Annotated in this window: 57 protein-coding genes, 1 tRNA gene and 3 pseudogenes; 28 read left to right on the forward strand and 33 right to left on the reverse strand. The window is 45.3% G+C overall.

The window, feature by feature from the left end; genetic code table 11:
* Positions 1–412: 412 nt before the first annotated feature.
* Positions 413–904 (reverse strand): hypothetical protein, encoded by a 492-nt coding sequence (locus tag P8X24_RS10985; RefSeq protein WP_372916203.1) that lies wholly within the window; start codon positions 902–904, stop codon positions 413–415.
* A 126-nt stretch (positions 905–1,030) separates the two neighbouring features.
* Here P8X24_RS10985 and P8X24_RS10990 point away from each other — a divergent pair, with 126 nt between their 5' ends.
* Positions 1,031–1,198 (forward strand): type II toxin-antitoxin system HicB family antitoxin, encoded by a 168-nt coding sequence (locus tag P8X24_RS10990; protein ID WP_372916205.1) that lies wholly within the window; start codon positions 1,031–1,033, stop codon positions 1,196–1,198.
* Between the two features lie 15 nt (positions 1,199–1,213).
* Here P8X24_RS10990 and P8X24_RS10995 read toward each other — a convergent pair whose 3' ends face one another.
* The gene (locus tag P8X24_RS10995) at positions 1,214–1,789 is read right to left on the reverse strand and encodes a hypothetical protein (protein WP_372916207.1); all 576 of its coding nucleotides are present in this window, start codon (positions 1,787–1,789) and stop codon (positions 1,214–1,216) included.
* A gap of 262 nt (positions 1,790–2,051) precedes the next feature.
* On the opposite strand from P8X24_RS10995, the gene P8X24_RS11000 reads away from it, so the two are divergent.
* Positions 2,052–2,297 (forward strand): hypothetical protein, encoded by a 246-nt coding sequence (locus P8X24_RS11000; protein ID WP_372916209.1) that lies wholly within the window; start codon positions 2,052–2,054, stop codon positions 2,295–2,297.
* 130 nt (positions 2,298–2,427) lie between these two features.
* Here the strand turns inward: P8X24_RS11000 and P8X24_RS11005 are convergent, their stop codons facing one another.
* Positions 2,428–4,482: an AAA family ATPase gene (locus P8X24_RS11005; protein ID WP_372916211.1), complete on the reverse strand. Its 2,055-nt coding sequence runs from the start codon at positions 4,480–4,482 to the stop codon at positions 2,428–2,430.
* Between the two features lie 294 nt (positions 4,483–4,776).
* Here P8X24_RS11005 and P8X24_RS11010 point away from each other — a divergent pair, with 294 nt between their 5' ends.
* Positions 4,777–4,986: a hypothetical protein gene (locus P8X24_RS11010; RefSeq protein WP_372916213.1), complete on the forward strand. Its 210-nt coding sequence runs from the start codon at positions 4,777–4,779 to the stop codon at positions 4,984–4,986.
* A 180-nt stretch (positions 4,987–5,166) separates the two neighbouring features.
* Here the strand turns inward: P8X24_RS11010 and P8X24_RS11015 are convergent, their stop codons facing one another.
* Both P8X24_RS11015 and P8X24_RS11020 read right to left on the reverse strand, forming a co-directional pair.
* Positions 5,167–5,724, reverse strand: coding sequence for a hypothetical protein (locus tag P8X24_RS11015; RefSeq protein WP_372916215.1), 558 nt, complete (start codon positions 5,722–5,724; stop codon positions 5,167–5,169).
* Positions 5,725–6,274: 550 nt separating this feature from the next.
* Positions 6,275–6,580, reverse strand: a complete 306-nt coding sequence (locus tag P8X24_RS11020; protein WP_372916217.1) for a hypothetical protein — start codon at positions 6,578–6,580, stop codon at positions 6,275–6,277.
* Positions 6,581–6,858: 278 nt separating this feature from the next.
* Between P8X24_RS11020 and P8X24_RS11025 the strand changes: the two genes are divergently transcribed.
* The gene (locus tag P8X24_RS11025; RefSeq protein WP_372916219.1) at positions 6,859–7,686 is read left to right on the forward strand and encodes a hypothetical protein; all 828 of its coding nucleotides are present in this window, start codon (positions 6,859–6,861) and stop codon (positions 7,684–7,686) included.
* Between the two features lie 378 nt (positions 7,687–8,064).
* Positions 8,065–8,565: a hypothetical protein gene (locus P8X24_RS11030; RefSeq protein WP_372916221.1), complete on the forward strand. Its 501-nt coding sequence runs from the start codon at positions 8,065–8,067 to the stop codon at positions 8,563–8,565.
* 172 nt (positions 8,566–8,737) lie between these two features.
* Here the strand turns inward: P8X24_RS11030 and P8X24_RS11035 are convergent, their stop codons facing one another.
* From P8X24_RS11035 to P8X24_RS11050, 4 genes are all read right to left on the reverse strand, one after another.
* On the reverse strand, positions 8,738–9,379 hold the full coding sequence (locus tag P8X24_RS11035; RefSeq protein ID WP_372916223.1) for a hypothetical protein: 642 nt from the start codon (positions 9,377–9,379) through the stop codon (positions 8,738–8,740).
* A gap of 85 nt (positions 9,380–9,464) precedes the next feature.
* Entirely contained in the window at positions 9,465–10,424 is a 960-nt protein-coding gene (locus P8X24_RS11040; protein WP_372916224.1) for a helix-turn-helix domain-containing protein, read from the reverse strand.
* Positions 10,425–10,502: 78 nt separating this feature from the next.
* Positions 10,503–10,673 carry a hypothetical protein gene (locus P8X24_RS11045; RefSeq protein ID WP_372916226.1) on the reverse strand — a complete coding sequence of 57 codons (171 nt, stop codon included), beginning with the start codon at positions 10,671–10,673 and terminating at the stop codon, positions 10,503–10,505.
* Positions 10,674–10,991: 318 nt separating this feature from the next.
* Positions 10,992–11,531 carry a tyrosine-type recombinase/integrase gene (locus P8X24_RS11050; protein ID WP_372916228.1) on the reverse strand — a complete coding sequence of 180 codons (540 nt, stop codon included), beginning with the start codon at positions 11,529–11,531 and terminating at the stop codon, positions 10,992–10,994.
* A 585-nt stretch (positions 11,532–12,116) separates the two neighbouring features.
* On the opposite strand from P8X24_RS11050, the gene P8X24_RS11055 reads away from it, so the two are divergent.
* Together P8X24_RS11055 and P8X24_RS11060 are read left to right on the forward strand one after the other, a co-directional pair.
* A complete protein-coding gene (locus P8X24_RS11055) occupies positions 12,117–12,971 on the forward strand; it encodes a hypothetical protein (RefSeq protein WP_372916230.1) in 855 nt (284 codons plus the stop codon).
* A gap of 86 nt (positions 12,972–13,057) precedes the next feature.
* A complete protein-coding gene (locus P8X24_RS11060) occupies positions 13,058–14,224 on the forward strand; it encodes a hypothetical protein (RefSeq protein WP_372916232.1) in 1,167 nt (388 codons plus the stop codon).
* Between the two features lie 5 nt (positions 14,225–14,229).
* Here P8X24_RS11060 and P8X24_RS11065 read toward each other — a convergent pair whose 3' ends face one another.
* The 4 genes from P8X24_RS11065 to P8X24_RS11080 form a co-directional block, all read right to left on the reverse strand.
* Complete coding sequence (locus tag P8X24_RS11065; protein WP_372916234.1) at positions 14,230–14,679, reverse strand: hypothetical protein; 450 nt, start codon at positions 14,677–14,679, stop codon at positions 14,230–14,232.
* Positions 14,680–14,720: 41 nt separating this feature from the next.
* On the reverse strand, positions 14,721–15,065 hold the full coding sequence (locus P8X24_RS11070) for a hypothetical protein (protein ID WP_372916236.1): 345 nt from the start codon (positions 15,063–15,065) through the stop codon (positions 14,721–14,723).
* A 13-nt stretch (positions 15,066–15,078) separates the two neighbouring features.
* On the reverse strand, positions 15,079–15,633 hold the full coding sequence (locus P8X24_RS11075) for an NYN domain-containing protein (protein ID WP_372916238.1): 555 nt from the start codon (positions 15,631–15,633) through the stop codon (positions 15,079–15,081).
* A 136-nt stretch (positions 15,634–15,769) separates the two neighbouring features.
* On the reverse strand, positions 15,770–17,260 hold the full coding sequence (locus tag P8X24_RS11080; protein WP_372916330.1) for a hypothetical protein: 1,491 nt from the start codon (positions 17,258–17,260) through the stop codon (positions 15,770–15,772).
* 727 nt (positions 17,261–17,987) lie between these two features.
* Between P8X24_RS11080 and P8X24_RS11085 the strand changes: the two genes are divergently transcribed.
* The 8 genes from P8X24_RS11085 to P8X24_RS11120 all read left to right on the forward strand — a co-directional run bounded on the left by P8X24_RS11085 (position 17,988) and on the right by P8X24_RS11120 (position 27,216).
* Entirely contained in the window at positions 17,988–20,102 is a 2,115-nt protein-coding gene (locus P8X24_RS11085; RefSeq protein ID WP_372916240.1) for a hypothetical protein, read from the forward strand.
* A gap of 325 nt (positions 20,103–20,427) precedes the next feature.
* Positions 20,428–20,901: a hypothetical protein gene (locus tag P8X24_RS11090; protein WP_372916242.1), complete on the forward strand. Its 474-nt coding sequence runs from the start codon at positions 20,428–20,430 to the stop codon at positions 20,899–20,901.
* Entirely contained in the window at positions 20,901–22,334 is a 1,434-nt protein-coding gene (locus tag P8X24_RS11095; RefSeq protein ID WP_372916244.1) for a hypothetical protein, read from the forward strand. Before P8X24_RS11090 ends, P8X24_RS11095 begins: the two co-directional genes overlap by 1 nt.
* 6 nt (positions 22,335–22,340) lie before the next feature.
* Positions 22,341–24,086, forward strand: coding sequence for a hypothetical protein (locus P8X24_RS11100; RefSeq protein ID WP_372916246.1), 1,746 nt, complete (start codon positions 22,341–22,343; stop codon positions 24,084–24,086).
* The gene (locus P8X24_RS11105) at positions 24,044–24,646 is read left to right on the forward strand and encodes a hypothetical protein (RefSeq protein WP_372916248.1); all 603 of its coding nucleotides are present in this window, start codon (positions 24,044–24,046) and stop codon (positions 24,644–24,646) included. Before P8X24_RS11100 ends, P8X24_RS11105 begins: the two co-directional genes overlap by 43 nt.
* A 338-nt stretch (positions 24,647–24,984) precedes the next feature.
* The gene (locus tag P8X24_RS11110) at positions 24,985–25,728 is read left to right on the forward strand and encodes a type IV toxin-antitoxin system AbiEi family antitoxin domain-containing protein (RefSeq protein ID WP_372916250.1); all 744 of its coding nucleotides are present in this window, start codon (positions 24,985–24,987) and stop codon (positions 25,726–25,728) included.
* The gene (locus P8X24_RS11115; RefSeq protein ID WP_372916252.1) at positions 25,725–26,519 is read left to right on the forward strand and encodes a nucleotidyl transferase AbiEii/AbiGii toxin family protein; all 795 of its coding nucleotides are present in this window, start codon (positions 25,725–25,727) and stop codon (positions 26,517–26,519) included. The genes P8X24_RS11110 and P8X24_RS11115 overlap by 4 nt, the downstream gene beginning before the upstream one ends.
* Positions 26,509–27,216, forward strand: a complete 708-nt coding sequence (locus P8X24_RS11120; protein ID WP_372916254.1) for a recombinase family protein — start codon at positions 26,509–26,511, stop codon at positions 27,214–27,216. The genes P8X24_RS11115 and P8X24_RS11120 overlap by 11 nt, the downstream gene beginning before the upstream one ends.
* Before the next feature lie 76 nt (positions 27,217–27,292).
* Here P8X24_RS11120 and P8X24_RS11125 read toward each other — a convergent pair whose 3' ends face one another.
* Genes P8X24_RS11125 through P8X24_RS11135 form a run of 3 tightly spaced genes read right to left on the reverse strand, consistent with a single transcriptional unit; the run spans position 27,293 to position 30,877 of the window.
* On the reverse strand, positions 27,293–28,909 hold the full coding sequence (locus P8X24_RS11125; protein ID WP_372916256.1) for a hypothetical protein: 1,617 nt from the start codon (positions 28,907–28,909) through the stop codon (positions 27,293–27,295).
* Positions 28,906–30,087: a hypothetical protein gene (locus tag P8X24_RS11130; protein WP_372916258.1), complete on the reverse strand. Its 1,182-nt coding sequence runs from the start codon at positions 30,085–30,087 to the stop codon at positions 28,906–28,908. Before P8X24_RS11130 ends, P8X24_RS11125 begins: the two co-directional genes overlap by 4 nt.
* A complete protein-coding gene (locus P8X24_RS11135) occupies positions 30,065–30,877 on the reverse strand; it encodes a hypothetical protein (protein WP_372916260.1) in 813 nt (270 codons plus the stop codon). The genes P8X24_RS11130 and P8X24_RS11135 overlap by 23 nt, the downstream gene beginning before the upstream one ends.
* A gap of 297 nt (positions 30,878–31,174) precedes the next feature.
* Between P8X24_RS11135 and P8X24_RS11140 the strand changes: the two genes are divergently transcribed.
* Both P8X24_RS11140 and P8X24_RS11145 read left to right on the forward strand, forming a co-directional pair.
* Positions 31,175–31,408, forward strand: a complete 234-nt coding sequence (locus P8X24_RS11140; RefSeq protein WP_372916261.1) for a hypothetical protein — start codon at positions 31,175–31,177, stop codon at positions 31,406–31,408.
* A complete protein-coding gene (locus P8X24_RS11145) occupies positions 31,405–31,827 on the forward strand; it encodes a PIN domain-containing protein (RefSeq protein ID WP_372916263.1) in 423 nt (140 codons plus the stop codon). The genes P8X24_RS11140 and P8X24_RS11145 overlap by 4 nt, the downstream gene beginning before the upstream one ends.
* A 936-nt stretch (positions 31,828–32,763) precedes the next feature.
* Here the strand turns inward: P8X24_RS11145 and P8X24_RS11150 are convergent.
* From P8X24_RS11150 to P8X24_RS11160, 3 genes and pseudogenes are all read right to left on the reverse strand, one after another.
* A pseudogene (locus tag P8X24_RS11150) lies at positions 32,764–32,871 on the reverse strand (TATA-box-binding protein); the annotation flags it as partial.
* 43 nt (positions 32,872–32,914) lie between these two features.
* Positions 32,915–33,370 (reverse strand): type II toxin-antitoxin system PemK/MazF family toxin, encoded by a 456-nt coding sequence (locus tag P8X24_RS11155; protein WP_372916265.1) that lies wholly within the window; start codon positions 33,368–33,370, stop codon positions 32,915–32,917.
* A 59-nt stretch (positions 33,371–33,429) separates the two neighbouring features.
* Positions 33,430–33,600, reverse strand: coding sequence for a ribbon-helix-helix domain-containing protein (locus P8X24_RS11160; protein ID WP_372916267.1), 171 nt, complete (start codon positions 33,598–33,600; stop codon positions 33,430–33,432).
* Between the two features lie 441 nt (positions 33,601–34,041).
* On the opposite strand from P8X24_RS11160, the gene P8X24_RS11165 reads away from it, so the two are divergent.
* From P8X24_RS11165 to P8X24_RS11190, 6 genes and pseudogenes are all read left to right on the forward strand, one after another.
* Positions 34,042–34,404: a hypothetical protein gene (locus P8X24_RS11165; RefSeq protein WP_372916269.1), complete on the forward strand. Its 363-nt coding sequence runs from the start codon at positions 34,042–34,044 to the stop codon at positions 34,402–34,404.
* 15 nt (positions 34,405–34,419) lie between these two features.
* Positions 34,420–34,566 (forward strand): annotated as a pseudogene (locus P8X24_RS11170) (protein NO VEIN domain-containing protein); the annotation flags it as partial.
* A 204-nt stretch (positions 34,567–34,770) separates the two neighbouring features.
* Complete coding sequence (locus P8X24_RS11175) at positions 34,771–35,187, forward strand: RNA-binding domain-containing protein (RefSeq protein WP_173644911.1); 417 nt, start codon at positions 34,771–34,773, stop codon at positions 35,185–35,187.
* 133 nt (positions 35,188–35,320) lie between these two features.
* Complete coding sequence (locus P8X24_RS11180) at positions 35,321–37,204, forward strand: OPT family oligopeptide transporter (protein WP_372916271.1); 1,884 nt, start codon at positions 35,321–35,323, stop codon at positions 37,202–37,204.
* Between the two features lie 36 nt (positions 37,205–37,240).
* Complete coding sequence (locus P8X24_RS11185; RefSeq protein WP_372916273.1) at positions 37,241–37,570, forward strand: PqqD family protein; 330 nt, start codon at positions 37,241–37,243, stop codon at positions 37,568–37,570.
* Positions 37,567–38,802 (forward strand): M20 family metallo-hydrolase, encoded by a 1,236-nt coding sequence (locus tag P8X24_RS11190; RefSeq protein ID WP_372916275.1) that lies wholly within the window; start codon positions 37,567–37,569, stop codon positions 38,800–38,802. The genes P8X24_RS11185 and P8X24_RS11190 overlap by 4 nt, the downstream gene beginning before the upstream one ends.
* Here the strand turns inward: P8X24_RS11190 and P8X24_RS11195 are convergent.
* The 4 genes from P8X24_RS11195 to proS form a co-directional block, all read right to left on the reverse strand.
* On the reverse strand, positions 38,771–39,931 hold the full coding sequence (locus tag P8X24_RS11195; protein ID WP_372916277.1) for an ATP-binding protein: 1,161 nt from the start codon (positions 39,929–39,931) through the stop codon (positions 38,771–38,773). The two genes, P8X24_RS11190 and P8X24_RS11195, sit on opposite strands and share 32 nt — an antisense overlap.
* A gap of 41 nt (positions 39,932–39,972) precedes the next feature.
* Entirely contained in the window at positions 39,973–40,548 is a 576-nt protein-coding gene (locus P8X24_RS11200) for a TATA-box-binding protein (protein ID WP_068322061.1), read from the reverse strand.
* A 104-nt stretch (positions 40,549–40,652) separates the two neighbouring features.
* A complete protein-coding gene (locus P8X24_RS11205) occupies positions 40,653–41,210 on the reverse strand; it encodes an AAA family ATPase (RefSeq protein ID WP_372916279.1) in 558 nt (185 codons plus the stop codon).
* A 10-nt stretch (positions 41,211–41,220) separates the two neighbouring features.
* Complete coding sequence (gene proS, locus P8X24_RS11210; RefSeq protein WP_372916281.1) at positions 41,221–42,669, reverse strand: proline--tRNA ligase; 1,449 nt, start codon at positions 42,667–42,669, stop codon at positions 41,221–41,223.
* A gap of 91 nt (positions 42,670–42,760) precedes the next feature.
* Between proS and P8X24_RS11215 the strand changes: the two genes are divergently transcribed.
* Positions 42,761–44,053: a lipopolysaccharide biosynthesis protein gene (locus P8X24_RS11215; RefSeq protein WP_372916283.1), complete on the forward strand. Its 1,293-nt coding sequence runs from the start codon at positions 42,761–42,763 to the stop codon at positions 44,051–44,053.
* Here P8X24_RS11215 and P8X24_RS11220 read toward each other — a convergent pair.
* From P8X24_RS11220 to P8X24_RS11235, 4 genes are all read right to left on the reverse strand, one after another.
* Positions 44,022–44,780 carry a metallophosphoesterase family protein gene (locus P8X24_RS11220; RefSeq protein WP_372916285.1) on the reverse strand — a complete coding sequence of 253 codons (759 nt, stop codon included), beginning with the start codon at positions 44,778–44,780 and terminating at the stop codon, positions 44,022–44,024. The two genes, P8X24_RS11215 and P8X24_RS11220, sit on opposite strands and share 32 nt — an antisense overlap.
* Positions 44,781–44,835: 55 nt before the next feature.
* On the reverse strand, positions 44,836–47,457 hold the full coding sequence (locus P8X24_RS11225) for a DEAD/DEAH box helicase (RefSeq protein WP_372916287.1): 2,622 nt from the start codon (positions 47,455–47,457) through the stop codon (positions 44,836–44,838).
* Positions 47,454–48,377 (reverse strand): MBL fold metallo-hydrolase, encoded by a 924-nt coding sequence (locus tag P8X24_RS11230; protein ID WP_372916289.1) that lies wholly within the window; start codon positions 48,375–48,377, stop codon positions 47,454–47,456. Before P8X24_RS11230 ends, P8X24_RS11225 begins: the two co-directional genes overlap by 4 nt.
* Before the next feature lie 45 nt (positions 48,378–48,422).
* Positions 48,423–48,500: transfer RNA gene (locus P8X24_RS11235), tRNA-Tyr, on the reverse strand.
* A gap of 91 nt (positions 48,501–48,591) precedes the next feature.
* Here P8X24_RS11235 and P8X24_RS11240 point away from each other — a divergent pair.
* Together P8X24_RS11240 and P8X24_RS11245 are read left to right on the forward strand one after the other, a co-directional pair.
* On the forward strand, positions 48,592–49,047 hold the full coding sequence (locus P8X24_RS11240; RefSeq protein WP_372916291.1) for an HIT family protein: 456 nt from the start codon (positions 48,592–48,594) through the stop codon (positions 49,045–49,047).
* Positions 49,034–50,005, forward strand: coding sequence for an AI-2E family transporter (locus P8X24_RS11245; protein ID WP_372916293.1), 972 nt, complete (start codon positions 49,034–49,036; stop codon positions 50,003–50,005). The genes P8X24_RS11240 and P8X24_RS11245 overlap by 14 nt, the downstream gene beginning before the upstream one ends.
* On the opposite strand, the gene P8X24_RS11250 is transcribed toward P8X24_RS11245, so the two are convergent.
* Complete coding sequence (locus tag P8X24_RS11250) at positions 49,983–50,528, reverse strand: nicotinamidase (protein ID WP_372916332.1); 546 nt, start codon at positions 50,526–50,528, stop codon at positions 49,983–49,985. The two genes, P8X24_RS11245 and P8X24_RS11250, sit on opposite strands and share 23 nt — an antisense overlap.
* A 286-nt stretch (positions 50,529–50,814) precedes the next feature.
* Here P8X24_RS11250 and P8X24_RS11255 point away from each other — a divergent pair.
* Positions 50,815–51,778: pseudogene (locus P8X24_RS11255) on the forward strand (homoserine dehydrogenase).
* On the opposite strand, the gene P8X24_RS11260 reads toward P8X24_RS11255, so the two are convergent.
* From P8X24_RS11260 to P8X24_RS11270, 3 genes are read right to left on the reverse strand one after another with little or no spacing between them, the layout of a single operon-like run.
* Complete coding sequence (locus P8X24_RS11260; RefSeq protein ID WP_372916295.1) at positions 51,775–52,608, reverse strand: NAD(+) kinase; 834 nt, start codon at positions 52,606–52,608, stop codon at positions 51,775–51,777. The pseudogene P8X24_RS11255 and the gene P8X24_RS11260 sit on opposite strands and share 4 nt — an antisense overlap.
* A gap of 47 nt (positions 52,609–52,655) precedes the next feature.
* Positions 52,656–53,276, reverse strand: coding sequence for a DUF3267 domain-containing protein (locus P8X24_RS11265; RefSeq protein WP_372816544.1), 621 nt, complete (start codon positions 53,274–53,276; stop codon positions 52,656–52,658).
* On the reverse strand, positions 53,276–54,304 hold the full coding sequence (locus tag P8X24_RS11270; RefSeq protein WP_372916296.1) for a polyprenyl synthetase family protein: 1,029 nt from the start codon (positions 54,302–54,304) through the stop codon (positions 53,276–53,278). Before P8X24_RS11270 ends, P8X24_RS11265 begins: the two co-directional genes overlap by 1 nt.
* A 274-nt stretch (positions 54,305–54,578) precedes the next feature.
* Here P8X24_RS11270 and P8X24_RS11275 point away from each other — a divergent pair, with 274 nt between their 5' ends.
* Positions 54,579–54,809: a nucleotidyl transferase AbiEii/AbiGii toxin family protein gene (locus P8X24_RS11275; protein ID WP_372916298.1), complete on the forward strand. Its 231-nt coding sequence runs from the start codon at positions 54,579–54,581 to the stop codon at positions 54,807–54,809.
* 399 nt (positions 54,810–55,208) lie between these two features.
* On the opposite strand, the gene P8X24_RS11280 is transcribed toward P8X24_RS11275, so the two are convergent.
* Together P8X24_RS11280 and P8X24_RS11285 are read right to left on the reverse strand one after the other, a co-directional pair.
* Complete coding sequence (locus tag P8X24_RS11280) at positions 55,209–55,613, reverse strand: type II toxin-antitoxin system VapC family toxin (protein WP_372916334.1); 405 nt, start codon at positions 55,611–55,613, stop codon at positions 55,209–55,211.
* Positions 55,614–55,621: 8 nt separating this feature from the next.
* The gene (locus tag P8X24_RS11285; protein WP_372916299.1) at positions 55,622–55,846 is read right to left on the reverse strand and encodes an AbrB/MazE/SpoVT family DNA-binding domain-containing protein; all 225 of its coding nucleotides are present in this window, start codon (positions 55,844–55,846) and stop codon (positions 55,622–55,624) included.
* Positions 55,847–56,044: the final 198 nt, after the last annotated feature.

Raw genomic sequence — 56,044 nt, forward strand, 5'->3', positions numbered from 1 at the left:
TGGCTGAGGTGGAACTCCCTACCGCCGATACAAAGTGACACACCTCTATACAAAATGAAGCGGTAGGGAGAAACGGCTTCACTGTGTCCCTCCCGTTGGGAGGGATGACGCCGTTAGGCATCCTCTCAACCGATAATCCAGAGCTTGGGCGGGTAGGGGTAATTTCAGGCCGGGCCCGCGGGCTGAACCTCATGGTGGTGAGCCCGCTACCTCCAGGGCGGGAGTTCATTTGCTAGATGTTTCGGTTGAGACTTAAGATTTTGCAACTGTTGTATAAGAGTGCATCATGTCGAAACCTTTATAGGTGGTGTCGTTATATTTTGTATTGGGAAAGTTTGGAATGCCCGTGCGCATGATGCCCCCCGAGCCGTGAGGCAATGACGAGGGGGCTGAGTGAACGGGCAGGATGACCTTATTCCACTGTTTCTCCTCTTCTTGCAAGATTAGCAAGGTTATCAGCAATGTTAATCAATTTGCGCCTCTTCTTGTCGAGCTTGTCCTCCTTGGAGAGGCGTCCTTCGCACACCACGTTAACCTTCGGGTACCTTTTCTTCACTGACTTATACAGATCATCATCTACAATTATTTCAATTGCATTATTGCCGAGCACGTCTAAGTCCTTCCAGAACTTATACCCGACCTTCATGTAAACCCAATAGAAGAGGAGGAACTGCTTGTTATTCGGCCACTTTTTCAGGAATTTCTTGATGTACTTTTCCTTCCCCTCAACGTCCTTGAAGTGCTCCACCCATCGGAACTTATTGTAAACTGTATCCAGAGACGATGCCGGAATCGCTACTATTGCAGCGTACCCATCGCTCTTGTCAACAGCAACAATTAACTTCTCCTTTGCTTCGCCAACCCTACTGAGCATCTCTAGTTTTTTCTTTCTCCGCTTGCTCATGAGTTAACCTCCAAGGAAGAGAAGACGTCCGCTCATAATGTTGTATGCTGAGTATAAAACTCTTTTGCGCTTGGATTCGTATGAGTAGCACACTTTTTTATAAGCAATAGTGCAAAAGCAGGAATCATGAAGAAAATAAAGCTTGAGATTGTACTCGAAGAACAGGAAGAAAGTGGCTACGTAGTTTATGTCGAGAACTTGCCCGGTTGCATGAGCCAAGGAGAAACAATTGAAGAAGCGCTCAGGAACATTGCCGAAGCTATTTCACTGTATCTTGAAGCTACAGGGCGTTGAGTTATACCCGCACTCTTACAAAAACTCCAAGCTTTTCTCAAGCGGGACGAAAATACTATGCCCCAGAACAAAGTGTTTTCCTCCTGTAGCACTCATACACTCCAGTCTGAAGAGTGCCCCGCTCGAGCAGAGCAGCTTTTCCCTGATTTCGTTCAATTTTCTCTTGGAGAACTTTCGGGCTTCATTCCCCGTGAAAGGGAGCTCCTCCACGGGGCTGTACTCGGATAAGAAGTCTTTCCAAGGATTCTTGACATAAAACTCGGTGAGGATGACTTTGTTTGCCGTGACGGGAGTGAGTTCGATTATCGAGAGCGCCTGCGAGAAGCTTGCCCACTTCTCTAAGAGCTTTTCTACCTCGGCTTTGAAAACGTAAAAGGGCTTGTCGAGATGAATACAAACCGAGTCAGGGCTAAGAACTAGGATAGGGCGTTTATAGTAGGCATTTCTGAGAAAAACTTTGAGCATGTCGTTAACCATGATGGAAACAATCTTTCGCTTGAAATCATTCAAGCTGGCCCTGTTTATCGCTGGAGGCACGGTAAGTGTTATTACATTGGATGAAGATAATTGATACGAGTTCACTTCCCTCATCAAGATATACGAGAGCATGTAATCCCAAATAAGATTTTCTTTTTACAAGTGGGTTCAGCAAGATTGTTGTTCCTATGAGATGGGAAGCTATCTTGATAGGAATTCTTGTGCCCAAGCTTTGATTTCGAAAGAACTCCGCACTTGAAAATGTCCTCTTGTTTATTATGTTATCCACACTAACGAAGTATAATTATTACGTTTTTGATAAGAGAAAACTTTATAAAGTGTAATCATATTTTTGTTACTATGAGGATGCATCGGAATGTGCGGGGAGTTGTCTCTTGTTGTGAAAGATTTTGGGAGATCAGTTGCAGAGTACTGCAAAAAACACGAGGGGAGGGGAGTATCAATCCTCAATAGACTTATGATAGCACAGGACAAAGTAGAAATCATGTATGTTCTCATAGGACTTCTCAGTGAAATGTACCATAACAATATCAGAGCAGATAGTGCAGAAGATTTCATAAATAAGCTTAGCGAAGCTGATGAAAAAGAAGCAAAAAACTAGTCAACGAGCTTATTGCATATGTTTATGCTTATTTGGTGGAACAACAGTAGCGTTAGCTAATCCACGTTTCCTTATTTTTCTTTGGTGATAAGAATTTCAGCTCGAACTCGGTGGGATTGCCCCTAACACTTCACACCCTGTAGCCGAGCTCTTCGAGGAACTTCCTGATGAATTCTTCGAATTTTTCAGGGTCTTTCATCTTTTCTTTCACATCATCTTCAGACACCCTGTTGGCAATCTTCCAGACGGCCTCAATTTTCCCTCCGCCCTCTTTCCCAAATAAATCCTCCAAGTAATCTTTCCAGTCATCGGCTGGGCATGCAAATACTTTGTCATGATATTGTGAGGGAATTTTGGGCTCCGCTTTTCGGTCGCATATTACCCTGAATGGTATACGGAGCCTCTCAATGATTTTTATAATTGACTTAATGTTACCATCTCCCCCCGCATTTATAATTTCGATATTGTAGTCCTCCAGTGGGTACCCAAGCTTCCTAGCCAGTATTGGAACGCTCAGGTATTCCGAGTCTCCCTCTGCTATTATCACGCCGCTGGCGAAAAGTGCACGTATAAGTGATGAATCCTTTATCATTTTGAGCTCGTCCTTAAGCTCGAGGTTCTCCAAGGCGTCTTTTATCACAACAACTTTTGTTCTGCCCTGGTCGTCCATGTAAAAGCGGTACGTCTTTTCTAGAGTCTCTGAGTCGACAAAATACGGGGAATGCGTTATCAAGATGATCTGGTTATTCATGCCCGAAAGCTCCTTCAAAGCCTGCAGAACCCTTTTCTGTTGCACTGGGTGCAGATGCAGGGCCGGCTCATCAAGGATTATCACCCTGCCTTCCGAGCCCGCTATCGTTGATATGAGATTAAGAACCTCAAAGACCCCAGAACCGACAGCAGTTATTGGAAACTTCTTTCTCCTTTTCTCGTCTATTATGAAGAGTTTTGGGGCTTTTCTTTCCTGTTCGACCTTGTTTTTGGCCTCGAACGGCCGTCTCTCGGTGTCAAAAGAAAGGCCGAAAATGTCTTTGAAGCGCTCCTTAATCTCCCTCAACCTGGGGTCGCTTGACTCTTTCAAGGCATGTAGGAAGGACGCCAAGTTTTCGCCACTTCCGTCATACTCTATAGCTGGCTTGTATTCCTCCTCTAATGGAAGTCCCCTGATCTCACCAAGCCAAATTATCGAGGAAGTGAAGATTTGTTTCAGCAAATCCCATAAAGAGTACGTTCTTAACTCATCCCATCCAAGCTCTCTGTACATTTTTCGGGCTTTCCACTTCTGCTCGTCGGGCAGAGAGCTGTGTGAAACCGACAGCTGACTCTTATGCAACGAGAGCGTATACAAAAGATGGCCCCAAATAAAATCCTCCCGCCTGCGGTCTTGGAGAGTATTCTCAGCTTTTTTATTCTCTTTATTCTCAGCTTTTTGGAGGATTTCATCCAAGTTAGAACTCCTGTCTCCCATAGACATGACTAGATATGAGACAAAGCTATCTTCCATATCACGCAATAAAGAGTCTCTTCTGCTTGACCCAACATAAGAAGGGTGGCGAATTGCCGAGTCATTTATGTAAATCTCACCACAGTGCTTGCTTTCCCCCTTCCCTGCACTCTCCAGATTCTTACTCTTAATTTTTATCACAAAAAATGGTCTAGGCACTCTGCTTTCCCCTTCGTATCTCCACACTACTCTTACTTCCCCGAACTGTTCGGGAAAAGCCTCTTGGAATTGCGCAAGCTCCTGCAAGAACAGGCTGTTAAGCCTCTCCTGAATTTTTTCATTCTCAAGTTCTTCGTCAAGTCTTGATATATCAAACCCTTTCTTCCTTAATTTTTCCCTATCTGTTAGGTAAAATTTTATCTTGTCATTTTGGGCATTCTCAATTCCAGGTGCCAAGTGCAACGAAACGAACTCTCTAATGTAGCTAATTTCTTTTTCATTAAGCTCTACATCAACTTCTACTTTTGCCCGGGGCTTGTTGGGGTCATGTAGAATTCCCTCCAGCTCTTCCAAGGAAGGGCGGTTGTCTCCGAAGCAACGCTTCAAGAAGTCCAATGTTCTAACTATGTTGGTTTTCCCGGCATTGTTAGGCCCCACGATCACTGCAAGGTCAAGCGGCAGGGCAAGCTCGACCTCATCATAAGAAAACAGGTTTTCAACCCTTATCTTTCTAATCCTCATAAGGGCACCTCCATCACTTAATATAAGGAATATTTATATTCCGCCCGCCACACTGCAGTTACACAGTATTACCACTTTTGGATAAATTGACCTTGAAGTCAATTCACAAGCCCAAGAACTGTAACTCGAAGCCTTGCTAGAGGCATATAGAATCGAACACTCTTGCCCGGCGGCTGCTTATCCTTTCGACGTGCTACTCACGCTTCGATGCATATCGAAAACACACGAATGTAGTCAAATCCTGTTGCACTTTATGACTACAAAATGCGAAAAGTTACGACAGCCCCGCAACCTTTGAAAGCCACCCTGCTCGGGTTCGAAAAGAAGGCACGAGAGGGGTCAGATGTCGTCAAATCACAACCCGCCTGTTTCAAGGCCGACCCTGAAAATGAGGGGCTTCGATTTGACGACATCCGAGGCATATACAGGCTTCTTTTTCTCGCTGGAGAAGGCTTAATTAAGCCAAAAAAAGCCAGGTTCTCGGCTTTTTCTATTGGGCGTTGAGGCAACCTCGATAAGGCGCTCAAAAGAGTCATGTAATTCCGCTTTTTCTCCCGTGCACACCTCGAAACTGCCATAATTCAAGCCCGCCAAAGGCTTTTCTTGAGAAATACACAGTCATTGAGGCTCAGAAATTGGATCATGATCCGCTGAAATGAAAAAAACTCGGCAAAGAAGGCTTGCTCAACAGGCCTGCAAAATATCTCCAGCCAGCCTCTCATAGTATTTCACTCCCTCGTCACGCTTCGTCTCAAGTATGTGCTTTGCGAGCTCTGGGCGCCAAACCTTCGTGAGGCTCGTGAAAACGTCATCATAAGCTATAACCAGCTTTTCCCTCGCCCGCGTCAGCGCGACGTGTGCAGTAAATACTTCCAGCTCGCTGTACTGCATTCTCACACTCTCGTTTCTCAGCAGGGCGTTCACCGCAACCCTTACATCCGCTTCTCTCCCCTTAGCGCTGTGCGCTGTGTCCACGCGCAGGTTCTCGTTGAGGTCGACGAGCTCGCCCGCAATGAGCTTACTCTCAGTGTCGCTGAGCGCCACAACCTCGAAAAAGTTGTTTTTCAGCTTTTCGAGAGTGCTGACCTCTGCAGGAGAAATCTCTACTCCCTGGCTCTCTAACCTCTGCCAGACCTCACCACCAGCAGTACAAACTCCAAAACGAGAACCGTTCTCATACTTCACGACAGCATTGTGGACGGGGCAAACTCTCGAGGTGCTTTTTGGATTTACTTTTATCACGGGGACGCCATACTCTCTCGCCTTCTCCTCAATCGCCCTCTCTCTTCTAAGAAGTGCTCCAACTCTACTAAAGTCTCATTCACAGCCTTCTCAAACACCCTTTCCAGGAACTCTTCATGACTTGCTCCAAGGCAACGTCTAAGTCCGTAGAGATTTAACCAGCTAGGTAGCGTTCCAAGCCTCCAAATTGCCTCCTGAATCTCCCTTTGGGTGACATCAACACCATCCTGCTCAAAGCCCTTCCTTAGGAATTCCGTCGCTACCCATTCAGGCCAGGGCGGGAGAAGTATTTCAATTGGTGGCCTCCCATATAGGCTGTCCTTGTGAGTGGTTTCGAACAGCTTTTAACAACACCGGCATAGGAGCCCGTAAATATCACCAGTAGGGAATCGTTTTCATTAAATGCCGCGGCTAGGGCTTTTAAAAAGGAGTTTACACCTTGTTTCACGTTTTGAACCTCATCAAGAATTAGTATTGTGTCTTTTAGGGCAAAAAGAGCATCTTCTAAAGCGTTTTTGGCAGCTACGTTTTCTCTAAGTTTTACACTAGTTCAAATATCTCCGGTAGAAAAAGAAATCTCTGCGATGTATTTTGGGAGGGTATCAAGAATTGATTTTGGTAATCTGCCGAGTATCTTTTTCGTGGCTTGCCTAGAAGTCTCAGTATTTTTCAAGTCAACAAAGATTACTTTATACTTCATTTTCTCTGCAAAGGCGTTAGCCCCAGCCCATGCTAGACTAGTCTTTCCAGCCATCCTCGGTCCGAGAATTGCCACCCAGCTTTTGGCATGAAGAGCGTTTATTAACTTGTTTAACTCCTCAGAACCTTCAAATAAGCTTTCTTTATCTTTTCTCACCCTCTGATCAAAAAAATAAAATTGTATTGGTTTTAGTGAGGTAAATCAATTGTTTTAGTGGGGGCTTAGTACATGCAAAGATCTTGAGAAATTTTGCTAGCTAAATGATTTTGAGAGTGAGGATATAGTGTAGGAATATTGTTCAGGTATTGGCATTTCCAAGTATACCTGACTTGAAGGACAGTTCTCAAAAGACATAGGCTTTGAGCAAAAGTACAAGGTGGGGAAGAAATTTTATAATAGTTTTAGTGTCAAAGACATGTATACGGGGGATTTCTATGGATGAAGGTAGAAATAGACCATATGTACTGGAGCCCTCTGCTTGGGAGCCTCTCCAAGATTACATTAAAGAAGAACCTCTTTTTGTCCCTGAAGAATTCGAAGAGGTTAACTACAGAATTGAAGGAATTGAAGAAGGCCTGAGGAAAAGTCTTGAAAGGAGAGACCTCCCAGTCTTTTCCGAAGTTGGAGAGACTGAGGAGTCTAAAGGCATAGTTGTGGATTTCCTTGCATTCTATGTTCCGTACCACTACAGCAGAAGTGACTGGGGCATATATCTCAGGTTGCCCAAGATATTAGGTGCGTTTAAGGGGATAGTGAGAAACTACGGTGCATATATAGGAATCAGCAACATTGGGGATGTGTTGGGGGCTTTTACCGTCTTTCTAGCCTACATATACTGGCACGAGCTTACCCACCACATAGTTGAGGACATATGCTCGATGATGGGAGCGAACTATCCCGTACTGAGCAGGCAGGAAGAGGAGGGGCTTGCAGAGTGGCACGCCTTTGTGACGGCTGAGAGGCGCTTGTCTCTTCCCTACAGACCATATAGGAGGCTGAACACAGCAATAATCAGTAGAGGGATCTGGTGGAAAATTCCTAACCCAGGTAAAGAAGCTAGGAGGAAAATCCTTTCAGCAATATACTATTACTTTAGGAGAGATAAGGATCCTATTTACAAGCCTATTGTAAGGGACAGTGTTGTAAAGAAGCTTGGACTGCTGTGGACTCCTGTCAGAGAAGCTTCAGTGCGCGGTGGCTATGCATACTTAGTGGACAGCAGGGAAGAAGTTTATCACAGAGTATACTGGACTATATACTGAGATCTAGACAGCACCCTTTGTCCTTTCCCTCAGAACCTTTTTCGTATTTTTGTTTCTCTCTTGCCCAAGTAGCTGAATCTGCATATGCCTTCTTAGCCAAAGTTCACAATTAAACTGCCTTGTGTTTTGCTGTGTCTTTCTTAAAATTGCTGTTTTCTGTTTTGAGGGTTTTCGTTCTTATTTACCTTCTCCAAAACATATATTAGAAGCTCCTGGTAAAGTCTGGAAATTGGGGGATTAGAATGAGCGGGCAGGACAGGGGCAGGAAAGGGTAAAACTTCCATTATAGGGGAGTTCAAAAGACTTGAAAAAATAGAACTCAAGCTCGAATTGACGTCCTACCCATAAGGTTGTGTATTATGCTTAGGGGTGGTGTGGATGCCTTTCTCAAAGAAAGATCTGCATCTAAAAGGGGAAAGACTAACAGAAGACACGTTAACAGGACAAGGTGCAGGAAAGAACGGGTATATTGAAGTTTTGGAACGGTTGACAAGCTATGAGGAACCTTTGAGTAGAATATATTCAATAAGGATTACGGATAAATTAGCTGAGTTTGTCTATGGAACTAAAGCACTAAGGGAGCACCTTTCTGGAAAGAGAGTTCCTACGCAGGTTGTTCTTGTAGAGGCTCTGGTTCTATATAAGGCTGTCATCGAGGGTGCTGATTACGAGACGCTTTTGGAACTTGCAAGTGTCATCAGGAGGAGGGCTCGGGAAAAAATAAAAGCTGTCAATCTGCATGATGAAGTGAAGAGAGAAGTTGTGCAGATTCTAAGGTTTTATGAGTTCAGTACTATGGAGGAAGTCCCAGCGTTGATCCCAGGTAGACGTCGTTGGGAGAAAAGGGGATATTACAGTTGGTGTAGAGGTTGTGGATAGTGGTGACGTTGCTAGGGATGCGAAAAAGCTGGTGATGAATAATTATTACCTCTTCATCATCGAGATTGCTGAGGATTTCATCTTGGACTAACTGTTTGAAGGCTTCTATGTCTATGCAGAATGTTGAGTCTTCTATCTCATCAGTATAGGCAGTTATCCAGACTACCTCACCTCATATAATTGTCCCGAGGGAATTAATAAACATGTCCAAACTGGAACTTCTCAGACCCCTCATTCTGAGAAGCTCTTGGACTTCTATCATCTTCTCATACAAAATGCCAACAAGACGCTCAAAACTCTCCGGCTCGATAGTATTCTTCTGAACTTTGAGCTCTTTAAAAACCACATTAAAATCAACTCCCAGCTCAAGTAGCCTCAAGAGGTCATCAACATCCTTCGAACGACCCAGAGAAGTAACACCCTTAAACAGGAATATATCCTCAAGAGATACAAGATGCACTCTAAGCTTCTTCAAACCAACGAACTCCCTCGGAATAAACGCTCTCTTCCCCATACTCTCCGTTAGCTGAATACCACCCATAACACGCTTCACAAAAACATCAAGATTAAAATCACCCATGTCAGGATCAATCTTCCTGTAAACAGCATCAGCACCAAGCCTCCCCCCATACTCATGACCAAAGACCTTCAGATAAACCACAAGCCCACCACTCGTCCTCCACTCTGGAGATGGATCCGTAAGAACATCTTCAAAGGTCTTAAATGCCTTATAATTTTCAAGAACAACATCAACATCAGCAGTCGCAGGCTTAACACCCCTAAGTGCGAGATTCCCACCACCAATAAGATACACATTAACCTCCCCTGAACCCATGAGCCGAGCCTTTTTCATCAAGCAAAACAAACTCACGAATTAACCTCTCCCTTGTTATCATCCCTCACGACCTCCCCAAATACTGATGACAGAGCTCCTCAACCTCCTCCCAAGAAGGAAATGGATATGGCTTTTCCTTCCCCTGAAGATATTCGAGAATCTCATTAACAGTACCAGAAACACCAAATTTTGTTGCAAGCTTTCTGAGCCATCCCTCATTAAAACTCCTGGACTTAAGGAGAACAATAACATAAAGGAGCTCTCTCGCATCCCTCTCAAGGGTTAAAGTGTGCACGACAACTTCCTCGAGGGTGAGCTCTTTTCGAGCAGGCCAGTAATAATGATAAACCCCTGACGAAATCAGGGGGAGCCCAAAGTCTGAAAAACGGGCCAGCCCAGTAAGCTGGAAGTATCCAATCCTCCTCCCTTTGAATACCCCAGTCGCAAGTATGAACTCCTCAACTCCACTCCATACAACAGAGGCATTTGGCTCAAACTCTTTCGCTTTAATTGAATTCTGGAGATAAAAGTACTCGTCAGCAAAGATCTTGAAAAGAGAAAAGCGTTCACTTATAAAGTAGCCCCCCTCCTTTTTTCCCACAATGAGCCGCTCCATAAGCTGGGTGAGGACCCTGTATAAAGTAGCTCTGCTCACATTTGCTTTCAACTGGATGAGCCAGACTGGTTGAGGCTTTTCAACCTCAAGAGCAGTAAGAACTTTCAGGGCATTCCCTGTCAAAACATTAAGTAAGCTTCCACTCGGCTGGGAATTACTTGAGCTCAAAATTGTTGACCTTAAGTTAACTGGAAAAATGATATTGAGGAGTTCAATTACCTTATTTCTCGTTGGCTTAACAACGACCGGCTTTTTTCCCTCAAACTCCACAAGCCCCTTCTTTTCAAGGGAATGCAGGAGAGCTGATAGCCTGCCCTTGGAGATGTTGAGCTTGCGGGATAACTCGTTCAATTTGGTGGGTTTGTCAAGTGCGAGGAGCACCTTGAGTTCGGATCTCGTGAGTGTCATGTCTCAAACTCCAAAATGATTTTATAAAAACATTTTGGTTTTTGAGACAAAAATGTGAGAGGTAAGTTAGCCGTACAGTTAAATGTTGTCGGGTATTTGGGGTCTCTCTAATTGTTGACCTCCTCCCCACCGCAAACGGCTGGGTTCCAACGCCTTAAAGACTTCCTTAACCTTCGCCGTGAGCTCTTCTTCATCCTTTAACAGTTTAGTCATTTCCTCGCTGTACTCCCTCATTTTCTCCTCGAACATTCTTGATTCATCAAAAACATCAATCCTAAAACGACGCACTTTAGATAAAACTCATTATGCATAAAGGAGGCATAGGAAATTTTTTAACTATTTACTACTATCTTGGAGGAGATAGAGATCCCATTTATAGGCCCGTCGTAAGATGAAGTGTCGTAAATATGCTTGGATTATTGTGGACTTCTGTTGGAGAAGTCTCAGTATGCGACGGCTGTGTATACTTAGTTGGTGGCAAGGAAGCCTACTCGGGGTTTATTGAACCATATATTGAGGTTTGGTCAGTCCAAGTAGGATTGTTGGGTCTCTTGGCCTATTTTGAGACTATAGGTCTCTGAGTATTTCTTTGGCTATTCTTTCTTGGGTGTAGTGGAGGATGTAGTCTAAGCGCTTGTGCCCAGTAATCTTAGCTATGACTTGGGGTGGGTAGCCTTTCTTTGCCAAATGGCTGACAAATGCGTACCTCAATGAGTGCGTGTTGAACCCGTAGGTCTTCTTCACCCAGGTTGAGATCCTAATGACGAGACCCTTCTTGTCGTGCTTCTTAAGCTCCTCCTCAAGTACTCCCTTCGTCACTAAAATGTCGGTTTTGGTGACCTCCTTAGGTAGAACCATTAACCTCTGATAGTTGTCTTTCCTTTTCTCTACGGTTATGTAGGCCTCTCTCTTGTACTCCTGGGCCACGTGAGTTATGAAGTCTATGGCTTCACCTATTCTAGATCCATTCCGGAGTTGGGTCAGGAGGATGATCAAGTACAACCTGCGCTTGAGGGCTTTAGGCCCCTCCTTCTTTCTGACCTCCTCGAGCTCCTTGGTGAGCAACTTGTACGTCTTCTCATAGTCGAGGCCTTGATCCCATCCCACACTGTCCCACCTTGTTTAACTTATTTACATTTCTTGTAAATAAGTTTAACGTATATAGCCATATTTGTTGAACTTACGACCATAAGTTCAACAAAAGAACCCAATCCCTCCCCCAACCAGTAAAGTACGTCCTCTAATCCACCCAATTCACCCCCCACTTGGATTAGAAACTCGTTCTTTCTGTCATTAAATTCCTGAGCTTAAGTGGATTCGCAATCTTATTTCAAAAACGTACTCAGTCAGAAAATCCAGAGTAACCCTCATAAACCCCCTTTACAGCCTTGAACTTCTTCTTTGTGAGTGGTAGCTTTCAAGGAACACAGTCCTACTCAGTTTTACACGCATTAACAAGAGCATGCATGAGAACCATTTAAACATTAACACCTGAAACGAAAGTAAAAGTACATAAAAACACACAAACAAAAGAACAGCCTACCTTTCTCAACGTTTTGTCGAGTTTGAATTTATTACTGGTGACGTTTTGACTATGTATTCATCTCGGAGTTGAATATATTGATGAGCTCAAGATCGAAAGAAATATTAGGGTCAAATTTGTATTAGTTTATGAGGACGGAGGTGTGGGGCATGGTGTGGGAAGGGCTTTTCGAGAAAAAGTACTGGGTAGATGACAGGGCCAAACACAGGGAGAAGGTGGTGCAGTACCTAAGAGAGTTCGTCAAAAAGAAGGATAGGGAGAGCCTGAGAAAGCTCTTAAACGAGCTCTGGGCCTCCGAGGCCTTCCAAGTAGACGCGGCGATCGAGATGCGGATTCTTGCCAGAGGTTTCACGTTTGAGGAAGTTGCTAACAAGTTGGCCTTGGCCCTCACCGACCCCGACAGGCTCCTAGACGAAAAGGTTCCCGGGTTCGGCCCTTCCAGCATAACTGAAATACTCTTCTCTATTGATCCGAACAAGTACCCACTATTTAACAAGAGGGCAGTAGTTGGGCTGAAACGGTTGGGGTATGAGGACTTTGAGGGGGCATACTTCAGCAGGGCGACCTACGCCAGATTTGCCGACGTCGCAGAGAGGTTCTTCCAAGATTACAGAGCCGTGAAGGAGTACATCGAATCAAAAATAAACGCCAGCATTCCAAAGTTTGAGTTCGTGGATGGGATACTCAACCTAGTATATGAAGGGAAGCTCACCCCCCAAGAGCTCGAAGAGCTGAAAAGGCAGGCAATATTAGATAAATTCCCAGAAGAGGAAGTTCTTAATTACGCAGTTGATAGTGTAAAGAGAGCATTGGAACAATACTTCAACTGGCTTAAAAAAGGAGACCCTGAAGACAGAGCTGTTGAAAAGGCAGCTGGCTATGTTGTTGGAATGATGGTTGCGTCAGCCACTGACAAAAGGAAAAAAGAGACTCTCATCTTGACCTTAGGAGCTCTTGCCCAAATGGCAGAAAAGATAGCAAAATTTCTCAGGGAACTCGATTAACTTTCTCTCTATCTACTAGTATTTTAACTATTATGGGAGGAGGCGAGCTTAAATAGCTTTTTGTGACAAAGAGGGGTGGATGAGAAATGGAGGGTAATGCTATGGGAGATTCTTCTGAAGGAATCCTTAAGGATCTCAGTATGAAGGATATTCCGGATATTTTGATGGCGATTTTGTCCCCTTATGTTGGGTTAGTTAAGGTTTCGGATATTTTGTATGGGAATTTGAGGATACAGTTGGCGGATGAGGTTCCTGATGAAGTTAAGCGGTTTGCCCAAGAGTTAATTGATGCTTATAGGGCGTATTTCTTTGGGACGGATGAAGAGGAAAAAGGTGTAGAGAAGCAGGGTGAGGGTGTGTATGTCCCGCCAGAGTATAGGTGGTATATTAAGGAGGACATGATCGGGAAGTTGCCTTCGGAAATTAGTATACACACGGATGCAACCGGTAGAATATTTGTCGACCTTAGGGAGCTGAAGAAAAAAAGGAAGAAGAAATCTATCGATGCCATCTGGAGAGAAATTGGAGGAAGAGTCTATGTTGGTTGCAGTATTTTAGATGCATATGTGAATGGTGATGTTAGGAGGTTAGTTGAGTTTGCCACAAGGAAGTGGAGTGAGGAAGAGAGGAGTTTGTGGGCTGATTTGGTTAGTTTTGCGGAGTTCCGTGGAATGATCAAGCGAAGACTGGGTTTGAGTGGGGCTGTAGACGTAGCTGAAGCGCCTAGTGAGGGCATCCAAAAGAAGGGCAGATGGAAGACTGGATGCACTGGCAACAGGATTGAAGTCTTTATAAACAATATTCCAAAGGAGGAAATTATTGGCCCGATTGGAGCGACTGCGCTGATAATAAAGGGCAAACTCGATAAAGCGAGGCACACTCTGGCCTGGTACTACTATCATACGGCAGGCCACTTACTGTTCAGGAAGTGGTTTGATGATGAGATGTTAGATGAGTTAAGGGAGTGGGTGGGCAGGGTTAAGTTGGGAGAGTATGCTGAGATTGATTTGGAGGAGTTTTGGTGTGAAGCGTTTGCGTTGTATGTTTTGACGGGCGGGGAGCCGAGCAAGTATAAGTATGTTCCGAAGGAGTTCGAGGAGACTCTCCTGAACTTAACGACTGTGCTGGAGGAGAAAATTAGCGAATGGAGAATGAAAATTCTGTTGGACAAAGACCACAAGAGTAAAAGTGAAAACTGGTACGTTTATGACAGCTTTGATGCCCAAGTTGGAGTGCTGAAGTCCCCTATATAGGAACCTTAAGTAGACCTATCCTGTTTTCCCCTCAACCAATCCATATAATCCGTGCCCCAACCCACAACAAAATCATCCACCATATCCTTGACCCAATCCTCCCGCTCAACTCCATCCACATCCCCAAACACTATAACCGCACCATATTCCTTAAACGCAATAACCCTCTCCCAGACTTCACCATCCCACTCAAAAAACTTCACTTCAATGACCCGCCAGTCATACCCGACACTATACTTAACCCTCCTCCACCACTCCTTCCTAACCTCAACCTCTTCCCTTGGAACCCTCTCAACGTGGACAATCAGATACTTCTCGCCCCCTTCCCTTGTAGTTCCCTTCACAACCAAGTTAAAGAAACCCTCCTCTTCATCATTCCAAGCCCCAACCTCAATCTTCTTAACATCCCTAAACACTCCCTTAATCTTCTTGAAATCCACCTTTAACACTTCCATTTCCCCACCTCCTCTTTGTTTAAATAAGGGAAAAATAGATATCAGTCGGCATAGACAAAAAATAACTCTAGGAAACGCTCAACAAGGCCCCTCTCGAACTCGTGAACATTAAAGAACGGCTCAAAGACCTTATCAACCCTGAACTTTAAGAACAGGTACTCCTTCACATCATAGTCTACAAACTTGTGCTCCACCAGCTCCATGCCAAAATCCGTCCTCAACTCGTCAAGCACATTCCCGTTAAGCAACCTCTTAACGTCCCTCCCCTTGACAACAACATGGACTGTCCCTTGCACTCTAACCCTACGCCAATCCTCCCTGGCCTTATCGATGACATAACTAACCTGGATATTACCTGCTCTAACCCAGTTTGCAATCATATTCACCACACCCACCACATTAGACTGAAGGAGCTTTGCCCTCTACTCTCTGAAAACTTGACTCTTCAGCGTTTACATAAATATCCTCGCCAAGTATGCTGAAGTCAAGAAGGTTAACCACTTGGAACATCTCTTTGATAGGCCTAGCAGTATACTCCAAGAAAGTTGCAAAAAGCACGTCTTTACCGAGCTCCCGTACCTTTTGTGCGAACGGTAAAAAGTCCCCATCCCCCGAAACTATTACAAATGCGTCGATTGGTCTTTCATAGGCTATGCTCATTCCATCAACTATCATAACAATATCGGCCGTGCTCTTTGGCCCATTCTCCTTCATAGTAGATCTTGCCAAGATTACTTTGATTCCCATACTCTCTAAATTGTTGGCAGCGTTAGGATTTCTGATAGCGAAGGGGTTAGCATAGAACCTAGCTATTGTGACTTCATAACCAAGGGATTCAAGGAACTTAAATAACCCCTTCCAATCTATAGCCTTATCAATGTGCACCTTCCTACCAATAATATTCTCCAGACACCTCCAGACATTTTCTCCGTCAATCAACACGGCAGTCCTCACACCCCCACCCCCGCAATATTATGTCAAACAACATTTGTAATATTAGAACTGGCCCTCCCCATAATATTAGATGGAGGGCTCCACAATGCAAAATTTTTACAATGCTATATCCCAAGCATAGGGGGTAAAAAAACGGTTAGAGCGGTTCTTTAGCTATTAGGTCTTCCAAGATGTTCTTTATTTTCTCCCCCCTGAAAAGCTCCAATACCCTAATGAGTGGCTTTGGAAATGTCGTGGTGAAAACTTCAGAGGGCTTTGAAAACGCTGAAAGCAGATCCCTGCCCTCCTTCTGCCTTAGGAGGAGGTAGTCGAGAGATATGTCGATGCCCTTAGAAACGCTGAGCACATCAAGAGCCTCCTCGTCAATCTCCCCACGCTCGACTTTTGCCCTCGCTTCGACAACTCTTTCTTCGCTCAGGCCTACAGCCCTATAGTACGCCCGCCTGATAATGTCCCTTAACTTCTTTAAGTTCTCCTTGACTTCCTCCCTACTGGGTTTTTTCCTGAGGGTTATCCCATTTATCCTGAGCTCATTCCCAGAGAACTGCATCCTAAATAAGGGCAGAGGGTAGTCCTCAAAACAGTAGGGCAGGAACTCAGCGTGTATAAACTCTTCCCCCTCTTCAGGGTACACAAAAGGCCTGATACCTTCCCTGGAAAGTATCTCTATTTCTTTGTCAAATTTGTGACAGAAGATGCTCTTGTAGTCCTCAAGAGTTAAGGCCTCTCCCCGCTCGAGTTTTGCCCTTATCTCCTCAATAGTGTGGGGGCACTCCACAAAGGCATCGAAGAGGATTTTCTTGTGGAACTTAACCACAACATCTGGCGGAAATTCTTGAATTGCCCTGATTGGGTACTCAAACACTACGTAGCGAAAGTCAAGCGTGTTGACCTCCGGACCAAACCTCAAAAATACCTCATCCCCCTCTTTAAAAACACCCACATAGGTGTAGAAAAACGCTTCAAGCGTTTCGAAGTCACTAGCAACAGTTTTCTCAAAAAGCAAGTCAACAATCTCTTCAGGGATGCCCTCCCGCTGGACTTGAACCTTCACAAGGCGTTTTATAAAGTAGTGAATGTGTTTTAACTCAGAGATACTAATAGGTTCCTCGTGCTCATAGATCAGCATATACTTTCTGCCCCTCTCATCCTCGTTGAATGTCCTCCTCTCCTGAAGCTTTTTTATGCTGTCAAGCGACTCTCTAATAAGCAGATAGGCCCTCGGCGCCATTATTCCTGTCCTGTTGAGCTCTTCAATCAAACTCCTAGTTGCAGTCACCAGGAGCCTGCGAAGGATCGCTGATGGAGAGGTCTCATGTTTAAGTGCCAGGCCATACAGCTTTATCCAGTAAGGAAACGAGATCCTGATAGAGAGTAGTTTTGGGGTGAGGAGCTTTTCGAACTCTCTAAGGTAGTCCTTTTTTGAACGCTCCATCAGCTCCTTTGCCTCAGCAAACTTTCCCTCTTTTACAAGCTCCGAAATCACCTCCTGGATCTTCTCTCTTTCAACGAACCTTGCGACTTTTCTCTCAAAGTCATAGTAAGGGACTTTGTCAGTTAGGGCTGCAATATACTCCATATCCTGCAAACTCTTGTAATTCAACATATTAATATCCACGTATTTCATAGCCACCACCAATTCTGTAATTTGAGAAAGGCATCTAAAGTTTATTGGAGGGGCTACATAGGCATTCTGGTATCATTCCCTTAAGGGGAGAGCTCCTGGGCCGATGGCCCGGCCTGCGGGCAGGCCAAAACTGGTAACGGGAGTAGGTTATGGGCCCGCAAACCGATTTGAGTAATGACGGATACTATAACACTTCACATACACCACTTAGTGGACATGTTTATCACTTGTATTATCTGTAATGAACTACACAAACAAGTCTGTTCGAACCATAAAGCGTCCCTCAACTCTTCCTAACATACCTTCCAACACTAGGACAATTAACTCTAGAGTGTAGGCTCCTCGTCTACTTCTGTTTACTCTTTTTACCCGTTGTGGGGTTGTGTGGATAGAAATATTTATATACTTCTAATATGGATAATTGGTTAGATAATCCGGGTTTAAATAAATAATTATTCAATTGTTTAATTGTTGCTTTATTTAATTGAATAATTATTTCAGCTTTTTTATATAATATATACGCCTGGCGCGGGGGCAACCCAGAAAACTGTGGGGAAACGGGTTGACCAAACAATAATTATTATATTAATTGTTTAAGGCCACCCCCGTTCGCCCCACTTTTCGGGCTTTGGTTTTTGGCGGGTTTGTTGCTGGGTTGCCTCTTCTGTTGTTTTTGGTTTGGTTGTGTTTATATATTCCGCAGCGGATGTTTGAGTGGGGTGTGGGTGTGGGGCGTGGGAAGATCGTGGTTGTTGTGGTTCTTGTCGCCATTGTTGTTGGTGTCCTCTTCGCCCTCAGGAAGCCGTCAGAGCCTAAGGTGGGCGCCCAGATCCTGGGCGTCGAAGTGGAGGGCGACAGCGTAGTCTTCACCCTCAACTCCACGCCACCCAGGAAAGTCCTCTTCAACGGCAGACCAGTCGAGTTCGAAGTTCAGAACACTACGGTGAGGTTCTCAGCCCCCTACTCCCTCCTGGGGCGGGTAAATAAGATCACTCTTGAATTCCCCTCGGGGAACGCCACTCTCACTTACATCACGCCCGAGGTTGAGTTGAGGGCTTTCGTGAGCTTCCCCGGGAAACCCCTCGCCCTCACGGGCAGCTTCTCGTGCGGGAACGTGAGCGTGGGCGGTAGTGTAGTGTCCTTTACGGGGAGGGCGAGGGCGCCGGGCGAGTGCTCATTCGAGGCCGTGGGCCTCTTCGAGCACCCATTAGTCCAAGTCGACGCTGGGGCCTTGAGCGTCGTCTCCCCCCAGCTCGCCGGGGAGCTCGCGGGGCTCTCCAAGGTCATCCACACCCTCAAGGTCGAGAAGGTCGTGAGGGCGTTCAAGATCCCCCTAGAGGACTGGGACTACTACATCTACCCCCCAGCCCGGAGCGGTGGGTTAGTCGGGTACGCCTACGACTTCTCTAACGTGACGCCTGGAGCTGTTGGAACCCTCTTTAAGAGGGGCCTCGTGGAGGCCGTGAACCCCGATGGTAAGGCCCTCTGCGTGCCGGGCTTAAGTGGGTGCCAAGGCCTGGCCGGGCCACAGGGCGGCCTCCCGATCATCGTCCCAGAAGAAGGAGACAAGGGCCACCACGTAATGCACGTTGAGGTTCCACTATACTTAGACGAGGGCGAATACATAATCGTAACCTCATTCACCTGGGAAGACAAAGATGATAAGAATGGGGACAAGCACGAGTTCATAATATCGGTTAAAGACGAGGACGGCTACAGCCTCGCAGAGAGCCCAGCAATAGAGGAGAAAGAGGCCGGCACAACGGGGAGCCCCTTCCAAGTCAGCTACCCAATGCAGGTCAAGGCCAACACGAGGGGCAAGTATAGGGTGGTCATAGACGTTTACCAGACCCAAGACGCAGGCCCCAAAGAGAAGGCCCTGATACTCAACAAGATACTAATCTTGAAGATGCCAGAGGCACCAGCCACGATGGCCATCGACATCCCATCCCTCTTCACCGAAGTGGACTTAGACAACCTCAACACCCGCAACTTAATAGAAGGCATAGCCTACGTCGAGCCCACAAAGGACATATACCTATACAACAAAACTGAAGCATTCATTAGAGCAGAAGATAACATAATATCAGTAATCTCGCCAAATAGGACTGCACTTGAGTATGTGCCTACTTCCTTCGTGCCTGACTACACGATTGACTGGCTTGGGTATTATGATGTTGTGGGTGGGAGGCAGGCTGGGTATGCTTTTGATGCGGTAGTTCTGAGGAGGGGGCTTGCTGGTGTCTCTGCAGTCTATAAGGACGGGGGGATTTTCTCCTACGACCCGAGGTTGGAGGTTACTGTTACTTTCGGGCCGTCGAGCCTCGCCTACTACTATGCGGTGGGCTGGTTTGCGTCCGCAACGAATGCCGAGCTCCCGAGCTGGTATGACAGGCTGACCCTGAGGGCATACGATTACGTCTCCTCAATGAGCTACACGGTTGGTGGCCTTGAGATTGAGTCCCTTTACGAAAGTTCAGTGAAATTCACGCTTGAGCCAACAGAACAGGTGGTCGCTGGGGACACTACGGACTTCAGCGAGGCGTTATACTTTGTCGTAGGGCTCAAGGACTACTCCGAGCCCTACGACTACAAGACTGGGAGCGTGGAGTGGGGGATTTTACTCAAGAATGTGAGGCGTGGGGCTGACTACTTGGTGGCCATGCTTAGAAGGGCCGATACTGGAGTAATAGTGGGATACTGGACTTACCCTCTCCCCAGCAACTGCAACCCGTGCAACATACTCCTATCACTCGACGGGCTGACTGACAGGGGCGAGCTGTTGAACTTCATCGGGCACAAATACGTGCTGACTGTTAGTGGTGTAGTGAGGGGGCGATGATGAAGGAGGATTTGTTCGCTTAGTTGGGAAAGTTTGGGTTTTCCTTGCTCTTCTGCTGGTTTAAAAATATACATGTTAATGATCTCCTCGGAAAACTTTTTTCATAAGTGTAATAGTTGTTAGCTGTTCTTTTTGGTTATTATGCTTTCTCTTTTCTTCTTTTTAGTGGAATCGTCTGGAAAGCCCTGTTAGTCGGGAACCTCCTAGCTTTTTGTTATAAAGTTTTCTTATAGGCGATGCTGACTGAAAGTGTTTGAATATATTTGGGAGATGAAGGCAAAAAGTTTAAAAAGATTGGTTCCTATATCATAGCAGGTGATCGGAGATGAAGGTGGACACTCGGCAACTATTAAATTTGTTGACGGGCGTAGTGGAGAGGGAGAGGGGCAGTTATGGAGCTGATATTGAAGCCGTTGATTTGCTATTGTTCTCGAAGGGGATAGAAGAAAAAAGAACTATTCCAGAAGCTTTAGATAGTATTGACCAACTCCGAAAATACGAAAAGCAGTATGATGTCCCTATCTTGCGGATAACAGACCAAAGTGTCGAGGAAGTTGGACAGAATGGAGTAAGTTGGCTTCTAAGGAAACTGGACAGGGCAGGACTTGGGAGATTCGGGGTAATAATTGGGGATGAAGTTGTCCGATACCCTAAGTTGAAGATAACAACAGATAGTGGAATAATATCGAGGATACTCAGGAGTTCTAGGGTGAGAGGAGACGGGTACATGAGTTCTGTCATTATGAGAAATCTTAGGTGGTTTTTGGATAGAAGAAAAGTTTATAGGGGGTTTATTTAATGACGCTCCATTACCTGCTTGATAACCCTATTTTATTGACAAAGATCAGCCAACTCAGCCTTGAGGGGGGTGTTACTCTTAGTTATATAACTTATGAGGCTGAAAGATTTCTAGAATACGGAAAATTAAACTATCCTAACGATTTCCACGTTAAAGATGTTGTAGACAAGGCTGTCGAATACCTCAGTAGTTTCTACCCGCAAATTGGGGACATTAGGAAGGCGTTAGAAGAGAGGGTGAAGTATAGGATCCTGCCGGCGCTAGTATTATGGCGTGGATTAATAAATTTCTCCATTCGTTTTCCAGGCTGGGAGTATCACCTAATAAGGAATAGTGAAAAGGAGTTTTTGAAGTTTTCTGAGGAAATACTCATAGAGTTTGAAAATAGGAAGAAAGAGCGGAAAACGTACCCGATCCCACAGCTGATAAATAACGTTATCAGGCGTAATATGGACAAAAAGGCTGGGCTAATGTTAGCAATTTGGCTAAACATTGCTTATGAGTCTGAGCTCATTAACTCTCTAGTGTCATTTGAGATCGTTCGCTTTAACACGGCAGTGAATAAGCTGCTCGACGAAATTGTGAGCACAATTATCAAGCTTAGTAACGAAATTGGGTTCAGAAGGGATGCTACCTCAAGGGAGAGGTTGGCTCCAGAGGAGAAACTAAGGAATGAGCTTGAAAAAGCGATCTTGTCCTGGTACTTTGCCCTTAATGGGGATTACCTTGGACGTGGGAAAAAGGCCCTCGCGTACCTGTTATCAGTATATCCAGAATGGTTCAAGTACTTCAAGGAAGACGTGCTGTTTTACCCACTTGCATTGGCCATATACGAAATGTTCATAGCCTATGGAGGGGATAAGAGAGATCTAGATGAGATTCCATCAATTTCTGTCCTAACTCCGGATTCAATATTCAGCTCAATTGAAAGATCAAAAAACCCTAGGACGAATCTCCTGTTTGCACTCTCCACAGTTCTTTCACTACTCAATAGGATGTACCTCGTAGTGTCATCTGAATTCAGCAAGAACCTCAAACCAGAGACGATAGAAAAATACCTTGTAACGCCAATAGACGTTATATCGAGCATTGCTTTAATTGCAAGTAAAAAGGGCGAAGACGATTTCGAAGTCTCGTTCAAAGAGATTTCAGCACAGCTTGCAGAGTTCTATTCCAAAATTGGAATGGAGAAGATACTAGCAAAGGCTGGCGTAGAAGTGAGTCTGACCCCCGATTATATTTTCAAGATGCAATCTCTATCGGACAGTCTTTCGATCTTAGCCAACTTTAGCCATATATTTTCACCCATAACAACGTTCTCAGCCCTACCCAAACTTGAGCTAAGTCAAGGATATGCTGACTCATTTCTAGTTAAAAGAAAAAACTTCGATGAGTTGATATATGAATACTTTACTGAAAAGAAGAGGAGGTGAAGAAAAATGAGGAGGGAGGTGGGGAAAGTGAAGAAGCCTACCTTAAAGGACAACCCCTTTAGTGTTAAGGCCGACATAAAGTTAGAAGACATACCAAAAGTCTTTGACCTAGAACAGCTTGACAAGAACCCACTAGCAAAATATCTTAAACAAATAATAAGCAAGGGAATTAGGTACGCAATTGTCGTAGGCGGAAAGGGGACAGGGAAAACTTTCACACTCAAAACTATTGAGGAAATTTTTGAGGAATACGGTTACACCACTATAGTAGTATCTGGGGGAGAAGAGGATAACAAAATAAAGCAAAAGTTGGATGAAGCCGAAAAGAAACTCAAAAACGGCGAGAAAGTCCTCCTTATCATTGACGATGCGGCCGATATGCCGCTTGATAATTTCAAAGAGTTCATTTCAAAGATATACAAATTATATCTAGACTATTCATCTTTTGCATTCGCAATCGCTACTCAGACAGAGGTCAGGAGAACATATGAGCAAGTATTCAGGACTATAAAGAGTTATACCTCTGAGTTTACAAAAATATTCGGGCCAAGTGTGGACTTTGAGAGCATTATAAGGGACCTCTACTACAAGTCTCTAACTAGTAAACATGAAGCTTTTGTCTATGAGGGGCTTAGGGCCGGAGTGCTAATAAGCCTAGATGCGTTTTGGGGAGGATTTAGATCAGCACTAAAGATTGAGAAATCCAAGCAGATAATTAAAGAATACATAGACTTCTATTCAACAGGAGTTATTGATTGCAAACCACAGCAAGAAATAATAGATATTATGGAAAAAGATGAGTGGTTAGAGTACGTCCTTATTAAGTTGCTGGAGAATCCACCGAAAATAATTAGTATTGATAGTAAACCTATCATTGTTGAAAACACTGGGAGCAGTGTTGCTCAATCCTTAAATGCGGTCTCACTAAACGAGATACTCGAAAGATTGTATGAAGACCTCAAGGAGGGAAATGTAAAAGACAAGAATGATATAGATGATGTCAGGAAGGTACTTTTCGGAAAACTTCAAGGCAGCGGATCCAGAATTGCCCCAAATGACCTTATAAATGCAATAGACGTGGCATTCAATGGGACGAATGTGTTGGCCGATATTCTAGATAAAGTAGGGCTTGCTTACGTGAAAAAGAATGAAGCTCTTAAGGAACATGTACAGAGCATTAAGAAGAATTACAAGGTGCCACTATTCATGAGAGTAGAAGTAAAAGATGCAGAAGGGGGCGTCAGCACTATTCATAAGATGTTTTTCCTATTAGCACGCCTTTATATCAGGCAGCAGAAAGGCAAGAATGATGGAGAGGACAATCAGAATAAGAAAAACAGGAGAGGGGGAGGTTCACAGCAACTATACTCGTCCGATCGCAGAAAAATCAGAGATCTACTTCAAATAAAAGAACTAGAAAGCGTGCCAAACCACATCACAGTAATTTGCGACAAGTTTAGTACCCTCAATAAATTGCTTAATATCCCTGAATTTAGGAGAAGATATGAGGAAGCACTATCAAACTTGGAGGTTCTAGTAATAGAGGACTTGTCTGACCGTGATAAGGCAGTAATACTTGAATTGTCTAGGTTATCTCAGTTACAGGGAGTTGGGAGCATACCTCATTTAGAGCACTTGGTCAAAATATTCTACAGCACAGTGCTATTATCCATATCTCTTAGCTTCAGGAAACCAAGATGGGGAGCGTCATGGTTGGCAAAGTTATTGCTTCCAAAAATAGTAGAGAGTTAGTGCCCCCCATTTCCTCTTTTCTCAAAATAAACGATATGCTAACCCTCTTAGGGTTAAGAGGGGGGAGGAAAATGGAAATTGGACATAAGGTGTGGGAAAATATAACTCCTGAGGAGCCGAACATAGTAGTTGAATATGAGTATCCTACTTACGAAGACATAGAGGACGGGCCCAAAGAAGTAAGAATTAAAGTTCTTCGGGAGGGCATGATAGGCTTTGGACTCTCTGAAGAAGATGTAATCATTTCCTACGTTCCTATAACGTGCAATGAGTGCCATAGAACTTATTTACTCCCTACCCATATGGAGAAAGTAGCTACATATGAAAGAGAGATGGGGCCAGAATATCAATGGCTGGTTACCTATGAAGGAGAATGCCCTGTATGTAAGAGGAACAATATAGAAGTTGAGATAGAGGCTTTTGAATACCCACCAGGAAACATAGGTGCTATTAATGTGATAAGACTAGAGGGCGCAAGATTTCCTAATAAACTGGAGATTGATTCAAAAATAAACGAATTACTAATAAAAGAGCTAATCAAGGGCGAGCTTGGATTGTAATTAAAAGGGAAGTCATAGTAGAAGGAAAATTAAACAAGGAAAAGAAGCTCGTGAAAGAGTGGGTCGTAGGCTTTAATAAGAAGAAAGAATGCCTGCTTATAATTAGGAGCCCTAATGCAAAACACAACACCGCAGATCAAAAAGTTAGCAGAACTCCACGTAATACAAAACATATAGCAAAAAACCTAAAGCAAAAGTGGACAATACTCACTTTACTAGGCCTATTCGTAGTTGGGTGTAGAAAATTGTGTATGAAGTATTCAGCAGAAAGGTTTAATAGGATGGATCTCAAAAATATACACCAAAGTTATCAAAGCTGTTAACTATGGTGGATAATCATGAGAATTGAACTGCTCAACAAACTCGCAAGAAAGAGGGTCTTCACCATAGATGAAGCAGCTAAGATAACAGGAATCGACAAAAACACCCTAAAGGTTCTCCTCAGCAGGCTCGAGAAAAAGGGCTTGGTTGAAAGGGTTGAAAAGGGGAAATATATTATTGTCCCGCTTGGAGCGGAAAAGGGAGAATACACGCTCCATGAGTTCGTAATAGGCTCACTCCTTGTAAAGCCATCAGCCATAGCCTACTGGTCGGCCCTCAACCATCACGGATTTACCGAGCAAATCCCCAACACAGTCTTCGTCCAGACGACGGCAAGAAAGAAAAGACAAGACCTCAGGGTCTTTGGAGTAAGGTATAAAATCGTCAAAATAAAGCCCGAGAAGTTCTTCGGCATCGAGAAAGTCTGGATTGAGGAGTTCCAAGTACCCATAACAGAGAGGGAAAAGACGGTAGTGGACTGCCTGGACAAGCCGAGGTACTGCGGGGGGATAATTGAGGTCGCCAAAGCCTTCAGGGAAGAACTTGAGGCAGAAAAACTCAGAGAGTATGCGCTGAGGATGAACAGCTCTGCGGTCGTAAGAAGGCTCGGCTACCTGTGTGACTATTTCGGGGTCAATATTGACTTGCCAAGGCCAAAAACGAGGAACTACATTCTTCTAGACCCAACAATGCCAAAAGGGGGAAACGTTGACAGCAAGTGGAGGGTCATAGTTAACGTTGAACTGGAGGGGTTGGAGTGATCCCAATACTTGAAATCAAGGCAGTTGCGAGGAAGGAGAGGATCCCCGAGAGCACTGTGGAGAGGGACTATGCCCAGAACTGGCTTTTATTCGGGCTCTCAAAGACATCCCTTAAAATGGCGTTAAAGGGAGGAACCGGAATAAGAAAGGCCTACATTGAGGACTACAGGTTTTCCGACGATCTGGATTTCACGCTTTTGGAGGAATATGATAGGGAGACAATACGAAGAGAACTACTAGAGGGTGTTAGGATTGCAAGAAAAGAGAGCGGTATCAGTTTTAAAGAGGAAGTCGACTTTAAAGAGACGCCAAATGGTTATGAGGCAAGAGTCTACTTCAGGATAATAAGGGCATCAGGAGCGCCATTAAAGATCAAAATCGATCTAACCAAAAAGGAAAATGAACCAATCTTGCTCCCGTTAGAAAAAAGGAAAATTATTCATCCTTATTCTGATGAGTGCAATGCTGAAATTTTTACGTATTCCCTTGAGGAAATCTTTGCCGAGAAAGTCCGCTCACTCTTCCAGAGAACGAGACCAAGAGATTTGTATGATGTGTGGAGATTAAAGGATATCATCGAATTAGAGACTGCTCTTAACATTCTTCCCGAAAAGTTCAGACTTAAGAACGTTCAGCTTGATATGAAAACATTCGAAGGACGCAGGATTTATTATGAGAGGGCTTGGGAGCGGAGCTTGGCACACCAAATAAGCCCGCTCCCGGAATTTGATAGAGTCTGGAATGATGTTCTGAAATTCTTGTCAGGGAGAGTGTTAAGCTATGAGGATTAAAGCTGTCGTCTACTCCCGTGTGAGTACTGGAGAGCAAAACCCCAAGGCCCAGCTTGAGGTGGTCCTGCAGTACGCCCAAGAGAGGGGTTACGAGGTTGTAAAAATTTTGGAGGAGCAGACCAGCGGGAGCACAGACCCGCTGGAAAGGCCAGTTTTTAAAGAGCTCCTAAAATTCGTAAAAGAGAACAACATTGGGGTCATTATTCTCTACGATCTCACGAGGTTCTACAGGGCTGCAAGCCCCACACAGGCCCTAAACAAGCTCAGGCAGATTATGGATGAGTATGAAGTGTTCTTCGAGTTTGCGAGGGAGCCTGAAATAGAGGACCCACTCTTCCGGGAATTCTGGATGTTCGTCAAGAGCTGGTTCGCGAGCTACGAGCGCTTGCAGACTAGCTTGAGGACAAAGTACGGCCTGATGAGGCTCAAGAAGGAAGGGAGGCTCTATCATAGGCCCTCAGTTGTCCATTACTATGCTGCCTGGCTTTATGACAAGGACTTCAGCGAGCTTACTAAGGAAGAGCTCGAGAGTGCAAAGAAACAGTTAGTAAAGATTGTGAAAAAGTACTGGGACAACCCGGCAGTGAAAAAGACAAAAATTGGGGAACTGTTAAAGCAAAATGAATTGAGGGAGATGTACATAAGATTTCCAAAGGCCCCAGATAGTTATTTCACCTGGAGGATCCTTCAAAATTGATACATATCCACCGTCTAATTTTTTGGATACTGTTTGAAGCCATTTGATTACTTTTTTCTTTCTCAAGCCTCGCCCTTCAGGGCGGGGGAGGCCAGTCTCTAATCCTTTCAATGAATTCCCTAATTGGGATTAGCTTGGCATTTTCTATGTCAAGCGTGTAGAACTCAATTAAATCCCCGTATCTCTTTTTCAACCAATCCCTTAAAGTCAGCACGTCTTTGAGATAGATCATCAGCTGGGGATTTGGAATAACAATCCATGTCTTGAAACCTCTCTCAACCCTGCTTTCTGCAGTTTTTCTCAGCTTTATAAGAGGTATGCAAGTTCCATAGAGGGTTTCAACTTCTATTGCAACCTGTCCAAGTTTTTCATCATCAACGAAGACATCAATCTTAATATCTCCAAACTCTTTTTCTGTGGAGATTTTGATAGTATCCCCATTATCAAAAGGTAGATGCATGGATATGCCGAGCTTTCTGTTTAAGTACTCAACAACAAATGCCTTCAGTGCATAGTGTAGCAAACTTTCATTTTCACTCGGATTAACCAAAAGAGCTGTTAGAATTTTGTTACCATCTGCAGTAATGATATATTTCGTAAATCGTTCTAGTTTCTCCAAAAAAGAATTTTCTAAGCCAATAGCATACTCATCAAATGCAACTTTTTTATCGGGAGGTCTCTCATTAAATATTCCCCACATCAAATTGGGCAACTTAAATAACATATCTCTGTCACTAACTTTAATCTCCAAGAATCTTGGCAACTTTGTAAAAACTTTTTCTTTACTAAAATGAATGTTCCATAATTTCCTCTTTAGTTTTTGCAGGTTCTTAGCTTTTCCATAAAACACTAAGAATCCAAATCCCTGGGCGTATATTTCCCTCAATTTGTCGTATAAGGCCTTTTTAACTAATAATTCTTCTAGTTCTCTGGCTTCTTCTTTGGCTTTCTCTCTCCCAGTATCAACTTCGTCAACTTCTACCACACAAATAGAGTTTCCAGCCTTGATCTCATCAATTTTCTCCATAAGGTTTTTCGAGGATATGTGGATCGCATTAGGCAAGCTACCGACTCTAATCCTGTAAATCTCTAGTAGTATCCTCTTTAAAAACTCGATGTACTCTAAGGAACGATCCTCTGGCCTTTGAGCAAAAATTACTATTGGATGCTCAGAGATTACATTAAAGGGACTCCCAAAAGTCCTCTCTAACAAGTTCAGGTCTTCCCACAAGAGGGGCGTTCCCGTGAAAGAATCTCCACAAGAGGTTGCAAAAGCTTCTCTCTTTACGCCTACCTGAATAACCTCAAAGAATTTGGGAGTGACTGGAACAAACCTTGGTAAAGACAGGGATTTCACCGCCTTCTCAAGAATTTCACTTCTATCCTCAAAAGCAGGTTCAACGCAAATGAGCTCAGGAGGATGCAACTTTGCAACGTCTCTGCTTTCAATGCGTTCGGATTCCGTGAAAACAGGCTTTATGATTACTGGAGCAATGTCAACATTTTCCATCTCTTTTTCCTTGATCTCTTCCAGTTGAAGAAATACTGGTAGAACCGCTTGAATTGTAACCTCTCTAATTACTTTATCTTTTTCCACAATTGGTGCTGGGACTTTTATCACTGGGATCTCCTGAGCCATTGCCTCCTTTTTCTTCTTTTTTGTTTTGCTCTTCTCAATTAGGAAACTTTTCATCTCTCCCACCCGAGCACACATCCCCAGATATACTCCCTATCTCCTTCTCTCCTAATTTCCCTAACGTATGCAAGTCCAAGGAACATTAAAGGCGCCATAAACGCTATTAGATCGCTGTAATTCACACTGTAGCTCTTAAATTTAGCCTCTCCCCCTTTAATGCGGAGAAGATAATCACTCTCCCACACTCCATAGTAGTCACTATAATAAGAACCATGCCATTTAAACTGTTCTGGCAGATTAAATTTTACAACTCTATCGCCTAAATCAAAGGGCATGGTACTTTCTCCATATCTCCCCTTAACAAACTCAAGAGCCTTTGGAAATCTCTCCACTGAAATAAATTCTTTTAATTGTCCTCCTTGAACCTCAACATATCTTGCAAACTCGTCTATTGCATTGAAGTACTCCAGAACTTCTGATTTCTTGAATAGTTCGTAGATGTCCATAATTATTTTCCAAATCAGCCATCCTGGACATCCATCAACTAACCCCATAATGTTAAGTTTGTCATTTAGAGCTTCACCTGGCAAGTCTGGGCCTGCAATTTTTCCTATTACAATACCATATCTCTCCAAGGTCCTCCTTGTCTCTTCTTCAAAGAGGCGAGGATATATGTTCTCGGCGTAGTACTTTGGGATTGAGTATATAGAAACAATAAAGAATGAGATTGGATTGTACAGTGGTAGCAGTGCCTTTCCATCGTTCAGAACATCTCTGACAGCCTTTATGAGCGTCTCTATCTTCGTAACTTCATCTTCAATCTCTACCGTCGGTTTCTCAATCTCAAGTTTCTCGTAAATTTTATCAAGACTACTTTCTATGTCCTTAGTAATTGCCACAACTTCAGTTTCTTGAATTGAAGGGGCAACATATTCGCATGCTTCTTCAAGAGATTTGCCCCCTACCACTCTTGTGTTTATCTTCTCTATGTCCTCCTCTTTTATGGCAATTCCATAAAATTTTTTGTAAAAGTCCGAGCCAAAGAAAATCTCCTTCCAAAGGGATGGGTTCTCCTTAATAAGCTCTCCTACACTCCTATTTTCAGCTTCTTTTTTAAGTAGTTCTCTAATTTTTAAGAACCTTTTGACGCTTGCATAGAACTTTGCAATGTTTTTGGTGAAGTAATCTCTCCAAGCTCCCTCATCAAAGTATCTAATCTCCTCCACTTTCCCCATCTTTCTCCACCTCTCCAAAGAGCCCTACCAGTGCCTTCTCAACCTTATCCTCCCCAACCACATCACACAAGAGGTTCAGGAGCTTGATAAGCTCCCTCCTCTTCCTCGTCTTCTCCTTAAACTCTCTCAGGGCATCTTCTTTCACTGGGCCAAGAACAACCTTATCCCTCTCAACCCTCATCAGCCAGCTCTCGCCAACAAAAGGACCAACAGCGGGGTCAATCTCGCTAACCATGTCGATTATAAACGTTGTCAGAACACCCAAATTTGCCGGAGTTTCCGGCTCATAACCGAGAAGCTTAAGCAAAAGCATGCCGCCGGTAATTGAGCCGCAGCCAATCATTGCAAACCCAGGATTATCATGAACAGGTTCTGCTAAACCCCTGCTGTCAAAGTGGTAAATCGAGGCCCTTCCCTCCAAGTCAACACTTGCCAGGATCATGTTGAAGCTCACGTCAATCCCCATATTCCTCAATTCTCTAAACCTTGCAATTAAAGTCTTCTCCACCGCACTGACAATCTCTTGAAACTCTTCATAGCTGGGTGTCCGTTTTTCATCCTTCATGAACTCCCTCACTACAGAATCCACGACTGAATAACCATACTTTACAATTGCCGCATCGCCGGAACCGCCAGCTATTGCAACAGGAACATCAGCAAGGGAAACTGGATGTATCTTTTTGGCCTCATAACTTATCGGCCCCCAAGTCACCTTAGAATCAGAAGTCATGAGGACTGCTTCCTTCCCGTCATCCTCCATAACCCACTTTAAAGCAATCACAAGAGTCACGCCAACTCACCACTGTTAAATTTATAATATCCAAATTTTTAAATCTCTTATGGTGGTAAGTTGGATGCTAACATCCCATTCATATTCACATAATAGATTCCCAATTGAAAAAGCCTCTAGAAGTCAAAGTAAAAACTATCTACCCTCCACTGGAGTGATATCAGGATATCCAGCTTCTCCAGCTCTATAAAATTTTAGGACAAGTGGACTCGCTAGCGGGAAAGATTGTAGTGTATTCAGAGGATGAGGGAAACTGAGTGTAGAAACATTTAAATTCTGTGTGTCCACGTAATTTACATGGTGGTTGGAATGCCAAACATGACGATTTCAGTTCCTGATGAGCTGTATGAGATAATGAAAAAGCACAGGGAGATTAAGTGGAGTGAGATTGCTAGGCGGGCAATGTGGGAGTATGCGAAGAAGCTTGAGCTTTTAGACAAGCTCCTGGAGAATTCAGAACTTACAGACGAGGATGTTAGCGAACTAGCTAAAAAGATTAAAAAGAGGATCGCAGAGAGGCATGAAATATGAAAGTTGTCGTCGATGCTAACGTGATAATTTCAGCGTTCAAAAGAGATTCTATAACCCGGAAAGTTCTCCTTTTTCCCTTCATAAGTTTTTATTCGCCAGCATACCTTTTAGATGAGCTTGAAGAACATAAGATGGAGATCATGAAAAAAGCTAAGATCAACGAAGAAGAATTTAATATTATCTTAAATCTCCTGCTTGGAAATGTGAAGATTGTTCCAAAAGAAGCTTATATCGATAAGATGAGGGAGGCCTTGAAAATTGTTGGTGAGATTGATAAAGATGACGCTCCCTACTTTGCACTTGCCTTAAAAATTGGCGCGGGAATTTGGAGCTATGACAGAAAACTGGCTAACCAAAGAAAAGTTAAAATCTTCACGACAGGAGAGCTCCTCGAAATCATAAGAAAAGGAACATTCTAAAAGGTTTCTACACAAAAACATTGTGAACATCCGGATCAAAATTTGCGAGAAATTTATTGCGAAGATGCGGGGCTACACCTCCACGGAGCTTGAATAAATGAATACATTTCAAACGTTAACGTTCAACAATATACTCTATCGCAGCTTCGTCTCTTCGCAACAAATTTTCTGTGATATTTTCTTTTGAAAGCCCCCTTCAGGGCGGGGAGGAGGTCAGATGCTTGGTTTATCCTAGGTAGCTTTTAAAGGGTTTGGAGTGTTTGTGTGTGGAGTTGCGATGGGGGTTGAGGAAGTTGTGGAGTCTTTGGGGGAGGGAGGATAGACAAACTCTGCAAACTCGACCCAAGAAAAATAGTCGAACACCAAAAAGCCGAAATAATCGAGATCAGAGAATGATCACGAGGATGGCATAACAGTATCCTCCAATGCCAGGCCAGAATGCTAGCCGAAGGTGTGGAAGCCTCGAGGCCCTCAGTAGATTGTGACCTTTTTAACTCCTTTGAGCCTTGAGAGTTCATTCACGAGGTCGCCAGGAATTGGCTTCCTAGTAATGATCGTGATCCTCCCCCCAGGGTCAAGCCCGAGATTGTCCACGACAACTTGAATGACGTTAATGCCCCTCTCCTCAAACTTCTCCGCAACCCTCGCAAGAACCCCCACAATATTAACCCCCGTCTCAACCTCAATCACACTGCCAGCACGCTTCAAGACCCCCACCGGCTCAAGCCTCGTGAATACCTCCCTAAGCTCGGGCATCCCTAGAATCATCACGGCCGTCTCCTTGACGGCCCTCCTCTCAATGTTTAATGCCCTCGCTATTCTAGTGTAGGGCACTTTAATGACCCCACACCTTATACTCGCATCCCCCGTCACCTTAAACCCATACCTAAGGAGGAACCTCGCCACCCACCTTCTTGCCGGATACTCATCAAAGTACTCCTTTATGATCCCGCCTTGGAGGAGCTTTCTAACAGCCCTCCATGCGTCATGCTCGCTCTTCACGCCACTACAAACAATCCTCCCAGAGCTGAAGAGGAGTATGACTCAGCGGTTGATAAATTTCCTTGAAGACTATCTCAAAGAATTATTAAACAGATGACGATTGAGAAACAAGGATAAATAAATTTAACAATCTAACTCCCCAAGAAAAATTAAAGTTAGGCGTATATGAGGAAAGCTTAGATATTATGGGTAAGCAAGAACCTTTTTTTAATTTGTCAAATACCTCATCGAGCTTTTCCTCACTTAACACTTTATGATTATACGAGATCATATAAAGCTTGATGGTACTCTTAATTATCGGTTTTATCCCGGGATAGCGTCTAACATCCTTATCCTCGATTAGGACGTTTAATTCTTTGAACCCGCTTTTCAAATTGGAGGTTATCTCGACAACTATTACTGTTCGGCTAATTCGATTAAACTCATTGGATGAGATAATTAATGCAGGCCCTGTTTTTGTCCTGCTCAAATCCTCATAAAGGCAAAAGAACAATTTCTCCCTGTTTAAACTCCACCCTGGGCCTCCTAATAATCGTCCCAAAATTCATCCTCTTTACTGTTCCAACCCTCGGCCAAAACAGGCTGAACCATATTTAAGACTCACCTCTCCTCTTCAGTGAGTTCCTCTCTCCTCATCTCCCTAAGATAATGCCTAACGGCCTCCTTGATAGAATAGCTCCTGTTACTGAATACTCCACTTTGAACCAACCTGTCAATTTCTTCAACTACTTTTGAAGGGAGCCTTACAGAAATTTTAACTGTGGTAGCCATTTGTCTCAATCTATGAAACTATTTGTAGGACATCCTAATAAACCCATCGGCATTTTCACTGATACTGTCAGGATAAGCAGCGGAAGTAGCTTAAGCGTCTGATAATACTTCAAGAAAGAAGGGGGACGCCTACAGGCAAACCGCAGAAATCCTGGAAATCAGCCACACAGCTAGAAGACAGTAAAAAACTCGCAAAAACAATTTACCAGCGGTGAAAAAAAAACAAGAGTCAGTATAGGAGTAAGAAAGCATAATGGAGAGCTGTTTTTCATAAAGATAGTTGATAACGGAAAGGACATCCATAGAATTCCAGTTGTTGTTTCCAATGGCAAAGTCTTCTATGGAGTTAAGCTACTCGAATGGCTCATTGAAGCCCTCAAAGACGGATACGAGGTTCTTGGCCCAGTTAATCCAAAATCTCCAACGGGAAAACTTGTTGGAATGGCAAGGGATAAATTCTACAGGATTCGGGGAAAATACGAAAACTATGAAAGCTGGCTTATAAGGAAACAGCTAAAGAAGGGGAAATTATTTAGAAAAACGAGGATAGTTGTGGAGAAGATAGTAGAGTTTAAACCAATTGGGAGAAAGCTCGAAGTTGCTAGGATAATTCCACTCCCAATTCTTGAGATACTGGGACTTTCTGAAGATGATATAGAACTTCCAAGTGGGGAGTATGGGTTCATATTCCAAAGGAACTTCGTCCCCCTGGAGGATATCCTAAAAGCTGAGAAAAAGGCCATGAAGATAGTTATGGAACTCGAGAGTAGAAGGCTAAGGGAGGAATACGGTGATACAGGATAGGAGGTTAAGGATGTATCATTACATAGACATTATGACGTTTTAGTCAAAACTCAAGAGGGAGAAAAGTACATCGAAGTTAAAGGACACCTTCCTTTATTCCTTCACGCCGAGTTAACGGAGGCCGAAATTAATTTTGCCAAGGAGAATAAGGACAAATACTAGATATATATAGTAGCCAACATAAAGAAGAGACCTATAATCGTCAAGGTCTTCAGACCCTTTGACAATCCAAGAATATTCCTAGTTAACGAAAATGAAAATGAGGATGTTGACATCACAGAGTACATTAAGGTAAATATCAGACACAAAGAAAGAGCAATTTTATTTCTAACCAAATCTTTTTAATTCCCTCAACTCAGCTCGCTGATGATGGAAATGTTCGAGGAAGTTCAAGTTGAAGCGTACGTTTTTCCCACCGAGGATATAGAGAAGGTCAAGAAAGCCATGCTCAACCTAGTCCCTGGGCTAAAGTTTGAGGCATTCGACAGGGGAGATTACATGCTCCTCGTCGGCAAGACCACCGACAAGAGAGCCCTACAAAGGCTGTACGAGCTCTTCAGGGGTCAACAAATTTTAGATACAGCGAGGATGATGCTCGAGGAGGGCTACTTCGGAGAGGAGATAATAATCAAGGTTCACAAGCAGGTTGCTTACGTGGGCAAGGTCAACTTCAACGAAGAATCCCCCCTGGGTCCAATAACGATAATAATTAGAACGAAGGAACCAAAGAGGCTCATGAAGTGGCTCGCTCCTAGGACTAAGAACGGAATACCGATAGAGTAAAATCTTAAATTTCCTCAAATTAGTGGAATTTTATTCAATAATTTAACTTTTATTTACAAAAACTGTTTTAAGAGGCTTAGCGTATTCTATCTTGCATAATATTATATCTGGATAAAAGGCAGGGGGCTATATTATGGAAGAGTTCAAACCATATATTCCCCCGGAAAAGTCCCTACCAGAGTACACCGTTAAAGCCCTAATCCTCGGTATCGTTCTAGCGATAATAATGGGTGCGGCAAATGCGTACCTTGGAATGTACGCTGGGATGACGGTAAGTGCAAGCATTCCCGCAGCCGTTATCTCGATGGCAATTCTCATGGCCTTTAGAGATAAAAACATCTTAGAGAACAACATGGTTCAGACTGCAGCCTCAGCCGGCGAAGCCCTTGCGGCGGGAGTAATATTCACGTTCCCAGCCCTAGTGGTTCTCAACTACTACACTACGTTCCCGTACTACATAGTTACAATAATTGCAGCCTTGGGTGGCTCCCTAGGTGCACTCTTCACAATCGTCTTGAGGAGGGCCTTCATAGTTGAAGAGAAGCTTCCATACCCAGAAGGTACGGCCTGTGCCGAAGTTTTAATTGCCGGAGACAAGGGCGGAAGCCATGCAAGACCAATTCTCTATGGTGGAATCCTGGGAGCAGTGTACAAGTTCCTGGGTAGCATTGGAGTTTGGAAAGGGACGCTTGAAGCCGCTAAGATGGCTGGAAGCAGGGTGTTTTACTTCGGAAGCGACCTTTCAGCCGCCCTAATAAGTGTCGGTTATATAGTTGGCCTTAACATAGCATTCTTAGTATTCCTCGGTGGAGCAATAGCTTGGTTCATAGCGATCCCAATTTACGCCGCAAAGATGGGCAATCCCCAAGGTTTGAGCGCCCTCGACCTTGCCTGGACGATCTGGAGCACGAAGATAAGGTACATGGGAGTAGGAGCAATGGTTGTTGGTGGTCTTTGGAGCCTAGTAAAGCTTAGAGGCCCAATAATAAGGGGAATAAAGAGGGGACTTGAAGCGGCAAAGAGGAGGCAGGCAGGTGAAGCAATTCTGAGAACTGAAGAAGATCTACCTCTCAATTACGTTATAGCCCTCATAATAGCGTTCGTGATCCCGATGTTCCTGCTCTACGCCCACGTCCTCCACTCGGTGGGAATGGCAGCCGTTATGGCGATAATAATGCTTATCCTTGGATTCTTTGGAAGTGCAATTGCCGGCTACTTGGCAGGTATCGTTGGTTCATCAAACAACCCAGTTTCAGGAATAACCATTATGAGCCTACTATTTACAGCCCTAATCCTCAAAGCTCTGGGTCTCTCAGGAATGGAGGGGATGGCAGCAACTATCTTGGTGGCCGCGGTCATCTGTACCGCTGCAGCAATAGCCGGAGATACGATGCAGGATCTCGCTACAGGTTATCTCGTTGGTGCAACGCCAAAGAGGCAGCAAGTGTTCGAGATAATAGGAACGTTCTTTGCAGCACTAGTAATGGCCCCCGTGCTTAACCTCCTGATTCAGGCTTATGGAATAGCTGGAACCCCAACGGCTAAGGGAGAGAACGCACTGCCCGCTCCACAGGCATTCCTAATGGCCAAAGTTACGGAGGGAGTCTTCAAGGGTACCTTAGAGTGGAAGATGATCTACATTGGAGCGGCAATTGCAATAATCCTAATAATAATAGATGAGATACTTGCCAGGATGAACTCGAAGTTCAGGACACCCGTGATGCCAGTAGCTGTTGGAATTTATCTCCCACTAAGCCTTGGCGTGCCAATACTCCTTGGAGGAATTGCAAGGTATCTAGCTGAGAAGGCCAGCGGAAGGGAGGAGGGAATGGCGAGCCCAGGAGTGCTTGGGGCTGCTGGTCTAATAGCTGGAGAGGCCCTCACGGGAATACTCTTTGCAGGCCTAATAGTTGCCGGAGTCGCTCCTTCAGTAAAGACCACAGCTGTAGGAAACGTAATTGGAGTGCTCTTCCTCCTAGCCCTGCTTGGATGGCTTTACAAGCTTGGTAAGGAGTGATTCTTTTTCTTCTATTTTTATTTTGGAGGCGGAATCATGGAAGAGCTCCTTGATGCAATCCCCAGGAGAAATGAGAAGGTGCAGTTAAAGAAAATTAATGGAAAATATTATCTCCTAATTCCGATGGAGTCTCCCTTAGACTTCTTAGCTAGGCTAATTCACGGAAAGTATCGGAGGATCGAGCTTGATGAGATAGGTGCCGAAGTCTGGATGCTGTGCGATGGGAAGAAAAAGGTTAGAGAGATCGGAGAGATACTTGAGAGAAAGTTTGGTGAGAGGGTTAAACCAACTAACGAAAGGTTAGTAACTTTCCTCCTATCATTATATAAGAGAAAGTTAGTAAGCTTCTGGAGGGAGGAAGAATGATTGAAGAAGTCAGCAAGGAGATTGAGAGGCTTAGGGATGAGATGGTTCAGACCTTAGTGGAGCTTATAAAAATTCCCGCGTTGAGCCCGGACTACGGAGGAGAGGGAGAGTACGACAAGGCCCAGAAGTTGCTTGAAATTATAAAAGACTGGCCCTTTGACAAGGTTGAGGTCTATGAAGCACCAGATCCAAGGGCCAAGAACGGGGTTAGGCCGAGCATTATAGCCTACTACTACGGGCAAGAGAAGGATAAGAGACTCTGGATAATTACTCACTTAGACGTTGTGCCCCCAGGAGAAGGTTGGACGGTGACCGAACCCTTTAAGCCAATAGTTAAGGACGGGAAAGTCTACGGAAGGGGAAGCGAGGATAATGGGCAGAGCTTAGTTGCTTCTCTGTACGCGGTAAAGGCCATGATGAACCTTGGGATAAGGCCGAAGAGAACTGTAATCTTGGCCTTCGTCAGCGATGAGGAGACTGGGAGTAAGTACGGAGTTGAGTGGCTGATAAAGAACCACCCCGAGCTCTTCAAGAAGGATGATCTAATCCTAGTTCCCGATGGAGGAAACTCAGAGGGAACCTTCATAGAGGTCGCCGAGAAGAGCATCCTCTGGTTCAAGCTGAAGGTCAAGGGGAAGCAGGTTCACGCCAGCATGCCGGATAAAGGTTTGAACGCCCACAGGGTTGCCCTGGATTTAGCGTACCATCTAGACAAGTTCCTACACGAGAAGTACGACAAGAGGGATGAACTCTTTGACCCACCGGAGAGTACTTTTGAGCCAACAATGGTTAAGAATCCTGCAAGCTCTCCAAACATAGCCCCCGGAGAGCATGAGGTGGTATTTGACTGCAGGGTTCTTCCAGAATACAACTTGGACGAGGTTCTAGAGGACGTTAAGAGGATTGCGGATGAGGTGAGGGAGAGGTACAAGAAGGATGACCTCCCCAGGATCGAGGTTGAGATTCTCCAAAGGTTAGATGCTCCCAAGCCTACGGATCCCAACAGCGAGATAGTTAAGCTCCTCAAGGAGGCCATAAAGAGGCTTAGGGGCAAGGAAGCTAAGGTAGGCGGTATCGGTGGAGGAACCTTTGCGGCGTTCTTCAGGAAGCTCGGGATTCCAGCGGTAGTGTGGGCCACTCTGGATGAGATGGCCCACCAGCCAAACGAGTACGCAAAGATAGATAATATGGTAGAGGACGCTAAGGTAATGGCGGCCCTTGCCCTTCTCTGATTTTCTCCAATTTTGTCAAGAACTCGGGAATCTCATCCTTTTCTAAGACTATAACCCCACGTGGATACCTTCTGTGAGCTCTCCCAGATTTCACCTCAACTTTTAGACTATCGGCTATTGCATCAACTTCGTAGGAGTTCTTATAATAGTATATCTCGCCAAAGACCCTGTACATATGCTCCTGAACGACCCATTCGTAAAGGGCCTCCTCTTTAACGTCAACCCCGTAGAGCATGGCAAAAGCTCTGGCAATTGCCGGATCCCTCAGAAAAAACTTCTTCTCCTTCTTGAAGTTAATCCGGCTCCCCTCCCTATGGTAGACTATTTTGAGTATGAACATGTCCTCCAATAGCTCCGCGTACTCTCTCGCGGTGACGTGGTTCAGGCCTATATCCTTTCCAAGGGCCGAGAAAGAGAGTGCAGATGGTGCCTTTCTAAGTATCTCGTGGATTATCGCCCTCATAATCTTGGGGCTCCTCTCAATTCTAGCTATCTCCCTGTCGAGGGAAAGTATTAGCTCTTCCGAGAACCGTTCATCCCCGTTTATGCTCCTGGGAAAACCTCCAAGCGTTAGATAGTCTTGGAAGTCCTTTCCGGTTATCCTGTGGAATTCTGGGAATGAGAGGGGCAGAACTTCAACGTCCTTCCCCTTTCCCCTCCTCCCTATGAACGATTCAGAGTACTTGAGCAACCTGAAGGTTGAGGAGCCCGAAACTATCACCGAAAACTTCCTTAAAATTCCCGAATCTATCAGGCCCTTAACTACCTTCCACCACCCTTCCACGGAAGTTACTTCATCGAGAATTAAGATTCCTTCCCTGTCCTTTATGGCCAGGAGAATTCTCCTCAGCTCTGCAGGATCAACCAGAAGGTCACAGTTAACATAGGTTACGTTCCTGGGTTCAAACCCTGAATTTATGAGCTCCCTGATGAGTAGCTTAATCCCGGTGGTTTTTCCAACTTGCCTCGGCCCCACAATAAAGTTTAGAGAGAAAGGGGTAACGCTTATCTCCTTTATCCACCCGGGGATCCACTTATATTTCTGTCTCTTCCACTCCCTAAGTTGGGGATCATCCCTCTCCCAATTATCGGAGAACCACCAGGGATTGGTGAGCGATAATATCTCCATAGTTGAAAGTTAACTTTCAATAATTTATAAAAGTAGCGAGGTTAAAGCTCCTCCTCTTCTTCCTCCATAAGCCCGTACTTCTCCAGCTCCCTGAGGAGCTTCCTCACCGCCTCCCATGCGTCAGCTTCGCTCTTCGCTCCAGAACATACGATCTTACCAGAGGAGAACAGTAGAATTACCGCTCTCGGCTCTTTAACCCTATAAATCACTCCGGGGAACTGTTCCGGCTCATATTCACAGTTTGGAAGTGTTAGGGCAACGTTATCTAAGTTGAACTCCCTACCGATGTCACCGCTAAACACCATGTTCTGGATATCAATCTGGGGAGCCCTCTTGAACTTGACCCCTATTCCTTTAAGCTTCTGAACGAGCTTTGCAACTGCCCTTTCAATATCCTGAACGCTCTTAGCACCGGTAACAACAAGCTTACCCGAGCTGAATATTAGCAGGGCAACCTTCGGATCATCGAAGCGACAGATAATACCGGGGAACTCCTCAGGATTGTACTTAGAATTGGGGCATATATCGAGAACCTTCTCCAAATCGAGCTGAGCGAAGAGATCTACGGAAGCGACGATATTCTCTATCCTTAGCTTGACCTTGCTCATGTCCACCATGTTAACACCTCCCTTTAAAAAGCCCTTTATAAATACAAAGCCCACTCTTTTTAAACCTTATCTAGGCCTAAGGATACAAGAAGTAACCACCAAAAGTAGAAAATTCAAATCTGCGAGATTATTTTCGAAACGATATCTCGGATTTTAGCTTGGAATTCGTCAAAACTGCAATCGTTGACTATCATGTAGTCCGCCAGAGCTATAACCTCCCCAATTCCGAACTTCAACTCTTTCCTATCCCTGTCGACGAACTCTTCCCATGTCTTTGGATCGTCACTCCTTCCCCTCCTCCTGAGCCTCTCGAACCTCATCTTGGGGGGAGAGTGGACTGCGAGGATTATGATTTCCTCTTCGCTGAACCTCTTCCTGAACTCCTCAACCTCATAAGGACTTCTCACTCCCTCAATCACAACTACTGGTTCTGTCTCGAGCAACTTCTCCACCTTCGGTATCGTTAGTATCGCAACTGCTCCTGGCCCCAACTCCTCCCTGACCTTGAGGCTTACCTCTTTGAGACCTTCTGGAGTCCTGGGGATTCCCCTTCTATCGGCTTCCTCCCTAATAGCGTCACCCATGGAAACAACTGGGATGCCCCTCTTCTGGAAGGCCTTGGCAACTTCACCCTTCCCAGAGCCAGGCATCCCAGTTAAAAGAACGATCATAGGGAAGCCCTCAGTACGTTCTTGCGAACCTTGCTATAAACTTAGCCTCCCTACCACATACTGGACACTTCTTACCCTCTGGGGCCTCGGGATTTGGATAGGGAGTTCCAAGCATCTTCGCCTCAAGCTCCTCCTCCATCTTAAGCCCACACTCCTCGTTGCCACACCACGGGATCTCGACTACTCCCCTCCTGTCCTCGAAGGCTTTCTTTGCTTCCTCCAGCGTGTCGACCCTCTTTATGTGACTTTCGAGCCACTCCCTCGATCTCTTAGCTAAATAGTTCATTATATCGTCGAAGAGCTCCCTCACCCTGTCAACGAGCTCTTCCCTACTTACCGTAATCTTCTCGAGCTTATCCCTCCTAGCGATGACTACCGTTCTGTTGTCGGCATCCCTCGGCCCGACCTCTATCCTCACGGGAACCCCCTTAAGCTCCCAGTCGTAGAACTTCCATCCGGGCCTCTTGTCCCTCATGTCGAGGTGAACCCTTATTCCAGCCGTCCTCAGCTCCTCCTCGATCTCCCTAGCGTAGGAATAAACTTTCTCCTCCTCGCCCTTCTTGGGAATCGGGACTATAACGACCTGAATCGGGGCTATCGTTGGAGGCAAAACCATCCCCCTGTCGTCTCCGTGTATGGCTATGACGGCAGCGAGGAGCCTCTCGCTCATTCCGAACGTCGTCTGATGAACGTAAGCGTGGGTTCCATCCTCTTTCTCGTAGATTATGTTGTAGGCCCTTGCGAAGTTGTCCTTGTAGTGGTGCATGGTTCCTATCTGGAGGGTTCTTCCGTCAGGCATTACCACCTCCGCTCCCAGGGAGTAGTAGGCCCCAGGGAACTTGTCCCACTCGGGCCTCTTCGAGATTATGTAAGCTAGGGCAAGCTTCTTCATGAGGTTGTCAAATATCTCTAGATCCTCCTTTATTTGCCTCTCCGCATCTTCGAAGTCTACGTGTGCTGTGTGGGCCTCAAAGAACCTGCTTATCTCTCTAACCCTGATTAAGGGCCTCGTGTGCTTGGTCTCGTAGCGGTAGACGTTAACTATCTGGTATATCTTGAAAGGCAAGTCAGCGTGAGACCTAATCCAACCTCCCTTATCCTTGGAGAACATTGGGTAGATGGCGGTCTCGCTCGTGGGCCTAAGAATTAGCTTAACGTCGAGCTCGTCATGACCGGCATGGGTTATCCAGAAGACCTCCCCCTCAAAACCCGCTATATGCTCGGCCTCCTTCTTGAACTCGGTCTCAGGAATTAAAGCCGGGAACAACACTTCTTGATGACCTGTTCTCTCCATCTCCTCGTGGATGAACTTTTCAATGTTCCTCATTATTTTAAGCCCATATGGAAGCCAAACGTTCATCCCCTTAACGGGATACCTCTTGTCAAGAATTCCGGCCTCCTCTATTACATCGTTGAACCACTCGCTGAAGTTCTCGCTCCACCTCTTCCTCTCCACCATAAGACCACCTAAAGTTAGCCGGGTTAAGTAATTTTTAATCTTTCGTTTTGTTTTTGAAAAGCTTTTAATTGACGAAATAAAAGCTACGTGCATGGACAAGAGAAAAGTTATAATAAGGCACTCGCTCGCGAGCATCATAGCCTTGGCGGTCTTTGGGGGAAGCAGATTCCTCTATAATATTGTAGTGGCGAGGAGGTACGGTGTAGAGGTTCTTGGAGAGGTAAACTCAATAATTTCTCAAGCATTCTTGCTTGCAGGGTTCTTAGCTTTCTTCTCTGTAGGGTTGGGAAAGTTTACGGCGGAGTTCCTGGGGAGAGGGGAACGTGAGAGAATTAAGGCGATAACTGGTATTTCTTACATCTTTCCCTTCCTGGGACTTCTATTAGCTCCAATTAATCTTCAACTCGCAGTGTTATCGGTGATGAGGGCCCTTCAGTTGACGTTCCGCTCATTCGTCTACGGTCTTCACAGGGGAGAGGTTTACGCCTATGCCGTTCTCTTGGGCTTCTTGGGGTTCATCGTAGGGTTCCTCGATGGAGTTTTAATGCCCTACTACCTCCTCCTAGGCATGATATCAGCATTCGGATTGGGTTATTCCATGAAGTTCCTGGGGAGGCCCAAGGGGAAAGAGGTTAAGGCACTTGTTAAGTACTCTGGCTGGGCCTTCCTTGGCAGTATCGCGGGGATATTCCTTCTCCAAGCTCCTTACTTCCTCACAGAAAAGCTGGCGGGCTCAAGAATTGCTGGAGCTGTGTCGGCAATGCTCTCAACTTCTTTCTTGCTCTCCTACATGCCCCAGGTAGTCCAATCTGCTATTGTCCCACTGTACGCCTTCGATTATGGTCGAGGTAGAAAGAATGAAATCAAGGTTTTAGCCGAGGAAGCAACGTCCTTGCTTTCTCTGATGACAGCTTTAGTGGTTTTCTTAATGCTTATATTCTCCAACATTTTGGAGAACCTCTTTGGAGTGAATTTCAGCTGGCCATTCCTCCTCTCCCTCCTAGCAGTCGAAGTCTACGTAGTCTTTAATCCCCTAATAAACGTCCTAAGTTCAACGGAGTACATAAAAAGGGCAGCCTTATATTCCCTCACTGGTGCCATTATTTCTCTCTTCCTCTGGCTACTCCTAATTCCAAGGCTCCATGAAGTCGGAACCTTTCTGGGGCTTTTGGCTGGGTACTCAACGATCTTCCTACTCGTTCTAGCTGAGGCAAGAAGAAGATTTGAAGTTAAAATCACCTCTATAAGACCCTTCGTCTTAGCGGTGCCTTTTCAGGTGATATCGATAAAACTCCCAGTCCTGGGGTTGATTTTGTACTTGCTTATGGAGTATAAAGATATAAGGAGAGGGATTAAGCTTTTCCTCCGTGGTACAAAATCCTAACTATCTCATCCGGAAGCTTCTCGTTCTTTATTCTCTCCTCAATTATCTTCTTGTCGTAATCAACTTCGACGAACTTTACCCTGAGAGTTTCAGCATCTATCAGGGCGAAGGTTGCCTTGTGCTCCCTCGCCGGTGGGAAGCCAACGCTTCCGGGGCAGACAACCCTTCCGTACCTCGTCATTGCATCGACCGGATACCTCGGGCTCGCCACTATGAGCATCTCGTACTCCTTGACGGGTCTCATTATTGCCTCGTAATAACTCGTTGGCTGATCCGGGAGTACCTCTCCATCGAACGGGTTTATCGGACTACCGTAAACCCCGAATATTTTGTTATCTCCTACCTTGTCCACGAGGTAAACAGGAAGATCCCTCAGGAACTCCCTTCCCTCATGAGCAAGTTTCTCCCAGGTGTACTTAAGCGAGGCCTTGAGGTGCTTCGGTATCTCAAGCTTATCTATGTAGTCAGGCCCTTCCGCATGGGGATCGCTCATGGCTATAAGCTGGTCGTACTTACCCCTGATTATCTTCACCCTCTCGCTCTTTGCAAGGTCTTTGATTGCATCTATAACCTCCCTGGGATATGGGAACAGGCCAACTATGTTGCCCAAGATGTAGTACTTCTCGATCTCGTATCCTTTCTCCTTCATCTCTTCTATTTTTCCTAGGGCCGCCGTTAGGGCCGGGAGGTTTCCGGCTATGTTAGCGAGAACAGCCACGTACACCATCTTACCACCCCCCAGAACTTTTCTTTACCCAAATTAACTAAAATCTTTGAGGTATTTAAACCTTTTGATTAAGAACCTTCCCCCATATTTTGATCGCCATCCACTTGTCCAGGAATTCGTTAAAGGTTCCGCACTTGGGAGAGTATATACAGGCAGGACATCCATCTTTGCAGGGACACTTGGCTATATGCTCCCTACTCCTCACCATTAGCTTTTCAATGTTCTCGTAGATCGGCCCTATTATTCCAGAACCTCCCTCGTTTCCATCGTAGATGAACACCACTGGAAGCCCGTGATAGTCGTCGTAGCTGTAGCCACCGAGCTCCCTCGAGTCAACGTGCGTTACGACCGGAGATATCTTTATCAGGTTGTGCTCTATCGCGTGGAGGCCCGAGCCTATTCCGTCCTTGCTATCTATCATCTTCTTTACGGCGAAGACGAATTCTGGATCTGCTATCCCAGAATCCTTTGAGTGCTTGGCTATTATGCTCCTTATATAATGGGTAGTTGCACCCAAGAGCGTTGGGAAGAGCATTTTCCTCGATAGCCTGTTGTAGAGGAACATAGCTAATTCGGGATCAACTTCCGAGGCCTTTGCGAAGAACTCCCTGAACTCCTCCCCAGGAATTGACTCTATCTCCTTGGGGAACACGAGCCAGATTCCCTCGGTTTCGAACTCCCTAACGTAGGGAGAATCAAAGGTCACCCTCGCGAACTTCCACCAGTCCTCGAAGTAGGTAACGGAGTACTCGACTTCTCCCCTCAGTATACCTTCCTCCCTCAGCTTCTCGAGCCTCTCTACATGTCTCTCAACGTCCCTCCCCTTGACGGCGTAGCCGGTGTACTCGTGCCTAACCCTAAGCCTCCCCATGAACACCTTAACGGGCCCTACAGACTTCTCCCTGTAGGTTTCAAGGACATCTATGCTTTCAGTCTTGCTTACATTTGTCTCGAGATCTTCCTGCATAGGGATCTCGCGGGCAAAGACGAAGTGGAACTTCTCCCTCCTCAACTTATCAACGGCCATGTAGAGCCTGCCCCTCGAAGGGTAAATCATCCCTGGGAGGAGACTCCTGTGGAACTCGAGCTCGTCAACCTCCTCCACGATCATCTTTCTCTTCTTTAGGTAGTTTATGAACCTGAGAAGTTCCGCTCCACTCCTCCTCATAAGTCCGGCCCTAACCCAGGCCTCGTCCAAGACCAAGAAGAAGCTCTCATCGCTCGTCGTCCTTATCGATGAGTAGTTAGCCGGCTTCCTTATCCTGACCTCATCCTTCCCCGTTATCGGGTTCTTCTGAACCTCAACTGCCCCCTCGCTCCTGAGTTCCTCTAAAGCCCTAAGCCAGTAATCGGGGATTTCTTCAACTCCAATGACGCCGAGCTCGGCAAGAAGATAGTGAAGGTGCTTCTTGGCTATTCTCTGGTTGTTCAGATTTACCGGAATCCTCTCAACGAGCCCCTTCTCTATCCCCTCCACGAGCTCGTCGAAGTGCTCCTTGTAGTAGTAGTCGAGGCCGTTCCTCCTCAGTATTATTGAATTTATCGCTATCCTGTTAGGATCCCTCCCTGCCCTTCCAAACCTCTGAATTAAGGAGAATAAACCATCTGACGGGATTCCATAGTTTATCACGGCATCAAGATCGCCTATATCTATCCCAAGCTCAAGGGCATTAGTGGTTAAGAGAACCTTGAGGTGACCCTCCTTGAAGTCCCTCTCTATCATCCACCTCTCTTCCTTGGTTAAAGTGCCCTTATAGGTGGTTATGCTACTAAATACATCAGAGAAGAGAAACATCCTCATTATCCTCTCAGTTCCCCTCCTTGAGTCAAAGAAGACTAGGGTTTTGATGCCTTCCCTCACCAGCCTTTCAACTATCTGCCTTATTAATTGTTCACCTGTGAATCTTCTAGGCTCGAACATCACTATGTACCTCTTTGGACTCGGACTTCCAGATTTAGTTACCTCCTCGAAATCTACACCAAAGAAGTCCCTAGCGAACTCTCCTGGGTTCCTAAGGGTTGCAGATAAGGCCAGAATTTGGGGGTTTGACCTTAACCGTTTGAGCCTGAAGAACAGCCTTCTGAAGACGAAGGCCACGTTCGTTCCAAAAACTCCCCTGTACACGTGTAGTTCATCAACGACCAAGAGTTTGAGGTTCTTGAGCAACCACCTGTACTCTATCCACCTCGGCAGGATGTTGTGATGGAGCATGTCCGGTGTCGTGAAGATGATGTTGGGCTTCTCTTTTAGTATCTTCCTTCTCTCACCCCACTCTACATCTCCAGTTAGTATTTCAGCTTTCACGGACCTCCCAGATACCTCTTTAAAGATAGCGTTTTCCTGCCTAAACTTCTCCATCTGGTTGTTTATCAAGGCTCGGGTTGGATATATCAGGAGAAAGGTTGAGGAAGGATCCTCGAGAAACTGATCAAAGATAAAGAGCCTGAATATCTCACTTTTCCCGCTCGCGGTTGGGGTTGAAACCACAACATTTTTCCCAGCGTAAAGCTTTTTGAGGGCTTCCACTTGGTGAGAGTAAAGCCTAAACCCTAACCTCCCAACTAACTCATTTACCTCTTTATGCCTGAACTTGAACTCCCCGTACTCACCAAAGCGGGGAGGAATCTCGTGGACGTGGACTATCTCGCTCTCTAAGCCCTTGAACACTTCTATCATTTCAGCTCCTTCAGGAATTTTTGAACGCCCTTAGGCAATTCAACATCTTCTCCCTTTTCAAGCTTATGCAACTCCTTTCTATAGGCCTCAAGGGGAGCGCTTTCCTTCCCCATGAACTCTGCGAAGGTTAGCGGCCTCTTATCGAGCTCTTCGAAGAACTTTTCGTAACTTTTATCCCTAACCACATGGTGGTCTATTATCAGCTCAGCGTTCGTCTCGGCTATTATCCTGTTTATGTTTCTAATTCCTATGTCCCTCACATTGCCCACCCTGTGCGTTAGGTACGTTGGAGGACCTCCCGCGAATATTACATCAGGGTTCTTCTCGATTATCCAATCGATGGCCTTATCGTTTATAAGCTGGGTATCGCTCGCGTGCAGAACTGACTTTCTCCCGTCATCCACTAGAGTCATCAGCACGAATCCGAGCTTTGAGCCTTCCCTTCCATGAGGCACCGGAGGTGAGAATTCTATGGTAAAGTTGCCAAAGTCAAAGGTCCTTGAGTCGGCGAACTCTGTCTTCTTTGCTATCGGATTGACGTTCTTCAGGAACTCGTGGGCCCTTTTCCTTTGACTGTTGTTTATGTTTTCGGTTGGATGCTTTATTAGCAGAATCTTCCCAGTATAGATTTCCTTGGCTTTTTCAACGGATGAGCTCTCGTAGAGACCCTCAAAGAAGGGAGTGTGATGGTCGTAGTGGTAGTGAGAAATCGTCACGACTTCGGCTTTTTTTGCGTACTCCTGAATCTTCTCTCTAGCTAATGCCAAGGCCTTCATCTCGGAATTTGCTGGAGGAAGGGAGTACCTCTTTGGCCCTAGGGCAACCCCAGGATCTATTAGAATTCCAATCTTACCTATCTTGAGGTACAGAGCAAGGCTTCTAACGCCAAGGCTCTCCGATGCTAGAGGAATTATCCTCATACTTTACCCTCCCGCCAGAATAAGACCAGAAGAACAGGATTATGGTGGTCCCGCGGCCCGGATTTGAACCGGGGACCTGCGGATCTACAGTCCGCCGCCACTACCAGGCTAGGCTACCGCGGGACCCTACTGTAAGCCCCAAATTGATCTCACCAAAAGTAGGTTTATAAACTTTTCGCGGAGCGACTTATAAACCTAGCTGAGAACTAGATTTATGCAGTGCCCTTTCTGCACTCCAGAACCAAGGAATCTCCTATACGAGGACGAGCTAATAAGGATACTCGTTGACAGCTATCCCGCGAACAGGGGACACTTGCTGGTAGTTCCAAGAAGGCACGTTACAAGAGTTGAGGATTTGACCTGGGAAGAAAAGCTTGCGATAATGAGGGGAATAGAGAAGGCCATGGATGCCCTAAAGAAAGTCCTCTTACCAGACGGCTTCAACGTGGGAATAAACATTGGAAGGGCCGCAGGTCAAACCGTTGAGCACTTGCACGTTCACGTGATCCCAAGGTACAAGGATGACTGCAACTTTCCAAGGGGAGGTGTCCGGAAGGCCGTGCTTGACATCGAGGACGAAAACTTATCAAACAGGGAGAAGTGGATAAGGAACAGGCTCAGCGAGCAGGAGGTAGAAAGGCTGAGGGTGGCGATTAATGGATCTAAATAAAATAGTGCTTGGCGTTGTGGTTGTAATAATAGTGTACCTTGCAATACTTACGATTGCCCCCTTCTTTTCGGCATTATTCTTTGCGTTTGTAACAGCCTACGCCCTCGAACCACTGCACGATAGACTATCCAAGAAGATCGGAGTTAGAAAGTCTGCTACCGCTATCACCCTGCTAATTCTCATGATGGCACTTGGAACCCTGCTCCTCCTCGTGTACACCCTAACTCCAGTAGTTGATCAGGCTTACGTATACCTCTCGGACATTGAGAGGTTAATAAGAACTGTTCAGCTTCCCATAGGATCAATTGATGAGCTCATAACTCAGGCAATAGAGAAGGGCAAGGAAAACCTTGCAAGCCTCACGTTCTCGATACCAAAGTACCTCCTTCAGACCGTGGTTTATCTGGCCTTCGTATACTTCTTCCTGATAAAGAGGAACGCAATTCGTGAGCTATTGGTGTTTGAAGATGAAAGGCTTAACAGGATAATTAAGCGAGGAGAATTAACACTTCAGGCTCTAATAAGGGCGTGGCTCTTACTTAACATAGCAAAGGGCTTTCTCATGACTCTCGGCTTCATAATCTTCAGAGTTTCAAACCTACCAACCGCAATACTTGCTGGGATACTTACGGTACTCTTCTCCTTTGTCCCCCTGTTTGAGGGCTGGATGATTTGGGTAGCAGGGAGCTTATACCTCCTTATCCATGACCATATAATTTCAGCCTTAGGCCTAGCAGTTTATGGCGCTCTCTTAGTCTCTCCAACACCCGACTTCACGATAAGGCCAAAGTTAGTTGCTAGGGAAGCAAAGTTCGATGAGACAATAGTTTTAATCGGGATGATAGGGGGAACTTGGAGCCTTGGACTTAAAGGGCTTATCATAGGGCCGATAGTCCTAAATGTAGCTATAGAAATGCTGAAAGAATGGAAAAAGATTACAAGCTCTCCAAAATCTTAATTCCTTCCTTCTCCATTTCCTTCAGGGCCTCCTTCTCGCCCTCAGGGGTTATCCCTTTAACGGCATCCTTGAGCAGGTAGACCTCAAAACCATGCTTTAACGCGTCTAAGGCAGTGGCCCTTACGCAGTACTCCGTGGCAACCCCACAGATGTAAACTTTCTTCACACCTTTTTCCCTAAGTATCTCCGCTAAGTTAGTTCCTTCAAATCCCGAGTAAGCTTCCTTCTCGGGATCGGTAGCCTTTGAGATTATTACGGCATCCTCAGGTAAATCAACTACAAACTCAGCTCCTGGGGTGTTCTGAACGCAGTGCTTGGGCCAGGGGCCTCCTCTCTCCTTAAAGCTGATATGATCTTCAGGGTGCCAGTCCCTCGTCGCAACTATAAGTGCCCCCTTCTCTCTGAACCTCTTTATGTACTCGTTCACCTTTGGTATTATCTTGTCTCCCTCGGGCACCGGTAAAGCACCTCCAGGCATGAAGTCCCTCTGCATGTCAACAATTATGAGGGCCTCTTCAGGCATGCTGATCACCATATACAAATAAACTCAGGGAAAAGTTAAGGTTTTGGTTGACGATCTGACCTCCTCTCCTTTGCGGGGGTTCCCACGGGGAACACCCTCCACACGGTCGCCCATGGTTCATTAGGCAGGTGGGCGTCACCGGGCACGGCCAGGATACCCTCTAAAGGAGGAATAAAAATAGAATCTAAAACTTTGCTTTCCTCCCCCCTAAAGGCTTCCAGCCCGCAAAGGAGGTGACCTTTAAACTGGCATCAACTTTTTAATTCCGCTTAAAGACCTTTACCCTATGAGGGAAGTTAAGGTATCTATTTTTGGGTTCGGTACCGTCGGCAGAGCTTTAGTCGAGATGATATCCGAGAAGCCAAGAGTTGCTGGCGTTGAAATAAGGGTAGAGTCAATAACGGACAGGAGCGGAACAGTCTGGGGCGACTTCGACCCTCTCGAGGCTAAGGAGGTCAAGGAGAATACTGGAAGAATAAGCGCCCTCGGAGACTATGATGTTTACTCTTTCAAGCCCCAGGAATTAGTAGAGGAGATTAAGCCTGACATACTCGTCGACGTGAGTAGCTGGGATGGAGCGCTCAGCATGTACGAGGTGGCTCTAAGGGAGGGAGTTAGCGTCGTTACAAGCAACAAAACCCCCAATAGCTGAGCACTATGACAAGCTTAGAGAGCTCGCTGAAGAGTCAAAAGCGGGAATATACTTCGAGTCAACAGTAATGGCTGGAACGCCGATAATAGGCCTACTGAGGGAAAACCTCCTGGGAGAGAATATCGAGGAGATACTGGCCGTTCTCAATGCAAGCACAACCTTCATACTTACAAGAATGGAGAGCGGTAAAAGCTTTGATGAGGCATTTAAAGAGGCAAAGTCCCTAGGAATTCTTGAGGAGGATCCATCAAAGGATATAGATGGAATCGACGCATTTTACAAAGCAAAAATCCTCCACTGGGTCGCCTACGGAGAACCTCCCGAGAAAACCGAGAGGATCGGAATAAGGGAAGTTAAAGATGCCAAGAACGTGAGGCTAGTCGCTAAAGTTTCAAAGGGCAAAATAAGCGTTAAGCCCAGGAAACTCGAAGAAAATAGCCCCTTACTTGTCTCCGGGATATACAATGCGGCAATAATAAGGACGAACAATCTGGGAGAGCTTGTCCTTAAGGGAAAGGGCGGTGGAGGAAGGGTCACTGCTAGTGGGGTATTCACGGACATAGTAAAAGCTGCCTTGAAGTTCCCAAGTCCCCGCTAGTGTCTTTCCTTTATTCTCATTGTGTACTTAGGGTAAATCTCCCTCGTGAACCTCACGAACTTCGTCTTCCTTGGGCTTTTCTTGATGCTTATCTCAACGTCGGGAGGAAGGTACTCGTAGTACTGGCCATCTATGGCCATTACTATCTCCCTGTCTGTTATTAACCTTACATCAACTTTCGAATCCCCAGGGACTACCATTGGAACCGAGGTTTTGGGAAGGGGAAGAAGGGGAACTATGATTATCGTGTCAAGCCTTGGATCAACGAAAGGTCCGCCAGCGGACATGGCATAGCCCGTGGAGCCGGTAGGTGTAGAAACGACCAATCCGTCAGCCCTCACCTCATCCGCAAGTCCCCCATCTATGTAATAGCGAAGATGAATTATTTTCCCAGGAACACCCGTGAGTATTGCAACTTCATTTAGGGCATCTGGAACCTTATTCTCTCCGTTTATGTACGTTCTAAGCTTTATCCTCTCATCAATGTAGTAATCACCTTCAAGTATCCTGTTTATAGCAAAGAAAGTCTCCGAAGGTTCAACTTCTGTTAGAAAGCCAAGAGTGCCCATATTTATGCTCAAAATTGGGATATCCTTCTTGGTCTTGTGCTCTATCCTCAGAATTGTCCCATCCCCACCTATCGCTATTATGAAGTCAACATCAAACTCCTCAAGAGGTATAGCGTCCTCTTCCTTGAAATGGGGGAATTTCTCATAGGTTTCAAAGTCAACCACGACTTCATAACCGCTAACCTTGAGAAAATCATACACCCTGTAAGCGAGCTTCAGGGCCTCTTCCTTGTCCCTCCTAGCAACTATCCCAAACTTCATAGAAATCAAAAGTTTTCCGAGATTTGCATTTTTAACTTTAGTGTCTATCAGTTGGAATAAACTACAACAAACTCCACGTTGCTGAGGAAAATTACCACGAGACCTATTAGTCCAACTTTCAATGCAATTGAAACTATCCTGGGGTAGGGCCTTGGGAAGTCATGGGTTGAAACCATAACCGTCCCTTCGTCCCAGACTAGAGCGTCCTTGGGCATTCCCATTAGGGTCAGTGCAACCATTATATCCCCAACTAAGCCCGCGGTATTAAGCACAAATAGGAAGGCCCAGAAAAATGAAGTGAATAGCTTGGCCAAAATCAGGAAGATGGGGGATAGAAGAGCAGGAGCGAGGCTAACTTTGATATAGTCTCCGGCCTTAACCTTCGTATCCGTTGCTATGTACGGAGCTATATCGATTTTCGTCACCGTCGTTATCCCAAACTTAACATTAGCCCCAAGGAGCTTGAGAGCCAAGGCATGCATACCCTCATGGAGAATAATCATGACAACGATTGGGAAGATAATGTGCCTAAGGAAGTCTAAGGTGGAGTAAATATGAACGCTGACATCACCAACAACAAGCTGAGCTAACTTTGCAGCTACGAAAAAGAGAAGGAGGTACAGGGAAACAATGTCCCATGTGTACTCCTTTAAGCTGAACTTCTCCATCAGTATTCCCTCTCTACTATGAACCTAGCCAATAACTCTAAGTCCTTTCTAGCAGTGCTGTTCGGGAGGGCCTTTAGGGCCTCATTGGCTTTATTAACGAGATCCTTTGCAACTCTCGAGGCGTACTCTATGCTTCCGTACTCCTTCAATAGCTCTATAGCCTCCATAACTTCAGCCTTTATATCATCTTCAATTATACCTTTACCTTTCACATCGCCCGCGTACCTTCCGAACACCCTCATGAACTTCTCCTTGGCCTTTTCATCGGCGTTCTCAAAGAAGTGGGCCACTATGAGAGTTTTCTTGCCCTTCCTTATGTCACTACCCACCGGTTTGCCCAGCTTTTCCTCATCTGCAATTAAATCGAGAACGTCATCCCATATCTGGAAAGCCATACCAACGTTCCTCCCCCAGGTTGACAGGGCTTTGATGTACTCCTCATCGTCCGTGCCAACGATGCCTCCAACGGTAGCTGAAGCATCAAATAATGCCCCTGTCTTCCCGCTGATCATCTTCATGTACTCATCTATCGTGACCGTTTCCCTCTTCTCAAACTCTAGATCCATGGCCTGGCCTTCGCAGAGCTCATTTGAAGCTTTAACTATCGTCTCCAGAATCCTAGCCTTCTTCTCCGAGCTTACCTCGGCCCTTGACACTGCTTCAAAGGCCTTGCTGAAGAGTAGGTCTCCGGCGAGAATCGCCATGTTTATTCCCCAAAGCTTGTGCACTGTAGGCTTACCCCTCCTCGTCTCGTCCATATCCATTATGTCATCATGAACGAGGGAGTAGTTGTGGATTAGCTCTATGGCAACCGCCGGATAAACCGCACTTAAAGGGTTTCCTCCAACGGCCTCGGTTGCCGTTAAAACTACAAAGGGCCTGACCCTCTTGCCACCTGCCAATGGGTAGTGTCTCGCCGCATCATAGAGGACTCTTGGCTCCTTTTCGGGGATGAGCTCGAAGAGCTTCTCGTCAACAAGTTTAGCTTTTGCCTTAATTCTTGCAAAGAGTTCGTCATATTCTCCCATTGCTGTTCCCTCCGAGGATGATAAGTAGCCAAGGATGAGAGGGATGAAGTCTTTATGAGTTTTACTTGAGATATGCTGTGCGTTACCTTAATCTTCTAACTTTTTAGAGTAGTATTAATTATAAATTTCAACAGAAAGAAAATTTTCGGTGAGGACTTAGGAAGGAATTAGTTTCGAGACTACTGCTTGAAAAACTCCTGAACCCCAGTCACGACGCATTTCCCAGAGTTAAAGAGGAGAGAGTAACAACCCCTGGCTCACTCTTGAAATCAAGGTGATTGCGAGGAAAAAGGGAGTCCCCGAGAGCACTGTGGAGAGGGACTATGCTCAGGACTGGCTTTTGTTTGGACTCTCAAAGACGTGTCTGAAGATGGCATTGAAGGGAGGAACCGGAATAAGGAAGGCCTATATCGAGGGCTACAGGTTTTCCGATGATTTGGACTTCACGCTCTTGGGAGAACATGCATGGAAAAACGGTACAAGAGGAATTAGTGAAGGATACTAGGATTGCCAAAAAAGAAAGCGGTATCAGTTTTAAAGAGGGAATCGACTTTAAAGAGGCACCAAATGAAGTGCCTAGATTACCGTAACCATTGTTTCTCTGGCTATTTCAAGACTCTTCCCAAAGCGGACGAATTTCCTTATGTAAGCCCCCAAAAGACCCTCCATCGGCATGCCATTGGTCATCCTGGGAAGTCACTGATTTTCAGATACTCCCCAAAGAGCTTCAGCGTTTTTATCTGTAGAGCTCTGGCCGTTTCAGATCTACGACCTTAGCATATTCCCTCAAAAAACAGTGGCATGACTTTAAGCGTCCTTCCTTTTCCCTCCCTGGAAACTGTTCCATGTCCTGCTTCACCCCCAGAGAACTTGAGCCCGTGATCGTGACGACGTCGTTCTCCAGTCAATGGGTGGTTTGACTCCTGAATTTCACTACTTCCACGTCCAGTCCTTCGAAGTGCTTGTCATCCGTTACGACCTTAGCATCAACGGAATAAGCGCTCGCCGCTATCAAGGCATCAACAATTGGAATCGCCTTCACCTTATACTTCCCTGCCTTTAATGCCACCTCCTCATCTATTGGAACTACCTTCAAGTTTGAAAATCTTACCTGCTCCACTCTCTTCCTATCGACTTCCTCTCCAGCCCTTCTCAAGTAAAGGTAGTAAATCTCTGTCAGCGTGATGGAGCTTATGAATCCTTCCGCCTTACCCTCGTCAACTTCTTTTAAGAGTTTCTCTACGAACTCCGCCCCTTTCTCATTGTTGAAGAATGCAATCAGCGCTTTAGTGTCGAAGAGGTACTTCATGGTCTCCACTAGAATTCTTTGTCCCATTCTTCTCTTATCTTTTCAATTTCTTCTGACGCTCCTTCTATCTTGTCCACGCCTCTCAGCCTAGACAGCTTAACAACTGGCCTTAAGATTATTGCATCACCCTCCCTTTCAATTAGCAGTTTGTCCCCTTTTGATAGTTTTAGTTCTTTCCTGATTTTTGCTGGGATTACGATCTGACCTTTTGAGGATAGTTTTACAACCTCCATTTTTACCACATTGTTTTACTTTTCCCTGTAGCTCCTACCAGAGGATGGCGTTCTAAAGTGGCAACTCAACATCAAACCGCCAACATAGTGGAGGATTTTCCTCAGGGACAAAAGCCATCGAAGTTAGTAGGGGTTATTAAAGTTAAAGTCGGACTTTGAAAGAAAGAGGTAGAACGGAGAGGAAAAGGACGTAAAGAG

Source organism: Pyrococcus kukulkanii (genome assembly GCF_041647995.1).
Lineage (GTDB): Archaea > Methanobacteriota_B > Thermococci > Thermococcales > Thermococcaceae > Pyrococcus.

What these genes read in the sequence shown, in the direction of transcription:
- P8X24_RS11270 (WP_372916296.1), bottom strand. Translation starts at nt 54,304, where the DNA reads ATGGGAGAATATGACGAACTCTTTGCAAGAATTAAGGCAAAAGCTAAA.
- P8X24_RS11225 (WP_372916287.1), bottom strand. Translation starts at nt 47,457, where the DNA reads ATGATAGAAGTGTTCAAGGGCTTAGAGAGCGAGATAGTCCACGTCCAC.
- P8X24_RS11110 (WP_372916250.1), top strand. Translation starts at nt 24,985, where the DNA reads ATGAGAATTGAACTGCTCAACAAACTCGCAAGAAAGAGGGTCTTCACC.
- P8X24_RS11125 (WP_372916256.1), bottom strand. Translation starts at nt 28,909, where the DNA reads ATGAAAAGTTTCCTAATTGAGAAGAGCAAAACAAAAAAGAAGAAAAAG.
- P8X24_RS11205 (WP_372916279.1), bottom strand. Translation starts at nt 41,210, where the DNA reads ATGATCGTTCTTTTAACTGGGATGCCTGGCTCTGGGAAGGGTGAAGTT.
- P8X24_RS11145 (WP_372916263.1), top strand. Translation starts at nt 31,405, where the DNA reads ATGAAAGTTGTCGTCGATGCTAACGTGATAATTTCAGCGTTCAAAAGA.
- P8X24_RS10995 (WP_372916207.1), bottom strand. Translation starts at nt 1,789, where the DNA reads ATGAGGGAAGTGAACTCGTATCAATTATCTTCATCCAATGTAATAACA.
- P8X24_RS11280 (WP_372916334.1), bottom strand. Translation starts at nt 55,613, where the DNA reads ATGAAGTACCTCTTCGACACTAAAGCGCTGATTGCATTCTTCAACAAT.
- P8X24_RS11175 (WP_173644911.1), top strand. Translation starts at nt 34,771, where the DNA reads ATGATGGAAATGTTCGAGGAAGTTCAAGTTGAAGCGTACGTTTTTCCC.
- P8X24_RS10990 (WP_372916205.1), top strand. Translation starts at nt 1,031, where the DNA reads ATGAAGAAAATAAAGCTTGAGATTGTACTCGAAGAACAGGAAGAAAGT.
- P8X24_RS11180 (WP_372916271.1), top strand. Translation starts at nt 35,321, where the DNA reads ATGGAAGAGTTCAAACCATATATTCCCCCGGAAAAGTCCCTACCAGAG.
- P8X24_RS11200 (WP_068322061.1), bottom strand. Translation starts at nt 40,548, where the DNA reads ATGGTGGACATGAGCAAGGTCAAGCTAAGGATAGAGAATATCGTCGCT.
- P8X24_RS11025 (WP_372916219.1), top strand. Translation starts at nt 6,859, where the DNA reads ATGGATGAAGGTAGAAATAGACCATATGTACTGGAGCCCTCTGCTTGG.
- P8X24_RS11055 (WP_372916230.1), top strand. Translation starts at nt 12,117, where the DNA reads ATGGTGTGGGAAGGGCTTTTCGAGAAAAAGTACTGGGTAGATGACAGG.
- P8X24_RS11065 (WP_372916234.1), bottom strand. Translation starts at nt 14,679, where the DNA reads ATGGAAGTGTTAAAGGTGGATTTCAAGAAGATTAAGGGAGTGTTTAGG.
- P8X24_RS11080 (WP_372916330.1), bottom strand. Translation starts at nt 17,260, where the DNA reads ATGAAATACGTGGATATTAATATGTTGAATTACAAGAGTTTGCAGGAT.
- P8X24_RS11090 (WP_372916242.1), top strand. Translation starts at nt 20,428, where the DNA reads ATGAAGGTGGACACTCGGCAACTATTAAATTTGTTGACGGGCGTAGTG.
- P8X24_RS11045 (WP_372916226.1), bottom strand. Translation starts at nt 10,673, where the DNA reads ATGTTCGAGGAGAAAATGAGGGAGTACAGCGAGGAAATGACTAAACTG.
- P8X24_RS11140 (WP_372916261.1), top strand. Translation starts at nt 31,175, where the DNA reads ATGGTGGTTGGAATGCCAAACATGACGATTTCAGTTCCTGATGAGCTG.
- P8X24_RS11060 (WP_372916232.1), top strand. Translation starts at nt 13,058, where the DNA reads ATGGAGGGTAATGCTATGGGAGATTCTTCTGAAGGAATCCTTAAGGAT.
- P8X24_RS11185 (WP_372916273.1), top strand. Translation starts at nt 37,241, where the DNA reads ATGGAAGAGCTCCTTGATGCAATCCCCAGGAGAAATGAGAAGGTGCAG.
- P8X24_RS11190 (WP_372916275.1), top strand. Translation starts at nt 37,567, where the DNA reads ATGATTGAAGAAGTCAGCAAGGAGATTGAGAGGCTTAGGGATGAGATG.
- P8X24_RS11165 (WP_372916269.1), top strand. Translation starts at nt 34,042, where the DNA reads ATGGCAAGGGATAAATTCTACAGGATTCGGGGAAAATACGAAAACTAT.
- P8X24_RS11260 (WP_372916295.1), bottom strand. Translation starts at nt 52,608, where the DNA reads ATGAAGTTTGGGATAGTTGCTAGGAGGGACAAGGAAGAGGCCCTGAAG.
- proS (WP_372916281.1), bottom strand. Translation starts at nt 42,669, where the DNA reads ATGGTGGAGAGGAAGAGGTGGAGCGAGAACTTCAGCGAGTGGTTCAAC.
- P8X24_RS11105 (WP_372916248.1), top strand. Translation starts at nt 24,044, where the DNA reads ATGGTTGGCAAAGTTATTGCTTCCAAAAATAGTAGAGAGTTAGTGCCC.
- P8X24_RS11250 (WP_372916332.1), bottom strand. Translation starts at nt 50,528, where the DNA reads ATGCCTGAAGAGGCCCTCATAATTGTTGACATGCAGAGGGACTTCATG.
- P8X24_RS11195 (WP_372916277.1), bottom strand. Translation starts at nt 39,931, where the DNA reads ATGGAGATATTATCGCTCACCAATCCCTGGTGGTTCTCCGATAATTGG.
- P8X24_RS11130 (WP_372916258.1), bottom strand. Translation starts at nt 30,087, where the DNA reads ATGGGGAAAGTGGAGGAGATTAGATACTTTGATGAGGGAGCTTGGAGA.
- P8X24_RS10985 (WP_372916203.1), bottom strand. Translation starts at nt 904, where the DNA reads ATGAGCAAGCGGAGAAAGAAAAAACTAGAGATGCTCAGTAGGGTTGGC.
- P8X24_RS11240 (WP_372916291.1), top strand. Translation starts at nt 48,592, where the DNA reads ATGCAGTGCCCTTTCTGCACTCCAGAACCAAGGAATCTCCTATACGAG.
- P8X24_RS11230 (WP_372916289.1), bottom strand. Translation starts at nt 48,377, where the DNA reads ATGAGGATAATTCCTCTAGCATCGGAGAGCCTTGGCGTTAGAAGCCTT.
- P8X24_RS11100 (WP_372916246.1), top strand. Translation starts at nt 22,341, where the DNA reads ATGAGGAGGGAGGTGGGGAAAGTGAAGAAGCCTACCTTAAAGGACAAC.
- P8X24_RS11040 (WP_372916224.1), bottom strand. Translation starts at nt 10,424, where the DNA reads ATGACACTCACGAGATCCGAACTCAAGGTGCTCCTCGCACTTGACAAA.
- P8X24_RS11220 (WP_372916285.1), bottom strand. Translation starts at nt 44,780, where the DNA reads ATGGTGTACGTGGCTGTTCTCGCTAACATAGCCGGAAACCTCCCGGCC.
- P8X24_RS11120 (WP_372916254.1), top strand. Translation starts at nt 26,509, where the DNA reads ATGAGGATTAAAGCTGTCGTCTACTCCCGTGTGAGTACTGGAGAGCAA.
- P8X24_RS11215 (WP_372916283.1), top strand. Translation starts at nt 42,761, where the DNA reads ATGGACAAGAGAAAAGTTATAATAAGGCACTCGCTCGCGAGCATCATA.
- P8X24_RS11030 (WP_372916221.1), top strand. Translation starts at nt 8,065, where the DNA reads ATGCCTTTCTCAAAGAAAGATCTGCATCTAAAAGGGGAAAGACTAACA.
- P8X24_RS11265 (WP_372816544.1), bottom strand. Translation starts at nt 53,276, where the DNA reads ATGGAGAAGTTCAGCTTAAAGGAGTACACATGGGACATTGTTTCCCTG.
- P8X24_RS11095 (WP_372916244.1), top strand. Translation starts at nt 20,901, where the DNA reads ATGACGCTCCATTACCTGCTTGATAACCCTATTTTATTGACAAAGATC.
- P8X24_RS11245 (WP_372916293.1), top strand. Translation starts at nt 49,034, where the DNA reads ATGGATCTAAATAAAATAGTGCTTGGCGTTGTGGTTGTAATAATAGTG.
- P8X24_RS11005 (WP_372916211.1), bottom strand. Translation starts at nt 4,482, where the DNA reads ATGAGGATTAGAAAGATAAGGGTTGAAAACCTGTTTTCTTATGATGAG.
- P8X24_RS11160 (WP_372916267.1), bottom strand. Translation starts at nt 33,600, where the DNA reads ATGGCTACCACAGTTAAAATTTCTGTAAGGCTCCCTTCAAAAGTAGTT.
- P8X24_RS11285 (WP_372916299.1), bottom strand. Translation starts at nt 55,846, where the DNA reads ATGGAGGTTGTAAAACTATCCTCAAAAGGTCAGATCGTAATCCCAGCA.
- P8X24_RS11000 (WP_372916209.1), top strand. Translation starts at nt 2,052, where the DNA reads ATGTGCGGGGAGTTGTCTCTTGTTGTGAAAGATTTTGGGAGATCAGTT.